Origin of the sequence: Microbacterium sp. MM2322 (genome assembly GCF_964186585.1) — a bacterium.
GTDB lineage: Bacteria > Actinomycetota > Actinomycetes > Actinomycetales > Microbacteriaceae > Microbacterium.
The window spans coordinates 56,268-111,092 of sequence record NZ_OZ075067.1; the positions used below are offsets into that span (position 1 = coordinate 56,268).

The following is a 54,825-nucleotide window of genomic DNA, read 5'->3' on the forward strand; positions in this document are numbered from 1 at the left end:
GACATCTCGACCGCTCGCACGTTCGAGGACCTGCCGCAGACCGCGCAGGACTACGTGCTCGCCCTCGAGAAGATGAGCGGCACGCGCATCTCGGTGATCGGTGTCGGCCCCGCGCGCGACGCGGTCATCGTCCGCCACGACCTGCTCGACTGATCCGTGCGGTTCCTGCTCGGCGGGTACTCCGCCGATATGGGCGGCTCGGCGACGGGCATCGGACTGCTGGATGCCGGTGGCCCCGACTCCCCGCTCGCGAGTGGGCCGCTCGGGGTGGGCCGTGACGTGGTCGCGGCGGAATCGCCGTCGTGGATCGCGCGGCATCCGACCCTCGACGTCGTCTACGCCGTGCTCGAGGGTCGCGGCAGCGTTCGCGCCTACCGGCGGACGGGCGAGACCACGTTCGTTCCGCTCGGCGCGGAGGTCGCCGTCGGCGACGGGCCGTGCCACGTGCTCGCGCTCGAGGACGTGCTGATCGTCTCGTGCCACGGCGACGGCGGAGTCGTCCACGTGGGGCTCGCGGCCGACGGCAGGCCCGGTGCCGCACGCCGCTGGGCCGGCGTGGTCGAGGGGGCGCCGGCATCCGATCTCGCTTCGGCTGCCCGAGCGCTCCGGGCGATCGTGGGCGAGGAGTACGCGGACTTCATCCCGCATACCGAAGATGAAGAAGCGGATGCCGCCGCGGTCGCCGCCCCTTCGAGCCGTCCGTCGCGCGCGCACCACGCGGCGACCGCGCCGGGCGGACTCATCGCCACGACCGACGTCGGCCTCGATCTCGTGCGCTTCTGGCGCGGCGGGCGCGAGATCCAGCGGTTCGAGCTGCCGGCGGGGACGGGTCCGCGGCACCTGCGGCCGCACCCCAGCGGGCACCTCTACGTCGTGACCGAGTATTCCGGCGAAGTGTTCGCCCTCGCTCCCGACGCGTCGGGGGAGTGGCGGCTGGTCGGCGGCGCTCAGCTGGGCGCTTATCCGGGGGATGCCGGGGCCGAGCTCGCCATGTCGCGCGACGGCGTCTTCCTGTATGCCGGCCTTCGCGGCAGCGACACGATCGCGACCGTGAAAGTCCGCGGCGGCGGTGAGACCCTGCAGTCGGTCGCGCTCGCCGAATCGGGTACCGTCTGGCCGCGCCACCACGTCGTCGAACGCGACACCGTGCTGGTCGCGGGACAGCGCGCCGACGAGGTCGTGTCGTTGGCGATCGACGAGCGGACGGGCGTTCCGGGCCGGGTGCGGCATCGGACAATAGCACCGTCGCCGACCGCGCTCCTAGCCTTCCCGGGCTGACCTCCGCGCCCGGTAACGTGTCCCGGCGGAGGGGGAACATGAGCGCGGGCGGACGGACGACGGTTCGGCGGTCCACGGGACCGAGCCTCGGCGGCTTCACCGGCCTCGTCTGGATCGTCGGCCTCGTGATCGCGGGAATCACCTGCGTCATCTATGCGGACGACGGCGCGTTCGAAGTGGGCGCCGTCGGGCGCAGCGACGACTATTCGACCTCACCGTGGACGAGCGATGATCCCGTCGTGGCCGAGGAGAGCGGCGGGGGCGTCTACGAGGGATCCGATGGCGCCGTCATCCGGCTCAGCGGCGTCGACGTCACCCAGCCCCTCGTGGTGAGCCCGGAGGGGGAGTCGTACATCAGCAGCGTGCGGGTGACCGGCCCCCAGGGACGCATCGTGACGCCCGGCGAGTACGAAGGCGATCCGCCGCGGTTCAGACCCTTGGCCGATGGTCGTGTGGCGATCTTCGTGGAGCAGCCCGATGTCGAATTGTGGGTCGATGGATCCCGCGACGAGAACTGGAGAGCGCGAGTATCGTCCGGCGGCCTCAACCGCGCGAATGACGTGGTCACCGCCTTCTCCTCCGCAGACTTCCTCCACATCGGCGAGGCGTCGACGGCGCGCGTGACCGTGCGCGGCAAGGGCAGCGTCGACATCCAGATCGTGACGCCTCAGGGCACGGACTCGGTTCTCTCGGGCGACGCCCCCATCGACCAGTCCGTCGCCTGGCGCGACGCACCGCTCGTGCTTTTCTCGGTCACGGCGTGGGACGACGCTGGGTGGCGGATCGAGTTCCCACCGTCTCCCACGCCGTCCGCGGTGCCCTCGCCGGAGGTGACACCGTGAGCACAGCGGATGCCCGGATCCGACGCTTCTCGACGATCACCTGGCTGGGCGGGTCGGCCGTCGCCGTCGTCCTCGCCTTCGTCATCTTCCCGTTCGTCGGGATCAATCCCGCCACGGGCGAACTCCTGCTGCACAACCCGAACGACTACGAGTACCGCCCCTGGACCGACCCCGACGCGCAGGAGGTTCGGGTGGAGGGCGGCGAGGTCATCGGCACGGCGACGAGCGGCTACCTCGACCTGTCGGCCGGAGACGATGTGTGGGTCGTCGGGCCACTGCGCGGGGGCGAGGAACGCTCGGTGGGCGTCTACCATCAGCGAGACACGAGATCCACCGAGGGCGACGCTCGGCCTGCCTACCTCGGCAGCATCAGTGGACGCTCGAGCGAGGTGCTCGTCGCGGGAGAGTCCGACGGGCGCGTCTGGTTCGCCCCGCGACTGAACGGCTGGCGAGCCGACCTCACCCGCGAGACGCCGATCTCCATCGAGGACGGCGTCGCCACTGGCGAGGGCAGCGCGCTGCTGTCGTACACGGGCGATGCGCTGAGCGCACGCTTCACCTTCGAGGGCGAGGGCTTCTTCATCGTCGACGCGCTCTTCCCCGGCGAGGTCACCCGCCTCGTACGGATCGTCGACAGTGCCGAGGTCCGCCAATCCTGGCCGGTCAAGGGTCGGGTGATCTTCCGAGTCGAGGCGGACGAGGGCTCCGGCCCCTGGAAGATCACGCTCGACGAACCGGCATCCGGAACACCATGACCACCTCACGAAAGGGAACCGACGTGACTTTCGACGCCACGCTGGATGCCGCCTTCAAAGCGCGTCTGCCGCTGTTGTACCTCGAGACCGCCGAGGAGGTGCGCGCGGTCACTGCAGTCACGGATGCCGCCCACGCTCAGCGCAACCGTCGCCAGGTCTGGACCTGGACGTCGGCGCTCGGGCTCATCGACCCCGACGGCAAAAGCATCTCGAACACGACGAATCCGGCGCGCGCGCTGCAGCACGTCGCCGGGGTGACGGACCCGAGCGTCTTCATCTTCTGCGATCTGCATGCCTACTTCGGGGGCGAGCACCGGCCCGGTGACCCGGCGATCATCCGGACCGTCCGGGAGACGGCGCTCGAGTTCCGCCACGGCGACGTATCGCGCACCCTCGTGGTCACCGCGCCGGTGCGCGTGATCCCGCCCGAGCTCGACGAGCTGACGCACCTCTTCGACTTCCCGCTGCCGACCGCGGCGGAGATCCGCGAGCTGCTCGACGCGATGATCGAGAACAACGCGGGCGAGATCCGCGTCGACGCCGACGACGCCGCGCGCGAATCCCTCGTCCAGGCGGCGCTCGGCCTCACGATGGCCGAGGCGGAGAACGCCTTCGCGCAGGCGATGGTGAACGACGGCACGCTGGGGGGCGACGACATCCGTGTCGTCCTGCACGAGAAGCGCCAGGTGGTGCGGAAATCCGGTGTGCTCGAGTTCGTCACGGGCGACCTCGACCTCGACGACGTCGGCGGGCTCAACAACCTGAAGCGCTGGCTCGCGCGTCGTAACGGGTCGTGGCTGCCGAGCGCCCACGAGTACGGCCTGCCGTCTCCGAAGGGCGTGCTCATCACGGGCGTGCCCGGCTGCGGCAAGTCGATGACGGCGAAGGCGACGGCGGCCTCGTGGGGGCTGCCGCTGCTCCGCCTCGACATCGGTCGGATCTTCTCCGGCCTCGTCGGCTCCAGCGAGCAGAACCTCCGGACCGCCATCGCGACCGCAGAGGCGGTGGCGCCCTGCATCCTGTGGGTCGATGAGATCGAGAAAGGCTTCTCGAACACCACGGGTCAGGGCGACTCGGGGACGACCGCACGCGTGTTCGGCACGTTCCTGACCTGGATGCAGGAGAAGAAGCATCCCGTCTTCGTCGTCGCGACGGCGAACAACATCGACGCCCTGCCGCCCGAGTTCATGCGCAAGGGCCGCTTCGACGAGATCTTCTTCGTCGACCTGCCCACCACGGTCGAACGCGAGGTCATCTGGTCGCTGCAGCTTGCCGCGCATGCCACGCCGGCGAACGGGCTCGATGCGATCGCGAACGATGAGGCCGCGATCGACGCGCTCGTCGCCGCGAGTGAGAACCACTCGGGAGCCGAAATCGAGCAGGCCGTCGTGGCCGCGCTCTACGAGGGTTTCAGCGGTCGTCAGACCATCACGACGGAGGTCGTGAACCGGGTGGTCGAGACGATGATCCCCCTCGCGGTCACACAGGCCGAGGAGGTCCAGCGGATCCGCGCGTGGGCCGCTCAGCGCGCCGTCGGCGCGACAGGAGCCGAGGACCTCGACGCTCATGACGCCGCCGGGAGCGCAACGGACGCCCACGGGGCCCTGTCGTCGCGTCGCGGCGGTCGTACCGTGGACTACTGACCGGCCGATAGGCCGAGGAACGGGAACCGACGATGAAGAAGCTCGTGGTGCAGCTGCGACCCGATGGGTCGGTCGCGGCGGAGACGTTCGGGATGACGGGGGCCGAGTGCCTCGACTACATCGAGCAGCTCGAAGCGCTGCTCGACGCCGAGACGTCCTCGTCGCAGTTCACCGAGGACTACACGCGCGTCGCGTCGGCGGCATCCGACTCGCTTCTGCAGGAGGATCGGGACCGGTGATCGTCACCCAGTCGCGCGGTGTCGGCGGGGAGGCGAGCCTCCTCGGTGCGACGCCGCCTCCGCGCGCCGACGCCGCACTGCGCTGGTCGCGCTTCGTGCCGGCGACGGCCGCCGAAGGCCCGGGACTCCGCGCCGCCGTGTGGGTGCAGGGGTGTGCGGTCCGGTGTCCCGGGTGCTTCAACCCGCAGATGTGGGCCGCGCGCGGTGCGCACCTCGACGACCCCGCGGACCTCGCATCGAGATGGATCGCCGACGCGCGTGCGGCGGGAGCCGAGGGCGTGACGCTGCTCGGCGGCGAGCCCTTCGACCAGGCGGCCGCGCTCGCTCTCGTTGCGGAGGCGTTCCAGGAAGCGGGCCTCGGGGTCATGGCCTTCTCCGGCTACACCCTCGACCGCCTGCAGGTCTGGGCAGAGGAGCGCGCCGACATCGCCCGCCTCCTCGCCGCGACCGACCTGCTCTGCGACGGTCCGTATCTCGCCGACCTCCCCGACATGCGCCGGCCGTGGATCGGGTCGCGCAATCAATCGATCCGTGCGCTGACCCCGCGGCACGCCGCCGAGGTCGACCGCATCGCCCACGAGGGTGGGCGCGACGCTCTGGAGGTGCGCATCAGCGCCGACGGAGTCGTCGCCGTCAACGGATGGGCGACGGATGCCGCCCTCGCAGATCTTCTGGACGATCTGGGTGTGCGTGCAGACCGCGCGGCATCCATCACGAAGGGAACACCCCGATGAGCATCTCGCTGATCCTCGTCCCCGCGGCGCTCGCCGCCGCAGCCGCCCTCGGCGGCACCGGCGTCGTCGGGGCCCTCTCGCTGAACGCGGGTGCGAAGGCCGAGCCCGGCAGCCGCGGGTCCGAGGCCGTTCCGGTCGCCGTGCAGACGCGGATGAAGAACCCCGACCTGCTCGCCGCGTCGCTCGCCGACCTGGGTGCGACGGACGCTTCACTCGAGGACGGCGTGCTGACGGCGACCCTCGACGGCCTGGAGGTGGTGATGTCGCGCACCGAGGACGGCGTCTGGGGCGCGCACCTGTCCCGGCTCGACGGGCACGAGGTGACCGAGGCCGAGGCGACCGCCGTGATGACGCAGCTGGATGTCGCCTACGCCCGTCACGTGCAGCGCGCCGTCGCCGACCGCATCCGCTCCCGGGCCGACCAGGCCGGGTTCGAGCTCGTGTCGGAGACCCGGGACGAGGACGACACGGTGACGATGGTGCTGAACGTGCGGGATCAGGCGTGAGTTCGACGGCGCGCCCGACCGTTCCGGGGTGGGGCTGGCTGATCGGGGTCAGTTCATGGCTCATCGCGGTCTTCTTCGGTCCGGCGACCGCGTGGATCGGCTTCTTCATCGTCGGCGCGGTGTCGCGGCGGCGTGCGGCCTACATCTCGGGGGCCGCCAGCGGCATCCTCGGGTTCACCGTCGCGACCGAGGTGTGGGGCGGCTTCAGCGACCTCGTCGGCGCCATCGTCCATCTCGGTGGCATCATCGTGGGCCTGGCGCTCAACCCCGGGTGGCTGCGAACGCTGTGGGAGCGCCGCGTCGCGGCGGCGAGCAAGCGCGGTTCGTCGCGTAAAGCGACACCTGAGCGATCTCGACGCGGAACCACGGCATCCGCGGGCACGTCGAAGAGCCGCCGTCGCGGATCGCGCAGCCGCTCGACCGCCGCGGAGCGGACGGACCGGCCCGAGGCGCGCCGGTTGGCGGAGAGTGTCGGGGCGTCGTCAGCCGACCTGCTGCAGGCCACCGAGCCGGCGGAACCGGTCGACGTGCAGACCGCCTCGGCTGACGAGCTCGCCGACCTGCCGGGACTCAACCGCACGAAGGCGCGCCGCGCCGTGAAGGCCCGCACCGCCCACGGCGGATTCACCTCGGTCGAGGACTTCGGTGAGGCCGCCGGGCTGCAGCCGCACGAGATCGTCCGGCTGCGCGCGGCCGCGACCTGCTCGCCGCGACCGCGCGGGGAACGTCGCTTCGGGCGCCGCGTGGATCTCTGAGCCGGCCCTCACGGGAGACTCGACACTCACCGCGCTACGCTCGTCGCCGGAGGAATCATGACCGACCCGAACGACCAGCTGCAGACCCTGCGATCCAGCATCGACAACATCGACGCTGCCCTCGTCTTCATGCTCGCCGAGCGCTTCCGCTGCACGAAGCAGGTCGGCGTCCTCAAGGCGGAGCACGGGATGCCGGCATCCGACCCTTCTCGTGAGGAACAGCAGACGGCACGTCTGCGCCGGCTCGCGGAAGAGGCCGACCTCGACCCCGAGTTCGCCGAGAAGTGGTTCAACTTCGTCGTCGCCGAGGTCATCCGCCACCACACCGAGGCGGCTGAAGAGCGCTGATCGGCCGGTCCTGCGCGTCAGCGGATGCAATGGATCTTCGGCGACACGCCGGGCCACGGACGGATGCCGCGGCGCGCCGCGCGGCATCCATTGCATCCCGTGACGGGCCGGGGCCTCAGACCTCGATCGGCCAGCCCGTGTACGCCTCGGCGAGGTAGGTGCTGCCGGCGCGGGACTCGACGACTGAGCGCAGCTCGCCGAGCTGGCGGCGACGGTCGAAGTCGGTGGCGTTCTCGTCGGCGTGCAGCATGCTCGTCATCCACCACGAGAAGTGCTGCGCCTTCCAGATGCGGCGGAGCACGGTCTCGGGGAACTGCTCGATGAGACGCTCGTCGTTTTCGAGAAGGAGCGCGCGGAGGGCCCGCTCGAGGACGATGACGTCGGCGATCGCGAGGTTCATGCCCTTCGCGCCGGTGGGCGGCACGGTGTGCGCGGCGTCGCCGATCAGAGCGACCCGGTTCTTCCGCACCTCGTCGGCCACGAAGCTCCGGAACCGCAGCACGTCGCGCTGGAAGATCGGCCCCTCGGTCAGCGTCGTGCCCGGGACGCGCAGCTGGAGCGCATCCCACAGCTGAGCCTCGCTGTACGACTGCGGATCGGTGTCGGGAGCGCACTGGAAATACATCCGCTGCACGGTCGCGCTCCGCTGGCTGATGAGCGCGAACCCATCCGGCGAATTGCTGTAGATCAGTTCGTCGGCGCTGGGCGGGGCCTCGCACAGGATGCCGAACCAGGCGAACGGGTACTCGCGGAAGAAGCCCGAGTGTGTGCCCGACACGGCCTTGCGCACGACGCTCCGCGAACCGTCGGCGCCCACCACGACGTCCGCGACGATCTCGAGGGGTTCGCCGTCGGCATCCACCGCGATGATGCGGGGATGATCGGATGCCGCATCCTCGACGCGGAGCGCGGTCACCCCGAACCGCAGGTCCTGACCCTGCTCGAGGCGCACCGCGATGAGGTCTTTCAGAGCCTCGTGCTGCGGGTACAGCCACACGCTCCGGCCGACGAGGTCGGCGAAGTCGATGCGGTGGCCCTCGCCGTCGAAGCGGAGCTCGATGCCGTGGTGCTCGTTGCCGACGGTCTTCACGCGCGTCGACGCCCCGGTCGCCTCGAAGGCGGCGACGGTGCCGTGTTCCAGGATGCCGGCGCGGATCGTGGTCTCGATCTGCTCGCGGGAGCGCTGATCGATGACGACCGACTCGATGCCGGAGAGGTGCAGCAGGTGCGAGAGGAAGAGGCCGGCGGGGCCCGCTCCGACGATCGCGACGCGGGTGCGAACGGTGGTCATGTCGTCTCCTTCGACGGGCACGGCGGGGGTGTGGGATCAGTGTGATCCCGGTTCCGTGCGGCTACGGCAAGTTCCCATTGAATGGGACTACGGGACTCAGCCCCTCAGGTCCGCCTCGATGCGCGCCGCGGCATCCTGCAGGGCGCGGACCGCCGCCGCCGGATCCGTCTCTCGCGGCAGCACGACCGACAGCGCGGCGGCGACGACACCGGCGTCCCGGATGCCGACGGCCACCCCGGTCGACACGGTTTCGATCGAGCCGGGCGCGATCACGACGCCGGTCCGCCGAATCTCGGCGAGCAGGCGGCGGAGGGCCGCGGCATCCGTCACCGTCTCGGGAGCCAGCGCGCGGAGCGGGCCCGCAAGCACCCGCTCGCGCACGGGCGCCGCGGCGTGGGCGAGCAGGAGCAGCCCCGACGACGACGCGTGCAGGGGGAGGCGGCCCGCGATGCGCGTGATGTTGGCGCCCGCGTCGGGGTGCGAGAGCCGCTCGATGAACAGGGCCTCGTCGTTATCGAGCACGGCGAGCTGCGTGTGCTGGCGGATCGTCGCCTGCACGTCCTCCATGTGCGGGAGCGCCGCCTGCCGCAGCCGCAGCGCGAACGAGCCGCGGAGGGCGAGTTCCCACAGGCGCATGCCGAGATGGATGCGGCGGTCCTCGTCGCGCTCCAGGAGTCCTGCCTCGACGAGCTCGTCGACGACCCGGTGCGCCGTCGACGGCGGCAACCCGGCGCGGCGGCCGATCTCGGCGGCGGACTGCATCGACCGCTCCGCCGTGAAGGTCTCCAAGACCCGCACGATGCGGTCCGTGAGGGACTCGCCGGAGGGGGAGTTGGCCATATGGACAGGATGGCACGCGTCCCGCGGCGGTAGCCTCGGTCCATGTCCGAGCCCCTGCCGATCGCGTCGTCGCCCGAGACGCCGCTGTCGGTGCAGGCCACGGCCGACCTCCTCGCCGGCACAGGGGCGCGGTGGTGGCTGTCGGGCGGAGCCGCGCTCGACCACTGGCTCGGCGCACCGATCCGGGGCCGCGCGAACACCGACGTCAGCATCCTCCCCGGCGACGTCTCCCGGCTGGCCGACGCGCTGCCCGAGGGCTACTCGGTGTGGGCTCCCGCGGGCGAGGGCACCGTGACCCCGTTCGCCGACGCGGTGCCGGATGCCGACCTGCAACCGCTCCGCATCCGTGACGACCGTGCGGGCACCTGGGTGCTGCAGGTGAACGTCGAGGACGGCACCGAGAAGGTCTGGATGTACCGCCGCGATCCGCGGCTGCAGCTGCCCTGGGACCGCGCGGTCCTCGACGTCGGCGGCATCCCGACCGGCGCTCCCGAAGTGCAGCTGACGTGGAAAGCCCTCCGCCCCCGGCCCGAGGACGACGCCGACAAGGCCGCGGCGCTGCCGGCGCTGTCGGACGATGCCCGCGCGTGGTTCGAGCGCGCGATCTTGACCGTCCACCCGCACTCGACCTGGTCGATCCACGTCCGCAGTCCGTTCGCGCCGGCGAAGGCGAGCTGGAACCGCCGCACGTCCTAGCGGGCGCGGTACTCGCCCGCCGCGACCGCGGTGAAGACGAGCTCGCGGAACCAGCGCTGCGCGGGCGACAGGCCGGCTTCGGTGCGGGAGTAGATCGAGACCGGTGTGCTGGTCGCCGGCCACGGGAGTTCGGCGATGCGCAGCCGCGGGAACCACCCGCAGAACACCTCGGCGACGTGCCGCGGCAGCAGGACCACGAGGTCCGTCGTTTCGAGCACGGCGGGCACGGTCGCGTACTCCTCGACGGTCAGGGTCACCTGGGGCAGGAGGCCGCGCTCGATCATCGCCTGCAGCGGATAGACGTGACCGCCGCGCGCCGACACCCGCACGAAGCGGCGCCCGGCGAACATGTCGTCGGCCGTCGACGGCAGCGGGTGGTCGCTCGAGGCGAGGGCGACGTACTCGACGCTGCGGATCGGCGTTCGCCACAGCCGCTGCGAGTCGACGAGCGACACGGTCACGGCGAGGTCGACGGTGCCCCGCAGTAGCCCCTCCTCAACCTGGTCGGCATCGAGGCGCTCGACCTTGAGGTGCAGCCGCGGCGCCTCGCGCTCGAGCAGCGGCATGATCGGCGGGAGGAACGTCTGCTCGCCGATCGAGGTCAGCGCGAGCGAGAGCTCGCCCTCGAACGACGAGGCGTCGAACGCGTCGGGAGCGGTCACCGTCGCGTCGATCTGAGCGAGCGCCTCGTGGATCGGACCGAACAGCTGCTGCGCCCGCGGGGTCGGCACCATGACGTGTCCGTGGCGGTGGAAGAGGTCGTCGCTGAAGCGCTGGCGGAGCGATCGCAGGGTGTAGCTCACGGTCGGCTGGGTCACGTGCAGGCGTTCCGCCGCCGCGGTCAGGCTCCGCAGTTCGTAGAGCACCACGAACGTCCGCAGCTGGTTCAGATCGGCGAACGGCATCCATAGATCCCATCTATCGAGAAGCGGTGTCGAATCTATTGGACCACGACCTATCGCCGATCTACAGTCAACGAAACGGCACCATCCGGCCGCGCTCCCCGACGACGAGGACTCCCGCGTTGATCATCGACATCCACGGCCACTACACGACGGCCCCCGCGCAACTCGGTGCCTGGCGGGACCGCCAGATCGCGTTCACGGAGGGCACGGGCGAAGCCCCGGATGTCGCCGATCTGCACATCAGCGACGACGAGATCCGCGAGACGATCGAGGCCAACCAGCTGTCGCTGATGGATGCCCGGGGCATCGACCTCACCGTCTTCAGCCCGCGGGCGTCGTTCATGGCGCACCACATCGGCGATCTCGAGGTGAGCGCGACCTGGGCCCGGATCTGCAACGACCTCGTCGCCCGCGTCGCGAGGCTGTTCCCCGACCGGTTCCTGCCGGGCGCGATGCTGCCCCAGTCGCCGGGCGTCGACCCGAAGACGACCCTCGCGGAGCTCGACCGGGCCGTCGACGAGCTCGGCGTCGTGACGGTGAACATCAACCCCGACCCGTCGGGTGGGCTCTGGACTGCGCCCGCGCTGACCGACAAGAGCTGGTATCCGCTGTACGAGAAGCTCGTCGAATACGAGCTGCCCGCGATGATCCACGTCAGCACGTCGTGCAAGCCGGTCTTCCACACGACCGGCGACCACTACCTGAACGCCGACACGACGGCCTTCATGCAGCTGCTCAAGGGCGACCTGTTCCGCGACTTCCCCGACCTGACGTTCGTGATCCCGCACGGTGGCGGCGCGGTCCCGTACCACTGGGGGCGCTTCCGGGGCCTTGCGATGGCGCTCGGCAAGCCCGAGATCGAGGAGCACCTGCTCGGCAACGTGTTCTTCGACACCTGCGTCTACCACCAGCCGGGAATCGACCTGCTGACCGCGGTCGTCCCGACCGACAACGTCCTCTTCGCCAGCGAGATGATCGGCGCCGTCCGCGACATCGATCCGCGGACCGGCCACCACTTCGACGACACCCGCCGGTACGTCGACGCCACTGACAACCTGTCCGCCGACCAGCGCACCGCCGTGTTCGAGGGGAACGCGCGCCGCGTGTACCCCCGACTCGAGCGTGCGCTCGCGTCCCGCGGGCTCTGAGAACCGGGAGCACTCATGACCCAGCGCCTCAACGATCTCGGGATCGTCCGCACGAACATCACCCGTCCGCATCCCGACGACGTGGCGAAGCTGTCGGAGTTCGGCGTCGCCACCGTCCACGAAGCCATGGGACGGGTCGGACTCCTCCGCCCCTACATCCGGCCCGCGTACTCGGGCGCCCGGATGTGCGGCCCCGCGGTGACCGTGCTGCTGCAGCCCGGTGACAACTGGATGATGCACGTCGCCGCCGAGCAGGTGCAGGAGGGCGACGTCCTCGTCGCCGGCTGCACGACCGAGAGCGAGGACGGCTTCTTCGGTGAGCTCCTCGCCACGTCGCTCGCCTCGCGCGGGTGCGCGGGACTCGTGATCGACGGCGGCGTCCGCGACGTGGCCGACCTCGAGAAGATGGACTTCCCCGTCTTCTCCCGCGCGATCAACGCGAAGGGCACCGTGAAGGCGACCCTCGGCTCGGTCAACATCCCCGTCGTCGTCGCCAACGCCCTCGTCACCCCCGGCGATGTCGTCGTCGCCGACGTCGACGGCGTGGTCGTCGTCCCGCAGGCCCTCGTCGGCGCGGTCGCTGACGCGTGCGCCGCGCGCGAGGCGAACGAGGAGTCGAAGCGCCGGCAGTTCCGCGCCGGGGTTCTCGGCCTCGACCTGTACAAGATGCGCGAACCGCTCGCGGCGGCCGGCCTGACGTATGTGGAGGACTGAGATGACGCTCACGGACGGTGCTCCCCACGGCTCGACGAGCGGCGGCTTCGAGAAGACCGCGGGCTGGCTCGACTGGTACGACGGCCCGAGCACACCGACGTTCCGCCTCCCCGCCGGGGCGGTCGACGCGCACTGCCACGTGTTCGGTCCGGGTGCCGAGTTCCCCTACTCCGCGGCCCGCAAGTACACGCCCTGCGACGCGTCCGCCGATCAGCTGTTCGCACTCCGCGACCACCTCGGTTTCGAGCGGAACGTCATCGTGCAGGCGACGTGCCACGGCGCCGACAACAGCGCGCTCGTCGACGCGCTCCGCCGGAGCGACGGCCGTGCGCGAGGCGTCGCGACGGTTCGCGCCGACATCACGGATGCCGAACTCGACGAGCTCCATGCGGCAGGCGTCCGCGGGGTGCGCTTCAACTTCGTGAAGCGCCTCGTCGATCGCGTCCCCACCGACTCGCTCGAGGCGATCGTCGCGAAGATCGCCCCCCGCGGCTGGCACGTCGTCATCTACTTCGAGGCCGAGGACCTGCCGGGGCTGTACGACTTCTTCTCGGCGATCCCGACCGACATCGTGGTCGACCACATGGGGCGCCCCGATGTGACGAAGCCGGTGGACGGGCCGGACTTCGAGCTGTTCCTGCGCTTCCTCCGCGAGAACCCGAACGTGTGGACCAAGGTGACGTGTCCCGAGCGGCTCAGCGCCAGCGGTCCCCGCGCCCTCGACGGCGAGCAGCACGCGTACGTCGACGTCGTCCCGTTCGCCCGTCGCGTCGTCGACGAGTTCCCCGACCGCGTGCTCTGGGGAACCGACTGGCCCCACCCCAACCTCAAGGACCACATGCCCGACGACGGGCTCCTGGTCGATTTCATCCCGCAGATCGCGACGACGGCCGAGCAGCAGCAGAAGCTGCTCGTCGACAACCCGCAGCGGCTGTACTGGCCCGAAGGAGCATGACATGACGCTCGACAAGCCCTACAAGAACGTTCCGGGAACGACGATCTTCGACGCGGATCAGGCTCGCAAGGGGTATCACCTGAACCAGTTCTCGATGTCGCTGATGAAGCCCGAGAATCGCGAGCGCTACCTCGCCGACCGCGAGGCGTACCTCGACGAGTGGCCGCTCACCCCGGCGCAGCGCCAGGGGGTGCTCGACCTCGACCTGAACGCGTGCATCCGCGAGGGCGGGAACATCTACTTCCTCAGCAAGATCGGCGCGACCCACGGACTGAGCTTCCAGCAGATGGCCGGCTCGATGACCGGGATGTCCGAGGCCGCCTACCGCGACATGATGATCGGCGGCGGGCGCCGCCCCGACGGCAACCGGCTGAAGGACCTGGACGGGTGGGCCCCGCCGTCGACGGAGAAGTCCGAGGTCATGCGCCCCGACGCTCCCGCCAAGTTCACCTCGGCCCTGTTCACCTCGCACGTGCCGGCGATCGGCGCGGCGATGGACCTCGGCAAGACCGAGGAGCCGTACTGGAAGAAGGTCTTCGACGGCTACGAATGGACCCGCGCCTGGGCGAAGGAGAACACGCCGGACGTCGTCATCCTCGTCTACAACGACCACGCCACCGCGTTCGACTCCAACATCATCCCGACATTCGTGCTCGGCACCGGCGCGCACTACCCGGTCGCCGACGAGGGCTACGGACCCCGTCCGGTCCCCGATGTGAAGGGCTACCCGGAGCTCGCCGCGCACATCGCCCAGTCGGTCATCCAGGACGACTTCGACCTGACCCTCGTCAACGAGATGGTCGTCGACCACGGCCTGACGGTGCCGCTCTCGCTCGTTTTCGGCGACGTGGCGGAGTGGCCGTGCCGCGTCATCCCGCTCCCGGTCAACGTGGTGCAGTACCCCGTGCCGTCGGGGCGGCGCTGCTACGAGCTCGGCCGGGCGATCCGCCGCGCGCTCGACAAGTGGGACGGCCCCGCGCTCAACGTGCAGATCTGGGGCACCGGCGGCATGAGCCACCAGCTGCAGGGTCCGCGCGCCGGCCTCATCAACGAGGAGTGGGACAACGCGTTCCTCGACCACCTCATCGCCGACCCGCTGGGTCTCACCGAGTGGTCGCACATGGAGTACGTCGACGAGGCAGGCTCGGAGGGCATCGAGCTCGTCGACTGGCTCATCGCGCGCGGCGCGATGGACGATCAGTTCGGCGGGCAGAGCCCCGAGATGAACCACCGTTTCTACCATGTGCCCGCATCGAACACGGCTGTCGGACACTTGGTATTGACCAACCCCACCGCATCCCAGGAGGACCCCTCATGACAGCCGGAAAAGTCCGCATCGCCGTCGTCGGCGCCGCCGGCGCGTTCGGGATGAAGCACCTCGACGGGCTCCGCAACATCGCCGAGGCCGAGGTGACGGTCGTCAGCGGCACGAGGCCGGAGTCCGTGCAGGCCGTCGCCGAGCAGTACGGCATCCCGAACGCGGTCGTCGGACTGGATGCCATCCTGGCACGCGACGACGTCGACGCCGTGATCCTCGCCACTCCCACTCAGCAGCACGCCGCGCAGACGCAGGCCGTGCTCGCCGCTGGAAAGCACGTGCAGGTCGAGATCCCGCTCGCCGACTCGCTCGCGGACGCCGAGGCGACGCTCGCCGCGGCCGAAGCATCCGGCCGCATCGCCATGGTCGGTCACACCCGCCGGTTCAACCCGTCGCACCAGCTCATCCACAACCGCATCGCGGCGGGCGAGTTCGCCGTGCAGCAGATGGACGTGCAGACGTACTTCTTCCGCCGCACGAACACGAACGCCAAGGGCGAAGCCCGGTCGTGGACCGATCACCTGCTCTGGCATCACGCCGCGCACACGGTCGACCTGTTCGCCTACCAGGCGGGGCGCATCGTGCAGGCGAACGCGATCCAGGGCCCGATCCACCCCGAGCTCGGCATCGCGATGGACATGTCCATCCAGCTGAAGGCCGAGTCCGGCGCGATCTGCACGCTGTCGCTGTCGTTCAACAACAACGGACCGTTCGGGTCGTTCTTCCGCTACATCGGCGACACCGAGACCTACATCGCGCGTTACGACGATCTCGTGACCGGCCGCGAGGAGCCCATCGATGTCTCGGACGTCGCGGTGAGCACGAACGGCATCGAGCTGCAGGACCGCGAGTTCGTCGCCGCGATCCTCGAGGGCCGCGAGCCGAACTCCTCCATCCGCCAGGTCATCGACTGCTACCGTGTGCTCGGTTCGCTCGAGGAGCAGCTCTCATGACGCTGCCCCGCATGGGCCTCGGCTGCATGCCGCTGAGCCACGCCTACGGCATCCCTCCCGCCGCCGACGAGGGCGTCGCGATGCTGCAGGAGGTCATCGACCGGGGCGTCACCTTCCTCGACACCGCCACCCTGTACGGCGCGGGCAGCAACGAGCAGGTCGTCGGTCGCGCACTCGCCGGCGGCCGTCGCGATCGGGTCGTGCTCGCGAGCAAGGGCGGGATGGCGATCGTCGACGGCGTGAAGGTCATCGACGGGCGCCCCGAGACCCTGCGCGCGCAGGTCGACGCGTCTCTCGGTCGTCTCGGCGTCGATCACATCGACATCTACTACCTGCACCGGTGGGACAGGCGCGTCCCCATCGGCGAGAGCGCCGGTGCGCTCGCCGAGATGGTCGCGGCCGGCAAGATCGGCGGCGTCGGACTGTCGGAGGTCTCGGTGGCGCGGCTGCGCGAAGCGCACGCCGTCACGCCGATCGCCGCGGTGCAGAACGAGTACTCGCTGTGGAGCCGCAACCCTGAGCTCGGCATCCTCGAGGCGACGCGCGACCTGGGCGTTCCGCTCGTCGCCTTCTCGCCCGTCGCGCGGGGATTCCTCTCCGACGGAGTAGCCTCGCCGGGCGACCTTCCCGAGAAGGACATCCGACGGGGGATGCCGCGCTTCCAACCGCCGCACTGGTCGGCGAACGCGCAGCTCCTGCCCGCCTGGCGCCGGCTCGCCGCGGAGGCCGGCTGCACCCCGGCCCAGCTCGCGCTCGCGTGGCTGCTCTCGCGCGGCCCGCACGTCGTGCCGATCCCGGGCACCACGAGCGCCGCGCACGCGCTCGAGAACGAGGCCGCGACCACCCTCACCGTCGCGCCCGAGCTGCTCGAGCGCGCCGGCACGCTGATCGACACCGCGACGGTGTCGGGACCGCGCTACAACGAGACGAACGCCGCCGAGGTGGATGCCGAGTCGTTCGGCGACGCGGCATGAAAGCCATCTCCTCGATGGCGACGAAGGCGGTGCTGGGTGCGCTCGCCGAGGAGGCGGCCCGATCCGGTCATCCGCGGCTCGACATCGAATCCGTCGGGGGAGTGGATGCCGCGGAGCGAGTGCGCGCGGGAGAGAGGCTCGACCTCGTGTTCCTCGCGGACAGCGCATTGCGCCGCCTGGCCGTGGAGGGGCACGTGGTGCCCGAGACGGTGACCCCCCTCGTCCTGTCGCAGGTCGCGGTCGCCGTCCCGGGGGAGAGTGACGCGGCCGAGGTTCCCGCCGGCCCCGCGTTCCCCGACGCCGAGGGCCTGCGGTCGGCGGTGCAGGCCGCGAGGCGCATCGGCTATTCGACCGGTCCCAGCGGGACCGCGTTCCTCGACCTGCTGACGGCCTGGGGCATGATCGATGACGTCCACGACCGCCTCGTGCAGGCGCGGCCCGGGGTGCCGGTGGCCGGCCTGCTGCGAGACCGCGAGGTCGATCTGGGACTCCAGCAGCTCAGCGAGCTGGCGGGGGCACCCGGCGTCCGGATCCTCGGCACACTGCCCGCGGACTGCGCGATCGACACCGTGTTCTCGGGCGCGGTCAGCCGGTCGTCACAGAGCCCGGACGACGCCCTGGCCGTCCTGCAGTCATTCGCATCGGCCGCGTCGCGCCCGACGATCGAACGGCTCCACTTCGCTCAGGCCGGCTGAACGCGCAGCCAGCGGAACCCGTGGGCCGGAAGCTCGAGCCCGTCGGACAGGTCGGCCGCCGTGCCGTCCACGACGTCGATCGCCGTACCGTGGAACCCCGACAGGGTGACCGCGTCGATCGTCACGGCGTCGTCGCCGACGTTCGCCAGCACGAGCACCGAGCCCGCCGCGCCGAGACGCTGGAACCCGACGACCGACGGATGCGGCGTGTGGAACGGCGTGAGCGGGATGTCGGCGAACTCGGGGGTGCGCCGCCGCGCCTCGATCAGCGCCGTCAGTCGGGCGTGGATGCGCCCCGCGACCGTCGACGGGTCGTGCCGCGCGCCGAACGCCTCGGCATCCGCTGCGGGCCGGTGCACCCACCGGCTGTCATCGGCGTGGGCGGGGTCGTCGCGGTACGTGTAGTCGTTGAGCTGTCCGAGCTCGTCACCGAGGTAGAGCAGCGGGATGCCGCCGGTCGACAGCGCGAGCGCATGCGCCAGGATGACGCGGTCCTCACCGCCCGGGTCACCCGCTTCGACGCCGGCGAGGGACGCCGTGGTCCCCGCGATGCGCGCGTCGCCGGTCTTCGGGTTCTCCTGGAAGGGGACGCCGCGCGAGAACGTGCCGTCGAAGCGCCCGACGTAGAAGTCGTTGAGGAACCGGCGATGGGAGTATCCGTCGATGCCGAGGGTCGCGGCATCCTCATCGGCGAAGGTCCAGCCGATGTCGTCGTGGCTGCGGACGTAGTTCACCCACGCGGTGCCGGCGGGCAGGGCGTGGCGCTCGTCGAGCGCCTTCTGCAGCAGGCGGCCGTCGCGCGTCGCGAGAGCCTCCCAGCCGAGCGCCATCTGCAGCGGGTTGTAGGAGAGCTGGCACTCCTCGGGGGAGATGTAGGTGATGACCTCGTCGGGGTGGACGATCGCCTCGGACTTGAACAGCACCGACGGCGCGCCGAGCGTGAGCACCTGGTTGAACGCGCGCAGCAGGAGGTGCGCCTCGGGGAGGGACTCGCAGGCGGTGCCGAGGCGCTTCCAGATGAAGGCGACGGCGTCCATGCGGAGCACCTCGACGCCCTGGTTGGCGAGGAAGAGCATCTCGCCCGCCATGGCGGCGAACACCGCGGGGTTCGCATAGTTCAGGTCCCACTGGAAGTGGTAGAACGTCGCCCAGATCCACCGGCCGTCGGGCAGCTGCACGAACGAGCCCGGGTGGTCGTCGGGGAAGATCTCGCGGACGGTCTCCTCGTAGCGATCGGGCATCGTGCGGTCGGGGAAGATCAGGTAGAAGTCCTCGTAGCCCGGCTCGCCGGCGATCGCCTTCTGCGCCCACTCGTGCTCGTTGCTCGTGTGATTGAAGATGAAGTCCACGACGAGCGAGATGCCCGCCTCGCGCAGGTCCGCCGACAGAGCGGCGAGGTCTTCCATCGTGCCGAGGCGGTCGTCGACCGCGCGGTAGCTCGACACCGCGTACCCGCCGTCGTTGTTGCCCTCAGGCGCGGCGAACAGCGGCATCAGGTGCAGGTAGGTGAGGCCGAGCTCCTGGAAGTAGGGGATGCGATCCCGGATGCCGCGGAGCGACCCCGCGTACCGGTCGACGTAACAGACACCCCCGAGCATCTTCTCCGACAGGTACCAGCCGGGGTCGGCGCTGCGCTCCTCGTCGAGACGCTTCAGGTCGGCGGGTCGCTCCCGCCAGCTCGCCGCCGCGGCGGTGACGACCGCCGCGAACGCCTCCTGTCCGTCCTCGCGCTCGCCGTAGAGCTGGGTGAAAAGGTCGTGCAGCACGGGCAGCACCTCGGCCAAGCGGCGGTGGAAACCGGCATCCGTCCCGGCGAGCTCCGCCACGGCGGCGGCGGTGGCGACGTCCAGATCGACGGTCGAGTGCGTGGTCAGACGTGCCATGGTGCTCCCCAGCGTCGGGTCGGGTGGAGCAGATCGTATCGCGACAGTGCCGCTCCGCGGAGACGCGGAGCGGCACTGGGGCTCTGAGCGATCAGGCGCGCGGTGCGATCAGGCGATCGCGCGGCGGAGGATCCCATACGAGACCGCGGCCAGCGCGGCGCTGGCGAGCACGAGCGCCGCCGTCAGTGCGATCGGGGTGAGCGCGCCGAACCAGGCGAACACCGAGCCCCAGGCCTGCATCTGACCGATGAGCCACATCGTGGCGATGAGCAGCAGGCCCAGCCCGATGAAGACGACCGTCAGCACCAGGTTGCCCCACCGCTTGTAGACGGTCGCGAAACAGAACCCGACGATGAAGAAGAGAAGGGCGAGGGCGAAGAAGAACAGCCCGGCGACGAGCGGGCCCTGCGACCAGATCCACGTGAGGCGGAACATGAAGGCGTTCATGCCCCACCCGCCGGTCGCCTCCTCGATGAGCCCGCCGATCACGAAGATCACGGCGAGGCCAGCCGAGGTCAGTCCCGCGGTGACGAGCGTGCCGAGGTAGAACTCCCGTCGGGTCACGCTCATCGCCTGCGAGAAGGGGAAGGTGAGCGTGAGCGCCTGGACGCCCACGGCGAGGAAGTACCAGAGGGGCGCCTGCGCGCCGCCCCCGAACATCGTCGCGCTTGCTCCGGCGCTCGAGATGAGGCCGAAGATCGCGAGACTGATCACGACGGTGCCGGCCAGCACGATCAACGGCACCCAGACGAACGTGGCGCGGTTGACGAGCTGCATGCGCACGACGTTGAGGGTGCGGTTCATCGGAGTGCTCCTTCGTCGGTGGTGGTGGTGGCGGCACGCTGCGTCTGCCGCACGATGAGCTGTTGCAGCGACACCGGGGTGGCGTCGAGGTGGGATGCCGCGAGTTCGGCGCGGTCGGCCGCGCTCAGCGCGCCGAGCACGGTGGCGCTCGTGACGCGCCCGAGGCTCTCGCGGTGGATCACCTCGCGCCCGGTGACGAACGCCTCGACGGCGGTGCTCTCGCCGGTGACGGTGGCGGCGCGGCCCCGGATCGACTCGGTGTCCTCGTCCATGATGATCCGGCCGCCGTCGATGACGATGACCTTCTCGAGCAGGTTCGAGACCTCGTCGATGAGGTGGCTGGAGAGGATGATCGTGCGCGGGTGCTCGGCGTAGTCCTCGAGAAGGCGGTCGTAGAAGATCTGGCGGGCGACGGCATCCAGACCCAGGTACGGCTCGTCGAAGAAGGTGACCTCGGCGCGTGCGGCGATGCCGATGATGACGCCGACGGCGGAGAGCTGCCCGCGCGAGAGCTTCTTGATGCGGGTCTTCACCGGCAAGCGGAACTCGGCGATCAACCGGTCGGCGAGGGCTTGGTCCCACTGGGGGTAGAAGAGTCGCGCGATGCGGAACGCGTGCAGCGGCGTCGCGTCGTCGGGGTACTTCTGGCTCTCGCGGACGAAGCACATGCGGCTGAGCACGGCGGCGTTCTCGTAGGGCGACTCCCCGAAGACGCGGATCTCGCCGGCGGTGGGGAAGTTCTGCGCCGTGAGGATCGACATGACGGTCGTCTTGCCGGCGCCGTTGCGGCCGAGGAGGCCGTAGATGGCGTCGCGTTCGATCGTGAACGAGATGTCGTCGACAGCGGTGGTGTCGCGGTAACGCTTGGTGAGGTTCTTCACCTCGATGACGGCGGTCATCGTGTCGTTCCCTTCGTGGTCGTGGTGGTGGCGCGCTCCGTCAGCAGACGGGCGAGGTCATCGGGGCCGAGACCGAGCTTTCGGGCTTCGGCGATCAGGGGGTCGAGGTAGCGGTCGGCGAACGCCGAGCGCCGTTCGGTGAGCAGGAGCTCGCGGGCGCCGTCGGCGACGAACATGCCGATGCCGCGGCGCTTGACGAGCACGCCTTTGTCGGTGAGCATCGCGATTCCCTTCGCCGCGGTGGCCGGATTGATGCGGTGGAAAGCCGCCAGTTCGTTCGTCGAGGGCGCCTGTTCCTGTTCTGACAGGGTGCCGTCGATGATCGCGTCCTCGACGCTCTCTGCGATCTGCAGGAAGAGCGGGCGTCCTTCGTCGACCATTCCGACTCCGCGTTCTCGTTAGTGGGTTAGTTACATGAGTAGGTAACCACCGAACCTCGTTCGTGTCAACGATGATTTTTCGGAGGCCCGCGCCGCCCGCGCGCGAAATACCGAGGGATGCGCGATGCGTCAAGGGGCTAGGTCGATTTGATCGGGGTCAACCACCTCGTTACCGTCGAAGGTGGGCCTCGTGCCCTCGACGACCAGTCCGCGGCCGTTCGACCCGGCGCCTCACGGTGCGGCGACGAGCAGACGTATGGTCGGCGGTCTGGGCGATGAACCCGATGTTCGTCGCCGGAGCAGCGCACTCGAGTGACACTTCGCTCGTGCGGATGCCGGTGATCGCCACCCGGGCGCTACCGATGCGGACGCGTGCGCGCCCGCCGAGGGAAGCACGTGACAACTGCCGCTGTCGAAGCGAAGAATCTGTTCAAGGTCTTCGGACGAAATCCCGGCCAGGCGGTCAAGCGCCTGAAGGCCGGGGAATCCCGAGACCAGATCCGCGACTCCGGGACCGCCGCCGTCATCGATGCGAGCTTCCGCGTCGAACGGGGCGAGATCTTCGTGATCATGGGCCTGTCGGGATCGGGGAAGTCCACCATCATCCGCATGCTCAACGGGCTGCACGACGCGACCGGCGGTGAGGTCCTCGTCCACGGCGAGCCGATCACCGGCATCCCGGCCGCCAAGCTCCGCGGCATCCGTCGGGAGCGGATCGCCATGGTGTTCCAGCACTTCGCGCTGCTGCCGCACCGCACGGTGGCCGCGAACGTCGCCTATCCGCTCGAGCTGCAGGGCGTCGGCAAGGCCGAGCGCCTCGCGAAGGCCGAGGAGATCCTCGGGCTCGTCGGCCTCGAGGGCTGGGGCGACAAGCTGCCCTCGGCGCTCTCGGGCGGCATGCAGCAGCGCGTCGGCATCGCCCGCGCGCTCGCCGCCGACACCGACATCCTCCTGATGGACGAGGCGTTCAGCGCACTCGACCCGCTCATCCGCCGCGAGATGCAGGAGCAGCTGCTCGAGCTCCAGCAGAAGCTGCAGAAGACGATCGTCTTCATCACGCACGACCTCAACGAGGCGATGTTTCTCGGCGACCGGATCGCGGTCATGCGCGATGGCCGCATCGTGCAGATCGGCACTCCCGAGGACATCCTCACCGACCCGGCCAACGACTACGTCGAGCAGTTCGTGCAGGACGTCGACCGTGCCCGCGTTCTCACGGCAGCGAACGTCATGGAGCGGCCCAGCTCGGTGGCGGTGACGGATGCCGCCGGTCCCCGCACCGCGCTCCGCACCATGCGGGATGCCCGGATGGCGGCGGTCTACGTGACCGACCGCAGCCGCAAGCTCCTCGGCATGATCAGCGACCGCGACGCGCTCAAGCTCGTCCGCCGCGGCTCGACGACGATCTCGTCGCTCATCCGTCCCGTCCCGCAGGCCGTGGGCCGCGACGACGTGCTCATCGACCTGTTCGTGCCGGCCGCCGAGTCGCCGCTGCCGCTCGCGGTGACGGATGCCGAGGGTCGCCTCGTCGGCGTCATCCCGCGCATCACGCTGCTCACCGCGCTCGGTCCGGCGACGACCGAGACGACGGAGATCCCCGTCATCCTCGACCCCGTCCCGGGTGCCGAGATCGATGCCGCCCTCGCGAGCGAGGGCCATGCCGGTACCGACGGGCAGGCCGGTGGTGCGGGCGAAGGCCCTGCCGCCGAGAAGGAGGAGGTCCGCTGATGGGTGGTTTCCGTATTCCGATCGGCGAGTGGGCCGAAGCAGGCGTCGCCTGGATCCGTGACACCCTCGGCTGGCTGCTGTCGGGCGTCTCGACCGTGGTCGGGTGGTTCGTGGACACGCTCGCGAACGGTCTGCTGTCGCTTCCGATCGCCGCCGTGATCGTGATCTTCGCCGCGCTCGCCTGGCTGCTGCGCTCCTGGCGTTTCGCCATCGGCACCGTCATCGGCTTCGTCCTCATCTTGGGCGTCGGCCAGTGGGTGAACTCGATGCAGACGCTCGCGCTCGTCCTCGTGGCGGCCCTCATCGCCGTCGTCATCGCGGTGCCGCTCGGCATCGCTGCGGCCCGCAACGACGCCTTCAGTGCCGTTCTACGTCCGGTGCTCGACCTCATGCAGAGCATGCCGGCGTTCGTGTACCTGATCCCCGCGATCGTGTTCTTCAGCATCGGCGTGGTCCCCGGCGTCGTCGCGACCGTCATCTTCGCGCTCCCCCCGGGCGTGCGGCTGACCGAGCTCGGCATCCGCGGCGTCGACAGCGAGACGGTCGAAGCCGGCCACGCGTTCGGTGCGACCCCGGCGCAGATCCTCCGCGGCGTGCAGCTGCCCCTCGCAATGCCGAGCATCATGGCGGGAATCAACCAGCTCATCATGCTGGCTCTGTCGATGGCGGTCATTGCCGGTATCGCCGGCGCCGACGGTCTCGGCAAGGAGATCGTCCAGGCCATGTCGACCGTCGACATCGCGAAGGGCGTCGAGGCCGGCCTGAGCGTCGTGATCCTCGCCGTCTACCTCGACCGCCTGACGGGCGCGCTTGGCGCCTTGAAGACGCAGCGCGGTTCGCTGCTCGGCGCCATCGCGCGTCGCCGCGGCCCGAAGGACGCACGCTCGACGGCTGCCGCCGCCCCGGCGTCGGCCGAGCAGGACGTCCCGACGGCCGAGCGCACGCCCGCCGGCGTCTGATCCACCTCTGACCCGCACCATACGGAACCAGTAATCACATACGGAAGGCACTCATGAACAAGCGACACCTGACCAGCATCCTCGCGATCGGAGCCGCGGCATCCCTCGCTCTCAGCGGCTGCGCGACCGGCAACGACGTCGCCGCCGGCGGCTCGAACGGCGGCGGTTCGAACGGGGGCGGCGAGGGTGACCTCGGCACGATCACCCTCGGTTACCTGCCCTCGTGGACCGACGGCCTCAGCACGGCGTACTTGCTCGAGGACCAGCTCGAGAAGATCGGCTACACCGTCGAGATGCAGGAGCTCACCGAGGCGGGACCGCTCTACGCCGGCCTCGCGCAGGGTGACGTCGACATCTACCCGTCGGCTTGGCCCGAGCTGACCCACAAGTCCTACATGGACCAGTACAAGGACAAGATCGAGGACCTCGGCGCCTACTACGAGGGCGCCAAGCTCACGATCGCCGTGCCCGACTACGTCGACATCGACTCGATCGAGGATCTGAAGGCGAACGCCGATCGTTTCGGCGGCAAGATCTACGGCATCGAGCCGGGTGCCGGTCTGACGAAGCAGACGCAGGAATCGATGATCCCCGCGTACGGCCTCGACGACAGCTACCAGCTCGTCACCTCGTCGACCGCAGCGATGCTCACCGAGCTCGACAGCGCCGAGGCGGCGCAGCGCGACATCGTCGTGACCTCGTGGCGTCCGTTCTGGGCCAACGACAAGTACAAGCTGAAGGACCTCGAGGACCCGAAGGGCGCGATGGGCGAGGCTGAGGCCCTGCACTTCCTCGGCACCGCCGGGTTCGCGAAGGAGTACCCCGAGGCCGCCGAGCTCATCAAGGGCATCAAGCTCGACGACGAGCAGTACGCGAGCCTCGAGGACACCGTCGTCAACAAGTACGGCGAGGGCAAGTACCCCGAGGCCGTCGACGAGTGGCTGAAGGAGAACCCCGACGCCTACGACACGATCGTCACCGACTGATCGGTCGGCGATATCACGGGGATCCGGCTTCGGCCGGGTCCCCGTTGTCGTTCGGCCGCTCGGTCAGCGGCTGCGCGACCTTCTTCTCGAGCACCTCGACCGCGTCGTCCGACAGCGCGATGAGCCCCTCGATCTCCTCCCGGACGCGCCGGTAGGCGAGCTGGCGTTCGGCGGGTGTCGCGGCGTCGTCGGTCGCGACGGCGAGCATGCGGGATGCCGTGGCGAGGCGCTTGCGCTCCGCGTCGGTCAGTCCCGAGTCCCGCACGCGACGGGCCTCGCGCTCGGCGAGGTCGAAGGCGACCTCGAAGTCGGTCACGGCGCGGCGGTACTCGGTGATCTGGTCGGCCGTCGGCTTCGACCCTGCGGCGGGCCGGGCGCGGTCGGCGACCGTCTTGGCGCGGAGGAAGGCCGCGGTGAGCGGGTCGCGGCCGTCGCTCATCGACGGGAAGGCGATCAGCTTCGCGACGTCGAGCTCGTAGTCGAGCCAGCGGTGGGTGACCTCGTCGTGGACGGCACGGAGGTCGTCGGCCTGATCGGTCAGCGACTGCACCGGGGTCTCGACCTCGGCTGCGGCGGCCGACCCGATGCCCCGCTTCACCGACGCGCGGGCGGCAGTGAGCTCGGCCTTCGCCTTGATGATCTCGAGGCGGTGCTTGTGGCGGCGCTTCGAGGCAGCGGCGAACGATCCGCTCGCCGCGGAGGCGAGCCCGAACAGCGGGAACACCAGCCACCAGTTGTTGCTCGCAAATGCCCAGAAGCCGTCCACTCGCTACACCCTACGGCTGGTCGCGGTCGCGACCGTCGCGGCGGGAGCGGTAGGCATCGAGAGCGGATGCCGCACCTTCGGCCGCTTTCGTGATCCCGTCGACCGACCGGGCGATGGCTTCGGAGGCGACGATCGTCCAGCGCGGGGCGCCGGGGCCGTCTGTCGGAGCATCCTCGGGCCGGTGGCCGGCCAAGCGCCAGGCCTCCTGCTCCGCGGCGGCGAACGCCCGACCTGCAGCGTCGACGGCCGCCCGGTAGGTCGTGAACTGCTCGGGGGTGAGCTTCGCCGTGGGGGATGCCGGGCGATGCTCGCGGGCGATGCCCTCGAGGCGCAGGAACTCGGCCGTCGCGGGGACGCGCACGTCGCTGAGCGCGGGGAAGGCGAGGCGGCGGGCGGCATCCGTCTCGTACTCCATCCAGCGCGCCGCGACCGCGTCGTGCGCGGCCATGAGGCGAGCGAGGGGGAGGTGCTTCGGGTCGGTGCCGCGGGCGGGGACGGCGGCGCGCTCGGCGCCGACGCGGGCGCGGGCGACGCGGATGCTCGCCGTCGCGGCGGCCTTGGCGCGCTGCGCGGCCTCGAGCGCTCGCCGCGCGGTGCGGACGTCGTCGGGCCGGGCGCGGCCGACAGCGCGCTCGGCTTCGGCGCGGGTGAGTTCTGCCTGCGCGACGCGAGCCGCGGCGCGGGCGCCGATCGCGTCGGCCCGGGCCTGCTGCAGCTCGTGCTGCGCGGCCGCGAGCCCGAGGCGCCGCGCGCGGGTCGTGCGTCCACGGCGGACGCCGACGACGCCGGCCGCTCCGGCGCCGACCGCGGCGGGGGCGACCCACCAGAACTCCGCCAGGGCGGCTCCGATCCCCACGATCCAGAGCTGCATGTCGCCATGCTATCCGCGGCTGGTGGCGGCGTTCCCAGGTGGTGCGCGATCCGTACGCCCGCCGTTCACCGAAGAGACGCTTCGGCGTGCGATGTTCACGGCATGGGGACCGAAGAACGAACCTGGGCCGACTCGCCGGTGTGGTGGATGGTGGCAGGCGTCGCGTGCCTGGTCGGTGCGCTGGCGGCAGTGTGGTTCGCCGCCGCCTACGGCGTCGAGACGATGATGTGGGATACCTCGCACGGCACCTGGGCGTACGTCGCTCGGCCGTTGTCGGACGTCGTCACCGTCCTCGGCTTCGCGCTGGCGGCGATCCTCGTGGCGCTCGGAGCCGCGGTCATGGTGCAGGCGCTCCGCCGCAGGTCGGACGCCGTGCTCGCCTGACCCGATGTCGAGCGTGATCGCTACGCTCGGGGCCATGGGCACATGGAGCGAAGAACCGTTCGGCAACGACACCGCCGCGGACTGGGCGTGGGAACTCGACGAGGCCGACTCGTGGGCGTTCATCACCGACGTCCTCCAGGGCTACGCGGCGGGTGATGAGGAAGGTCAGGACCTCGACGCGATCGCCGTCGCCGCGGCCGCCGTGGTCGCGCACGGAGCCGGGTTGGCGCTGTCCGAGGAGGACGACACCGAGTCCGTGGAGGGGTTCCTCGCGCGCGTGGGCGCACCCCCGGCATCCGTCGTCGCCCTGGCGCGCACCGCGCTCGACAAGGTCGGCGGGGACTCCGAGCTCGCCGAACTCTGGGAGGAGAGCGGCGAGATCGACGAGTGGCGGGCGACCCTCACGCGGCTGCGCGAGGCGCTCCCCGCCTGATCTGCGTCAGCGGACCCGCTGGGCGGCTGAGAAGCGCGTGATGACGCCGGGATGCCGCGCGGGCATCGCGAGCACCGAGTCCGGCGCGCGGTCGGCGAGACCGCGGAAGCCGGCGTCCGCCAACAGGCCGTCGTCGAGACGCTCGACGTCGGCGCTCACCAGGGGCCACGGCTCGTGTTCGTTCGCGGCCCAGATCGTGCGGCCCAGGTGCCGCTCGTGGAAGCCCCACCGCGCCGTGAGGAACCGGCTCAGCGGATCGTCGACGATCTCGGTTCCGGGGACGACCCGGATGCGGGTGCGCACCCGTTCGCCGAAGCCGGGATGCCGCCGCGACGCGTAGTCGAGCGCGTCACCGTCCGTGCGCGCCGCGGCCTTCGCCCAGCGGTACGGCAGGCCGAAGACGGCACGGGCGCCGAGGACCGGCAGCAGGTGTTCGGCCTCGAGCGTCTGGAAGACGACGCCGCGGCGGCCGTCGGCATCCTTCGCGTAGGTGCGGACGTTGATCTCGACGAACCGACCCACGAACGGGACCGGTGCCAGCGGGAGGAAGCGGAACTCGCTCAGCACGAACGGGATGAGGCCCACCCACGCCGAGCCGTCGAACACGTCGGGCTCGGTTCCCGGCGGCAAGAGCGGCGCGACCTGCGACGGGTCGACCCGCCAGTGGAGGAAGCACGCTCCGCTCCAGCGCTGCTGCAGCACCGCGCGACCCAGCAGGGCAGGCGCGGTGGCATCCATGACCGGGGTCAGCCGAAGAGCAGCGTCAGGACGGTCGCGCCACCACCGACGAGCACCATGGCGACGATGACGGTCCAGGCGACGACCTTGGTGCGGGCGCGCTTGCGTCCGGCGAAATCTGCGTACTCCGGGTCATCGCTCACGCGGTGACCTCGTCGACGATCGCACCGAAGGCGGCGGGAAGCGTGGCCTTCGAGGTCTGACGCAGCTCGGGGACGGGGACGGTGAAGACGCCCTGCACCTCGAGCGCGGCGACCTCGCCCTCGGCGGCGGAGTCCGTCACGCCGATGCGGAGCACGGGGTAGCCGCGGCCCTCGCACAGACCGCGGAACTTCACGTCCTCCTCGCGGGGCACCGACACGATGACGCGGCCGGTCGACTCGCTGAAGAGGGCGGTCGCGGCATCCACACCGTCGCGCTCCATGATCTCGCGGAGCCACACGCGGGCCCCGACGCCGAAACGCATCGTCGCCTCAGCGAGGGCCTGACCGAGGCCGCCGGCCGACAGGTCGTGCGCGCTCGAGACCAGCATCTCGTCGCGCGCCGCCTGCAGCAGGCCCGCGAGGGTCTTCTCACCGGCGAGGTCGACCTTCGGCGGGCGACCGCCGAGGTGGTCGTGCACGGTGTCGGCCCAGGCCGAGCCGTCGAGTTCGGTCGAGGTGGTGCCGAGGAGGTAGATGTTCTCGCCGGCATCCTGCCACCCGCTCGGGATGCGGCGGGACACGTCGTCCATGATGCCGAGCACGCCGACCACCGGGGTCGGGAAGATCGGCTGGTCGCCGGTCTGATTGTAGAAGCTGACGTTGCCGCCGGTGACGGGGACGCCGAGTTCGAAGCAGGCGTCGGCGAGGCCGTCGACGGTCTGGCCGAACTGCCACATGACCTCGGGGTTCTCGGGGCTGCCGAAGTTCAGGCAGTCGGTGACGGCCGTCGGCTCGGCACCCGTGACGGCGACGTTGCGGTACGCCTCGGCGAGGGCGAGCTGTGCACCCGCGTACGGGTCGAGCTGGCAGTAGCGGCCGTTGCAGTCGGTCGCGATCGCGAAGCCGAGACCCGACTCCTCGTCGACGCGGATCATGCCGGCGTCGTCGGGGAAACTCAGAGCCGTGTTGCCCATGACGTAGTAGTCGTACTGGTTGGTGACCCAGGACGTGTCGGCCAGGTTCGGGCTGCCGAGCAGCTGCAGGAACTGCTCGCGCAGCACCTCGGGGTCGTCGCTGCGCTCGAGGGACGCGGCCGAGTTCTCGCGGAGGGCGTCGATCCAGGTCGGGTAGGCGACGGGACGTTCGTAGACGGGGCCGTCGACCGCGACGGTCGACGGGTCGACGTCGACGATCTGCTCGCCGTGCCAGAAGATCTGCAGGCGGCCGTCGCCGGTGACCTCGCCGAGGACGCTCGTCTCGACATCCCACTTCTCGACGACCGCGAGGAACGCGTCGAGCTTCTCGGGAGCGACGATCGCCATCATGCGCTCCTGGCTCTCGCTCATGAGGATCTCCTCGGGCGTGAGCGACGGGTCGCGCAGCAGCACCTTCTCGAGGTCGACCTTCATGCCCGAGCCGCCGTTGGCCGCCAGCTCGCTCGTCGCGCACGAGATGCCTGCGGCGCCGAGATCCTGGATCGCTTCGACGAGCTCGCCCTGGTACAGCTCGAGGCAGCACTCGATGAGCACCTTCTCGGCGAACGGGTCGCCGACCTGCACGGCGGGACGCTTGGTGGGGCCGCCGTCGGCGAAGGTGTCGGATGCCAGGATCGACGCGCCGCCGATGCCGTCGCCGCCCGTCCGGGCACCGAAGAGGACGACCTTGTTGCCGGCGCCGGTGGCGTTGGCGAGCTTGATGTCTTCGTGGCGGAGGACGCCGACCGCGAGAGCGTTGACGAGCGGGTTGCCCTGGTAGACCTTGTCGAAGACGGTCTCGCCACCGATGTTCGGGAGGCCCAGGCAGTTCGCGTAGAAGCTGATGCCGCTGACGACGCCGTGCACGACGCGGGCGGTGTCGGGGTCGTCGATGTCGCCGAAGCGCAGCTGGTCCATGACCGCGACGGGGCGCGCGCCCATCGAGATGATGTCGCGGACGATGCCGCCGACGCCGGTCGCGGCACCCTGGAACGGCTCGATGTAGCTGGGGTGGTTGTGGGACTCGACCTTGAAGGTGACGGCCCAGCCCTCACCCACGTCGACGACGCCGGCGTTCTGGCCCATGCCGACCATGAGCCGTTCCTTCATCTCGTCCGAGACCTTGTCGCCGAAGCGGCGAAGGTAGATCTTCGAGGACTTGTAGGAGCAGTGCTCGCTCCACATGACGGAGTACATCGCCAGCTCGCCCGAGGTGGGGCGACGGCCGAGGATCTCGCGGATCTTGTCGTACTCGTCGGGCTTGAGGCCGAGGGCGCCGTAAGGCTGTTCCCGCTCCGGCGTGGCGATGGCGTTCTCGACGGTGTCTGCGATCGAGGGGCTGACTGGGGTGCTCACGCGGCTGGGCTCCAAGACTCGGGATGCCGGGGGACGTACTCATCCTATCGGCGGGGCGCGGGCATCCCGTCGTCGTCCGTCTCTGCCGTTCCGCTACTCTGAGCGCGTCTCTGTCACTTTTCTGGTCCGGGGGGATCCATGTTCGTTCGTCGTACCGGCGCTGTCGTCGCTCTCGCTCTGGCTGCCGTGATGCTGTCGGGCTGCGCGACGTCTCTCACCACATTGCTCGGCGGTGCTGGCCGCGATGAAGAGGGGCAGATCGAGTCGGGCGGCGATCTCGACGTGTTCACGATCAAGGTGGGCGACTGCTTCTTCGACGACGCTCTCGCCGGTGTGACCGGTGACGAACAGAGCGAGACGAGCACGGTGCGCGCGGTTCCGTGCGACGAGAAGCACATGTTCGAGGCGTACCACGACTTCACGCTCCCCGAGGGCGAGTTCCCGGGCGCCGATGTGCTCGACGAGAAGGCGCTCACCGAGTGCGGAACGGCGTTCGATGAGTACATCGGGGTGCCGTACGAGGATTCGATCTACGAGTACTCGTATTACACGCCCTCTCCCGAGACATGGGAGTACAACGACGACCGTCTCGTGTCGTGCGTCCTGAGCGACCCGGAGGGCGAGACGCTGACCGGGTCGCTCAAGGGCATCGGGAAGTAGCCGGGGTCAGTCCTCGTCGGGGGTGGAGTCGATGACGCCGATCCCGACGGCGTGGTGGCTCGGCTCCTCGCCCTGCTTCGGCGGCGCTTTCGGCTCTTCGCCCGGCTCCTTCGCGACGCTGGGTTCTTCGAGTTCCTCGGCGTCGGGCATCTCTTCGGGGTTCTCGTGCTCGGTGGTGTCGTCGGTGTCGGCCATGGCGGTTCCTTTCGTCGAATCCCACTGTGCGCGCGGGATGCGGCGGCCGCGACGGTCTTGACGGTCGCCGGGTCGGTGGGTACGCCTACGCTGGCCCGATGGATCCGGTCGACCTTCTCCGCGCTCGCGAGCGTGCGCTGCGGGCGCAGTTGGCCCGGCTCGACGCCGATGACGCGGCCCTGCGGGTCGACCGGTCGGACGCGACTGCTGACGACGAACACGACCCCGAGGGGTCCACGCTGTCGGGGGAGTGGCAGCGGGTCGACGCGTTGAGAGCCTCGACGCGCGACGAGTTGGCGCAGGTGGCGACGGCGCTGTCGCGGGTGGATGCCGGGACCTACGGGGTGTGCGAACGGTGCGGTCGCGCGATCCCCGAGGCGCGCATGGAAGTGCGCCCGCAGGCGACGATGTGCGTCGCGTGCGCTTCGCTGGGGTGACCGCCGGCGCCGAGAGGTTGAGGGCGGTGCTGGTACTGGTGCTGGGCGCGGGGCGCGCGTCCGAGGTGCGCGGGGTGCACGGGGCGCGCGTCCGAGGTGCGCGGGGTGCACGGGGCGCGCGTCCGCAGTGCACGGGGTGCGGCTGGGCGCCCGACGCGCCCGAGCTGCCTGAGGCGCGCGGGGCGTCAGAACGGTGCGGATTCTCCGGGAACCGGTGGTGCGGCAGGGGTGAACGCGACGGCCGGGGTGGGGGCGTCTTCGCGGTAGGTCCTGCCGAGGGGTGAAGTCCATTCAAGAACGCCACCCTGGAGTTGTCGGACTCGCCAGGCGGTGAATTGCTTCATCGAATGGTGTCGCTGGCACAGATGCGCGAGGTTCGAGAGTTCGGTGGCGCCGCCGAGGGCGTGATCGTGAGTGTGGTCGACCTCGCAGCGGATCGCGGCGACGCGGCATCCGGGGAATCGGCAGTGCTGGTCACGTGCCTGTAGGAACCGCCGCATCCCGGAAGGAACGCGGTACGAGTCGGTTGCGATGGTGACTCCGGTGGTGGGGTCGTGGAAGAGGCGTTGCCAGACGCCGGTGTCTCCCGCGAGTGTGCGTGCCGATGCGGGGTCGATGGGCGAGCGACCGGACAGGTCGCACGGCCCGTCCTCGTCGCCCGTCAAGGTCGCTGCGGGCACGAGCACCTGCACCCGTGCGCGGATCGCGCCGAGCGGCCCCGCGCTGGTGTCACGGGTGTCGTCGAGCGCTGGGGTTCCGGCGAGGAGCAGGTCGGCGAACACGTCTGCCCGGACTTGATCGCTCGTGCGAGCGTCGGTCGCGACGACGTTGGTGTCGTCGCCGGTTGCACGCTCCTCGCGTGTGTCGACGATCGCCCGTGCCTGCTGCGTCAGCCGGTCGTGGATCCCTTCGGCGATGACGGTCGGCAGGGTCGCGATGAGATCCGACATCCCGTCTCGTCCGGGCATCAGCCGCACGCACCGACCGGCTGCGGCCTCTTCGTGTCGTTCCGCGAAGGACCGCGGGTGCATCCGTAAGGCGAGGATCTCGAGCTCGCCCCGCACCCGGTTCGGGGTGTCTTGCTCGCACCGTTCGATCGCGATCGCCTCGAACTCGCCCCACATCTCGGCGGGCAGGGTCGTCCCGGCATCCACGATCGCCCGCACATGCTCGCGGACGATCCGCCCCGACTCCCACGCCACCACAGCCGCAGGAAACCCTTCGATGATCGTGCGCGCTTCCCCGATCCGGCGTTGCACGGTCCTGTCGGTCGTGCGCAGGACCCCGCCGACCTCGGCCGCGATCGACCGGAGCGCCATGTCGTGGAGGCGCACTTTCGCGTTCCTGGGCGCGATCTGCTCTTCCGCCAGGCGACCCGCCGCAGCCAGTACGCGCAGCTGCTCGATCTGGGCCCGCGCGATGCGGCGCTCGATGCTCCCGACGTCCGAAACGATGCCCGCAAGTGTGGCGAGATAGTTCTCGCCACCGGGGGTTTCCATCGGTTCGGTCATACCTTCACTCTTGCACCAACCTCCGACATTCAGACGTCGAAATCCGCCGAACAGACACGTTGTGCACACCCCGAAGATGAGGGTTCGTTCATCTCATTGAGAGCAGTCGCTCGCGACATTGCAGAGGGCCACCGCAAGCATCGAGAAAGCTCTCCGCCCTACGCCGATGAGAAGCCGCAAGATCAGGCTGGCCGCCGAAAACACGGATCCCCGACGACGGTGACGCCAGTGGAAGTCGTCGAGTTCGGAAAATTCAGAGACCGCTTGACACCCGGCATCCCGAGCTCTAACGTACAACCAAATGGTTGCACAAACGGGGCTCAGCGATGAACAGATCGACCGCGTCTTCCACGCACTCGCCACGGCGACGCGGCGCGACATCCTGCGCCGTACTCTCGAGCGTGAACAGTCGATCTCGGCGCTCGCGGCCGACTACGAGATGTCGTTCGCGGCCGTGCAGAAGCACATCGCCGTACTCGAGGCAGCCGAACTCGTCGTCAAGCGGGCCGAGGGGCGCGAGCGCCTCGTCCGCGCGGACCCCGAGATGATCGCCCGCGCCCGCGCGCTGCTCGCGCAGTACGAAGACCTGTGGCGCGCCCGCATCGACCGCCTCGACGCCCTGCTGGCCGAGCCCGAGAACTGACCCATCCCACGAAGGAGTAGGACATGCCCGTCACCGACATCACCACCGATACCGACAATCTCACGATGACGCTCACCGCCGATGTCGATGCCCCCGTCGACCGCCTGTGGCGCGCGTTCACGCAGCCGCGCCAGCTCGAGCGGTTCTGGGGTCCTCCCGGCTGGCCCGCGACGTTCACCGCCTTCGACTTCGCCGTCGGCGGTCACGCCCACTACGCGATGACCAGCCCACAGGGCGAGAAATCGCGCGGCACGTGGGAGTTTCTCGCCATCGACGAGGGACGCAGCTTCGAGGTGATCGACGCGTTCGCCGACGAGAACGGCGAACCGCTCGCGGACTTCCCCTCGATGCGCATGCGGTTCTCGTTCGACGAGACCGCGACCGGCTCCCGCCTCTCGAACATCACCTACTTCACCTCGGTCGAAGCCCTCGAGCAGGTCGTCGCGATGGGCGCCGTCGAAGGCTCCCGCATGGCGATGAACCAGCTCGACACCGTGCTGCACGACCTGCGCGACTGGTTCCAGGGCAAGGGCACGGACGTCGAACTCCTCGACGACACCCACGTGCGCATCACCCGCCTCGTCGACGGGCCGCGCGACCTGGTCTGGCGCGCCCACAACGACCCCGACCTGATGAAGAAGTGGATGCTGGGCCCCGACGGCTGGTCGATGGTCGAGTGCGTGGTCGGCGAGAACTACCGGAACGTGTGGGAGCAGGACGGCAAGCCCGAGACCCGCTTCGGCTTCGAGGGCGAGACGCTCCTGCTCGACGAACCGCGCCGCTCGGTCAGCACCGAGCGGATGATCGGGATGGACGGTCCGTCGACGACGAACGACCTGCAGTTCTACGAAGAGGACGGCGCGACGCTGCTGACGCTCCTCATCGAGTACCCCGATATCCAGACGCGCGACATGATCCTCGCCACCGGCATGGCCGACGGCATGGAAGCGTCATACGCTCGTCTCGAACGCGAGGTGCTGCAGGCGGCCTGACCGCTCGCTCGAAGCGACGTCCTCGTCTGCCGGCTCAGGCCCGGGCGAGGGCGTCCTCGAGCGCGACCCACGCGAGCATCGCGCACTTGACGCGGGCCGAGAACTTCGACACCCCCGAGAGAGCCGCCGCGTCGGCGAACGTCTCTTCATCGAGCGGGATCGCGCCGCGCGAACGCAGCGCCTCACGGAACCCGTCGATGAGCTTCACCGCATCCTCGCGCGGCAGGCCGGCCTCGCCGCCGTCCTCTTCGATCAGCGCGGCGAGCATCGACGCCGACGCCTGCGAGATCGAGCAGCCCGAGCCCTCCCACGAGAGGTCGACGATGCGCTCACCGGCCTCGTCGACGCGCACGCGCAGCGTGATGTCGTCGCCGCACATCGGGTTGTGCTGGTGCGAGCTCGCTGTGCGGCCCTCTTCCGGAGACAGGCCCTGCCCGTGCGGGTGCTTCGAGTGGTCCAGGATGAGCTCCTGGTACAGCGAGTCGAGACCGTTCATTCGTTCACTCCGAAGTAGGACCGGATGCCGCTGACGGCATCGACCAGGGCATCGACGTCGGCGTCGGTGTTGTACAGGGCGGCGGAGGCGCGGACGGATGCCGTCACGCCGAACCGCCGGTGCAGCGGCGCCGCGCAGTGGTGCCCGACCCGCACGGCGATGCCCTGCGCGTCGAGGAACTGGCCGGCGTCGTGCGCGTGCACGCCGTCGACCACGAAGCTCCAGAGCCCGACTCGTTCGGCGCCCTTGGCGTCGCCGAGCAGACGGATGCCGGGGATGTCGACGAGGCCCTCACGCATGCGCTCGGCGAGGCGGACCTCGTGCGCGTGCACGGCGGGCATGCCGGCGTTCTCGAGGTAGGAGACGGCGGCGGCGAGCCCGATCGCGGGACCGATCGGCTGCGTGCCTGCCTCGAACCGCTGCGGCGGAGGCAGGTAGCCCGCCTCGTCGAGCGTGACGGTGGTGATCATCGATCCGCCGGTGAGGAACGGCGGCAGGGCCTCGAGCACGTCGCTCCGCCCGTACAGCCCGCCGATCCCGTAGGGCCCGAGCATCTTGTGCCCGCTGAAGACGGCGAGGTCGACCCCCATGGCGGGCAGGTCCAGACGCATGTGCGGGGCCGACTGGCACGCATCCAGCACCGTGAGCGCGCCGACCTGCTGTGCGAGCGCGACGATCTCAGCCACCGGGTTGACGATTCCCAGCACGTTCGAGACGTGCGAGAACGCGACGATCCGGGTGCGCTCGCCGATGATCTGGGCCGCGGCATCCAGGTCGAGACGGCCGTCGTCCTGCACCGGGATGTGCCGCAGCACGGCGCCGGTCCGGGCGGCGAGCTCCTGCCAGGGGATCAGGTTCGCGTGGTGCTCGGCCTCGGTCGCGACGATCTCGTCGCCGGGCTGCAGGGCGAACCGAGCGGATGCCGGTGCCCCCCGCCCGAGCGTCGCGTTGCCGATCGAGTACGCCACGAGGTTGAGGCCCAGGGTCGCGCCGCTGGTCCAGACGAGCTGCTCCTCGCGGGCGCCGACGAAGCGCGCGACGGTGGACCGGGCATCCTCGAACAGGTCCGTCGCCTCGGCGGCGAGCGTGTGCGCACCGCGATGCACGGCCGCGTTGCTGCGGGTGAGGAAGTCGTACTCGGCCTGCAGGACCTGCCTCGGCTTCTGGCTCGTCGCGCCGGAGTCGAGGTAGACGAGCGGATGCCCGTTCACCTCCTGCTGGAGGATCGGGAAGTCCTCGCGCAGCCGGGCAGCGTCGAGCGTGGCCGGCTCGGACAGGGCGGGGGAAGTCACCCCCCTAGGCTACGCCGGTGCAGGGTACCCGGGCCGAGCACCGTTCGACCGCCGGGGTGACCTCACATCTGGATGTAGGCGGAGTACCGGATGGTCTCGACCGTGGTGCCGTCCGCGCCCGTGTCGGCGATGACCACCCAGCGGTCGGGGGCACCCGGCGTGCCTCCGTTCGTCGCACCGTTGCTGTCCCGGTCCACTCCGAAGATGAAACGGATACCGTCCTCCCCATCGAGCCCGAGCGGCTCCTGGGAGTCGGGCCCGAGAGCGCGGACCTCGTCTGCCGACATGCCGGGAGAGAGACCGAACTCGGCACGTACGACGACGTCGTCGCTCGTCGGTCGGTCGGTCAGGGTGATGAACGAGGGGAGACCATGCTCCTCGCGGGTCACCAGATCCTCGACCATCGTCGAGAACGCGAATCCGCCCCAGGAGTGGACGGTGTACTCCGGGAAGTGCGAGTCGCCCTCGACCGTGGACAGCACGGGGTCTGAGCCGAATGCTGTCGTCAGCGCTGCGATGGCCTCTGACGGCTCCTCCCGCCACGAGAACGTGCCGAGGCTGCTGTCGTCGGCGGCGATGATCTCGAAACCGCCCGCGCCGAGCACGATCTCTCGGGCCGCGGCGGCGTCGGCTGGAGCCGAGGCCGACGCACTCGGCGAGGCCGCCGGAGCCGGAGGTGACGCGTTCGACGGCGCTGTGGGAGTCGGTGTGGTGGCGCGCGCGGTGTCGATCGGTGTCGTGACCATCCACACGGAGACCGCCGCAACGGCTACCGCGAGGAGACCGGCGGTGATGAGAAGGGCGAGAAGTCCGCGACGGCGGCGAGTGTCTGGCACATCACCATTCTGGGGAGCATCCGTCGGTTACTCCATCAGTTGTCGGAATGCTCTACCAAACCGTAATGACGCTGGTCGATCCGCCCGCCGCGGTCGTCGCCGGGGAGCGGTCGCGACCGCCGACCGTAGACGATCTCGGACGAGTCGAGCAGCCACGGCACGAGGGTGACGGTCACGCCGTGGACCATCATCAGCTGCTGCGCGATGCGCCGTGCGCGGCGGTTGTGCAGCGGCGCCTCCCACCAGTGCCCCACGATGTACTGCGGCAGGTAGACCGTGACCACTGACGGGCCGTGCTTCTCGCGGTACTTCTCGATGAAACCGATCAGGGGAGAGCCGTACTGGCGGTAGGGCGAGTCGACGACGACGAGGGGCACCGGCATCCGGTGATACTCCCAATCGGCCTTCAGCTCGGCGATGTCGTCGGAGGTGACGGCCACATGCACCGCGAGGGTCTTCTCGTGCTTGGCCGCCAGGGCGTAGTCGATCGCCTTCGCGACGGGCTTCTGCAGTGTGCCGACGAGGATGATCGCGAGGTCGCCCGACGAGCCGTACTTCACGGTGTCGTCCATCTCGATCTCGTGCTCGACGTCGCGGTAGTACCGGTTCACGCCGATCATGAGGAACGCGAGGACCGGCATGGCGAGGAAGACGAGCCAGGCGCCGTGGGTGAACTTCGTGACCGTCACGATCGCGAGAACCGCGACGGTGAACGCCGCGCCGATCGTGTTGATGACGAGGCCCGAGAGCGCCGCACGGCGCGCGGGGGAGTTGCCCTTCAGCAGCTTCAGCTCACGGCGCCAGTGGCGGACCATCCCGATCTGGCCCAGCGAGAACGAGACGAACACGCCGATGATGTAGAGCTGGATGAGGGTGGTCAGGTTGGCCTGGAAGACCACGAGGATCGCGATCGCCGCACCGCCGAGGATCAGCATCCCGTTGGAGAACACGAGGCGGTCGCCGCGCGAGTTCAGCGCCTTCGGGGCGTAGCTGTCGCGGGCGAGCACCGAGCCGAGCAGCGGAAACCCGTTGAAGGCCGTGTTGGCCGCCAGCAGTAGGACGCACGCGGTCGCCGCCTGGATGATGAAGAAGAAGACCGAGTCACCGCCGAAGGTCGCGGCGGCGACCTGGGCCATGAGGCTCGGCTGCGGGCCCGACGTGCAGTCGAATCCGATGAGCGCGCACGGGTTCTCGGCGTAGCGCACGCCCGCGATCAGCGCGAGTGCGGTCAAGCCGGCGAACAGCACGATCGCGATGCCGCCCATGAGGACGAGGGTCGTCTGCGCGTTCTTGACCTTCGGGGTACGGAACGCGGGCACGCCGTTGCTCACGGCCTCGACGCCGGTGAGGGCCGAGCAGCCGCTCGAGAACGCGCGGAGCAGCAGCAGGATGAACGCGACCTGCGAGAGGCTCTCGGGCTCGACGGTGTAGGCCGCGCTCGCCGCGACCGGCGAATCGCCGATGGCCCACCGGAACAGCCCGGTCCCGATCATCAGCGCGACCGAGCCGATGAAGACATACGTGGGGATCGCGAAGGCGTGTGAGGCCTCCCGGACGCCGCGCAGGTTCACGATGACCAGCAGGATGACGAAGCCCACCGCGAGCTCGACGCGCCACGGATCGAGCACCGGCAGCGCCGAGATGATGTTGTCGACACCCGACGAGACCGACACCGCGACGGTCAGCACGTAGTCGACGAGGAGCGCAGAGCCGACGACGACGCCCGCCTTCTCGCCGAGGTTCGTCCGGGCGACTTCGTAGTCGCCGCCGCCCGAGGGGTAGGCCTTGATGAGCTGCCGGTAGCTGAGGACCACGACGATCAGCAGCACGACGACCGCGGCGGCGACCGGCGGCGCGAAGGCCATGAAGGCAGTGCCGCCGATGAGCAGGATCATCAGCAGTTCCTGGGGCGCATAGGCCACCGACGAGAGCGCGTCGGACGCGAAGATCGGCAGCGCCCGCTTCTTCGGCAGCAGCTGCGCGTCGAGCTTCTCGGAGTCGAGCGGCTCGCCGATCAGCATGCGCTTCACGGCGGGGGAGGGGGCCGCGTTCGGGTCGCGGCTGTCACTGGTCACGGCGGGCGACATTACGCCTCCCGCGAACTCGCCGCAACGCGAGCGGTCCCCCCCGCAGTCCCTAGACTCCCCGCATGACCGGCCAAGTGTTCCCCGCAGTGATCGCGATCCTGTTCGGAGGGGCCGTCGGCGTCATCCTCTTCGTCCCTCTCGTCGCGGTCAGCTACCGCCGTCGCGGACGGCTCAGCCTCGGCCGGGTGGCCTTCTGGGCGGCATCCCTCGTCTACTTCATGGCGATCTGGAGCTACACCCTCCTCCCGCTCCCGGCCTCGAACGAGTACCGCTGCGTCGGAGCCGTGCTCTCCCTCGGGCCGACCGTCGACGATGTCGTGGGCGCCGTCGCGGACGGTTCTCCCCTCACCGACATCCGGCTGCTCCAGGTCGTCTTCAACGTCCTCCTGTTCGTCCCGTTGGGATTCCTGATGCGGGTCGTCGGACGCCGCGGCATCGTCATCGGCGTCCTGGCGGGAGCCGTCGTGTCCCTCGTCATCGAGACGACCCAGCTGACCGGGGTCTGGGGCATCTTCCCCTGCGGCTACCGACTCTTCGACGTCGGCGACCTGCTGACGAACACCCTGGGCGCCCTCCTGGGCTCGGTCCTCGGGCTCGTCGTCCCGGCGCGGCTGCGGGGTGTCGAGAAGACAGCGGATGCCGGTGCTCCCCGCCCCGTCACCCGCGGTCGTCGCCTCCTCGGCGCGGTCTGCGATCTGCTCGGTGCGACGATCGTCGGCGGCGCCGTCGGCACAGTCGTGCAGCTGTTCCTGCAGTTCGCGCTGCGCCGGGAGGACCTCGTCGCAGATGCCGTCATCGCCGACCTGGCGACGGGGTGGGCGCCGATCGCGCTGTGGCTCGGCGTCACTCTCGCCACGGGACGCTCGATCGGCGACCTCGCGGTCGAACTCCGCTACGAGGGCGGTCGTCTGCCTGAGATCGCCGCGAGGTTGCTGCGCTTCCTCGGCGGCATCGGGGGCTATCTGCTGCTGGGGCAGATCGTCGGGGACACCGGCATCCTCGTCTTCGTGTTCTTCGTCACCTCAGCGGTCCTGCTGTTCACGACGCGCGCGGGACGCGGCCTCCCGGGAGTGGTTACCGGACGGGAGCTCGTCGACGCGCGGTCGAGCGAGCCGTCCCGTCACTGACCGCGGGCGCGGAACGTGTACGTGATCGAGGCGACCTTCTCTGCCGCCTCGTCGGACTCGACGAAGGCACTGAACTCGCGCTTGCCGTTGCTGTAGAACGTGCCGCGTCCCTCGCCGAAGGTGAGCCGCACGTGGCCGTTCGTGAGGGCGAACTCGTCGAACGGGCCCTTGCTGCGCGCCTGGTCGAGAGTGTCGCCGACGGCGACGCCGAACTCGTTCGTGACCTGGACGCCCTGCGGCAGGCCGGAGCTCACGGTGACCCACGTCGGCGCGGGTACCTCGCTGCGCGAGCGGCCGCCGTCGCCGAGGAACACGTCGTACAGGCGGAAGCCGGGCCACACGTAGATGTCGTAGGCCCAGTTCTCGGCGTCACCGTTGACGAAGTCTTCCGTCGGCGCCGTGCCGAAGGCCTTCGTCAGCGCGGCGACCGCGGGAGCCGCGTCATCCGCCCACGCGTGGGAGACCTCGCCGTCGGCGGTCTTCACGGTGAAGCCCGCTCCGTTCATGACGATGGTGGATGCCGCGGCGGGCGGCTCCTCTTCGGCCGGCTCCGACGGGTCGGGGTCCTGCGGGGTCGACGGGGCCGGCTGCGCGGCGGGTTGCGAGCTCTGCGCCGGCGGCGGGGCCGCCGTCGTCGGCTCGGTCACGCGCAGCAGATACGCGCTGACCACGACGATCACGGCCACGAGGAGAACGCCGGCGACCGCGCCGAGGACCATCGGAACCCGGTTCGGGTTCTCCGGACGCTCAGGCTTCTGGTGCTCCTGCGGGTCGAGAGGGGCGAACGGCAGCCAGTCGTCGTTGCTCACGTGAGGAACTCCCGCGCGGCGACGGTCAGGGCGTCGACTCCGCGCTCGATGGTCGGGTGCAGGACAGGGGCGAAATACGGCGAGTGGTTCGTCGGGATGTCACGCGAGATCGTACCGGCGGCGACGGCATCCGCGTACTGCTGCGGGTCGACACCACCCCAGAACCAGTAGACGAGTGGTGCGCCCGAGTCGCGGGCGAACCACGAGACGTCCTCGCTGCCGGTGAACATGCCGGGGTCGACGACGGTGCCCTCACCGAAGGCGCGGTCCATCGCCGCCGTCAGCCGGGCGGTCGAGTCCGCGTCGTTGATGGTCGGCGGCAGCGTGTGGAGGGTCGAGATCGTGGGTTCCTGCTCGGCGCCGGATGCCGCGGCCTCCGCGCGGACGACCCGCTCGACGCGCTCGAGGATGTCGGCGCGCGCCGTGTCGTTCGGGTAGCGGAGGCTCAGTTCGAGCGTCGCTTCGGCGGGGATGATGTTGTTCTTCAGGCCCGCGTGGATCGATCCGACGGTGACGACCGCCATCTCGCGCGGGTCGACCTCGCGCGAGACGATCGTCTGCAGCCGCATGACCGTCGCCGCGGCCATGACGACGGGGTCGATCGTGGAGTGCGGGCGCGAGCCGTGGCCGCCGCGGCCGTGCAGCACGACCGTGATGCCGTCGGATGCCGCCATCTGCGTACCCGGGCGCACGCCGATCGTGCCGGCGGGGAGCGGGGTCAGGTGCTGGCCGAGCACGATGTCGGGCTTCGGGTACCGGTCGAAGACGCCGTCGGCGATCATCGCCTGCGCACCCGCACCGTATTCCTCGGCGGGCTGGAAGACGGCGACGACCGTGCCGGACCACTCGTCGCGGGTGGCCTGCAGCTTCTCGAGGGCACCCAGCATGGCAGTGACGTGCATGTCGTGACCGCACGCGTGCATGACGGGGACGTCCTGCCCGGCGGGGTCGACGCCGCGCGCCGTGCTGGCATAGGGGAGACCGGTCTGCTCGGCGACGGGAAGGCCGTCCATGTCGGCGCGGAGCCACACGACGGGACCGTCGCCGCTCCGGATCACCGTGACGACACCGGTGCGACCGACGCCCTCCTCGTAGTCGAGGCCGAGCGCTGCGAGCTCGCGTGTGATGACTCCGGCCGTCCGGGTCTCCTGGAACGACAGTTCCGGGTGCCGGTGCAGATCGGTGTAGATCGCTTCGAGATCGAGGGGCATGCCTTCGAGCCTACGGCGCAGAGGCGCCCACTACCTCAGCGAGTCCTCCACGGGGACGGCTCGTCGAGGTCCGTTCGACGAGCCGAAAGGCCAGGTCGCCGAGCTCCTCGCGTCCGTCGAGGGCGGCGAGGACGGCGTCGGCTGCGCGCTCACCCTGCTCGTGCGGAAACTGCGCGATCGTCGTGAGGCCGAAGAAGTCGCCCATCTCGTGGCCGTCGACGCCCACGACCGAGAGATCCGCCGGCACGTCGAGGCCCCGGTCCCGCGCCGCGAAGAGCGCTCCGAAGGCGATCTCATCCGACGCGGCGAAGATCGCGGTCGGCGGTTCGGCGCTGTCCAGCAGTGCGAGCGCGGCCCGATGACCGCCCTCGATCGTGAAGTCGGCCGGGACGAACGGGGCGTTCGCGATGCCGGCATCCGCCATCGCCGTCTCGAAACCGAGTCTGCGGAGCGAGGGGACGTCGAGCCCCGGGTCACCCGCGTGCCCCGCGCCGATGTGCGCGATGCGGCGGTGACCGAGGTGCAGCAGGTGCTCGGTAGCGGCACGAGCGACGGCGAGCTCGTCGACCCGCAGGGCGGGCAGTCGTGCGCTCGTCGCGCTGAGGCCCACGATGGGCAGGTCGAGCGCGAGCAGCCGGTCGATCTCGTCCTCGTCGAGGGCGAGCGACAGCACGATGAGCCCGTCGACCCGGCCGCGCCGGAGCGACTCGTCGAGCACGCGGTCGCGCTGGGCGGGCTCGGCGCTCATGCTGTACAGCGTCATGTCGTAGCCACGGGGAGCGAGCCGGCTCGCGATGCCGTCGAGCACGTTCGCGAAGAACCAGCGGTCGAGCAGCGGCACGACGACGCCGATGTTCGCCGTGTGACCCGTCGCGAGAGCGGATGCCGCGGCCGAGACCACGTAGCCGAGGTCGGCCGCGGCGGCGCGCACGCGGGCGCGGGTCGCATCGGAGATGCGCCCGCGCCCGCTGAGCGCACGGGAGACGGTCGCCGACGACACGCCTGCGGCGCGGGCGACGTCGTCGATACCGGTCACGTCAGTCCGCGGCGATCCACACGGTCGTGTCGGCCGGGAGCTCGCGACCCGTGAAGGCATCGCTCTCGACCAGCAGTGTGCCCTTCGGGAGGGCGACGGCATCCGTGCCGACGTTCGCGATCACGGTCACGTCGCCGTTGCGGAACGCGATGACGTCGTCGCCGAAGCCGTCGAGCCATTCCAGCGACCCCGCACCCAGGTCGTGGGCGCGTCGCGTCGCGAGCAGCGTGCGATACAGCCACAGCGTCGAGTCGGGCTGGTCCTCCTGCACGTCGCGGGCAAGGGCCGTCCACTCCGCCGGCTGCGGCAGCCAGCTCTCGCCCGTCGGGCTGAAGCCGAACGCGCTCTCATCGGCGGTCCAGGGCAGCGGCACGCGGCATCCGTCACGGCCGTAGCGCTCGCCGTTCGTACGGAACCAGGTCGGGTCCTCACGGACGTCGTCGGGGAGTTCCATCGCCTCGGGGAGTCCGAGCTCCTCGCCCTGGTACAGGTAGGACGAGCCGGGGAGCGCCAGCATGAGCGCGGTGGCCGCGCGAGCGCGGCGGAGGCCCGCGGCGGGGTCGGGCTTGCCGGGGGTCGCCGGTCCGACACCGTGGCCCTGCGGGTGGCCGGGCATCGCGAGGCGCGTCGCGTGGCGGATGACGTCGTGGTTCGAGAGGACCCAGGTCGCTGGGGCGCCGACGGCGGGGAAGGCCCGCAGGGACTCGCTGATGACGACGCGCAGCTGCGCGGCATCCCACTCGCTCATCGCGTAGGGGAAGTTGAAGGCCTGGTGCATCTCGTCGGGGCGCACCCACTTCGCCGTCTCGTCGACGGTGGGGAGCCACGCCTCGGCGCAGAGGGCGCGGTCGCCCTCGTACTCGTCGAGCACGCGGTGCCACTCGCGCCAGACCTGGTGGACGCCCTCCTGGCCCCAGTACGGGACCGGCTCGGCGCCGCCCATCGAGTCGGCCTCGAGCGGCGGGGTGTAGTCGGGCAGGCCCTCGGCCTTGATGAGGCCGTGGGCCACGTCGACGCGGAAGCCGTCGACGCCCCGGTCGAGCCAGAAGCGGAGCGTCTTCTCGAACGCGGCGCGCACCTCGGGGTTCGTCCAGTCGAAGTCGGGCTGCGAGCTGTCGAAGAGGTGGAGGTACCACTGGCCGTCCTGGATGCGCGTCCATGCCGGGCCGCCGAAGACGGACTCCCAGTTGTTGGGCGGCAGTTCGCCGTTCTCGCCCGTGCCGTCGCGGAACATGTAGCGGGCGCGCTCGGGGCTGCCGGGGGCGGCGGCGAGGGCCTGCTGGAACCAGACGTGCTTGTCGGAGGAGTGGTTCGGGACCAGGTCGATGATGACGCGGATGCCGCGGGCGTGCGCCGCTTCGAGCATGTCGTCGAAGTCGCCGAGGGTGCCGAAGAGCGGGTCGACGTCACGGTAGTCGGCGACGTCGTAACCGGCATCCTTCTGCGGAGACGTGAAGAAGGGGCTCAGCCACACGGCGTCGACGCCGAGCGAGGCGAGGTCGTCGAGGTGCGCCGTGATACCGGGCAGGTCGCCGATGCCGTCGCCCGAGGCGTCGGCGAAGGAGCGGGGGTAGATCTGGTAGATGACGGCGGTGCGCCACCACTCGGCGCCGGGGCGGCTCTCGCCGATGGGGGCCAGCGTCGACGTGGCGGTCGAGGAGGGGGTCGAGGTCATGCGCGCCAGCCTAGTGCAAGCGCTTGCGCACGCGGCATCCCCCCACTGTCCTGCCCCCAACACCCTGCCCGCGGCGCCTGCCACGCACCACCCTGCCCGCGGCGCCTGCCACGCCCCACCACCCTCGCGGATTCGGAGATCAGGCGCGGATTCGGATGCGCAAGCGCGTGCCCCTCCGAATCCGGCGCGGATGTCCGAATCTGCGACGCAGGACGTGCCCCGCGGGTGCGGTCGCGTAACCTCGACCCAGTGAATCCCGACGCACTCGCCCGAGCCGAATCGCTCATCGCGACGATCCCCGACTTCCCCGAGCCCGGCATCCTCTTCCGCGATGTCTCGCCGTTGCTGGCGGATGCCGCGGGCCTCCGCACGATCGCGATGGCCATGGCCGAGCCGTTCGTCGGCTCGTTCGACGTGGTCGCCGGGGTCGAGGCGCGCGGGTTCCTGCTCGCAGGTGCGATCGCGATCGCCTCGGGGACCGGCCTCGCGCCGATCCGCAAGGCGGGCAAGCTGCCGCGTCCGGCCGGAGCGGTGAGCTACGACCTCGAATACGGCAGCGCGACGATCGAGATGTCGGGCGACCTGGCCGCCGGTGCGCGCGTGCTGCTGGTCGACGACGTCCTCGCGACGGGTGGCACGCTCCGCGCCGGCCAGCAGCTGCTCGAGCAGCTCGGCTATTCCCTCGCCGGCACGTCGGTGCTCATGGAGCTCTCGGCGCTGCAGGGCCGCGGGGTCTGCGGCCCCGTGCACAGCGTCTTCACCGTCTGATCAGAGTTCCTCGTCTGATCGGGGTCCGCACCCGCCTGGTCAGGTGCGGATCACGACGTTCTCGGGCTCCTCGCCCGCGAGCAGGTGCGCGATCTGGCGGCGCAGCAGGCGCACGATCCGCGGGTGCATCGCGTCGGTCGCGCCCCCGACGTGCGGGGCGATCACGACACCCTCGAGCGACCACAGCGGGTGATCGGCGGGGAGCGGCTCGGGGTCGGTGACATCGAGTGCCGCACGGATGCCGCGGCTCTGCACGTGTGCGACGAGGGCATCCGTGTCGATCAGCGACCCGCGTCCCACGTTGACGACGAGGGCTCCGTCGCGGAGTGCCGAGAGGAACGCGTCGTCGACGATGTGCCGGGTCGCATCGCCGCCCGGCAGGGTGACGATGACGATGTCGACACCGGGCAGCAGGTCGTGGACCTCGTCGATGCTGTGGACGTGGATGCCGTCCTCGTCGCGCGCGCTCGACGCGACCGCCACGAGGTCGACCTCGAACGGCGCGAGGCGAGCGGCGACCGCCTTCCCCACGCCGCCGTATCCGAGCACCATGACGCGGCGGTCGGCGAGCCCGGTCGCCTGGAACGGCGCCCACTCCGCGGAGCCCTGCGCGCGGACGAACCGGTCGATGCCGCGCTGGGACGTCAGGGTGAGGGCCACCGCGAGCTCGGCCGTGGCGGCTTCGTGCACCGTCGCCGCGTTCGCGAAGACCACGCCGGCGGGCAGGCGATCCTCGATGCCGTCGTACCCGATGGCCTGCCCCTGGATGAGGCCCACCTCCACGCCCTCGAGCCAGCCGAGGGGGTTTCCCGCCATGTAGGGCGGGACGACGAGGTCGATGCGCGGGCGCGGGGCCGCGGCATCCATCTTCCAGACGAAGACGTCGGCTCCGTCGATGTCGGTGAGGTCCTCGGCGAGGCGGGCGGAGGGGACGCTGACGCTGATCGAAGCCATGCGTCCGAGGCTAGCGCGCGGCCCCGGGTGCCCGGCCCGCGCATAGGCTTGTCCGATGCCCGAAAAGCCCCGCGGAAACCCTGACGCCTTCGTCCGCGTGCGGGGAGCGAACGAGAACAACCTCCGGAACGTGGATGTCGACGTCCCGCGCGACGCGATCGTCGCCTTCACGGGTGTCTCGGGTTCGGGCAAGTCCTCGCTCGCGTTCGGGACGATCTTCACCGAGGCGCAGCGTCGCTATCTCGAGTCGGTCGCGCCGTACGCGCGCCGGCTGATCCAGCAGGGGCACGATCCGCACGTCGACTCGATCAGCGGCCTCCCGCCGGCAGTCGCTCTGCAGCAGCGTCGCGGCGCCCCCAGCTCGCGCTCCAGCGTCGGCACCGTGACGACCCTGTCGAACTCGCTGCGCATGCTCTTCTCGCGCGCCGGCACCTTCCCCGCCGGGTTCACCACGCGGCTCGACTCCGACGCGTTCTCGCCCAACACGGCCGCGGGCGCCTGCCCCGAGTGCCACGGCGTCGGCGTCGCGCACACGGTGACCGAGGAGACTCTCGTCCCCGACCCGTCGCTCAGCATCCGCGAGGGCGCGATCGCCGCGTGGCCGGGGGCGTGGCAGGCCAAAAACCTCCGCGACATCACGATCGCGCTCGGCTACGACGTCGATCGGCCCTGGCGTGAGCTCGACCGGGCCGACCGCGACTGGCTCCTCTTCACCGACGAGCAGCCCGTCGTGCAGATCACGCCGCAGCGCGACCGTGTCGCGAAGCCCTACAACGGCATGTTCTGGAGCGCGAAGAAGTACGTGTTCCACACACTGTCGGACTCGAAGAGCGCCTCGATGCGCACCAAGGTGCTCGCCTTCGTCCGTACCGGGGTGTGCCCGCTCTGCCACGGCACGGGTCTTCGCCGCGAGGCGCTCGCCGTCACGTTCGCGGGGAAGACGATCGCCGAGCTGAACGCCCTGCCCATCCGCGAGCTCGCCGAGATCCTGCGTCCGACGACGCTGATCCGGGATGCCGCGTCCGCCCTCCCCACCACGGCATCGGGCGAGCGCACCGACGTCGCCGTCGCGATCACGACCGACCTGCTCGCCCGCATCCAGGTGCTCCTCGACCTCGGGCTCGGCTACCTCGGACTCGGCCGCGTCACGACGACCCTCTCGCCGGGCGAGATGCAGCGGCTGCGCCTTGCGACCCAGCTGCGGTCGGGGCTCTTCGGCGTGGTCTACGTGCTCGACGAGCCGTCCGCAGGGCTGCATCCCGCCGACGCGGCACCCCTTCTCGACGTGCTCGAACAGCTCCGCGCGTCGGGAAACTCCGTCTTCGTCGTCGAGCACAACATGGACGTCGTCCGCCGGGCGGACTGGATCGTCGACGTCGGCCCCGGCGCCGGCGACGCGGGCGGCGCCGTCCTCTACTCCGGCGAAGTCGACGGCCTGGCAGAGATCACCGAGTCGGCGACGCGGCCGTTCCTGTTCCCCGGCGACGCGGCACCCGTTCCGCGCGAGCGACGGACGGGAGACGGGATGCTCTCGCTCGACGGCGTCTCGCTCCACAACCTCGACGGCCTCGACGCCGAGTTCCCGCTCGGCACCCTCGTCGCCGTCACGGGCGTCTCTGGGTCGGGCAAGTCCACCCTCGTCAGCCGTGTGCTCCGCGAGGTCGTCGAGCGGCACCTGCGCGGGGGAGTGGTGACGGATGCCGACGACGCGGCCGACGACGCCGACGACGCGTCCGAGGGACTCGCCGAGGCGACTCTGCCCGCGGCATCCGTCGACACCCTGCGGGTCGGCCGGGTCTCAGGACTGGAGCGCATCGACCGACTCGTCCGGGTCGATCAGAAGCCGATCGGCCGCACCCCGCGGTCGAACCTCGCGACCTACACGGGTCTCTTCGACGCCGTCCGCTCGGTGTTCGCGGCGACCGACCTCGCCCGTGAGCGCGGCTACACCGCGGGGCGTTTCTCGTTCAACGTCGCGGGCGGCCGGTGCGAGACGTGCCTCGGCGAAGGTTACGTCTCGGTCGAGCTCCTCTTCCTCCCCGGCAGCTACGGCCGGTGTCCGACGTGCCACGGCGCGCGCTACAACGCCGAGACGCTCGAAGTCACCTACGAGGGCAAGACCATCGCCGACGTCCTCGCGCTGACGGTCGACGAGGCGGCGGCGTTCCTCGAGGCGGTGCCCGTGGCATCCCGCAGCCTCCGGACTCTGCAGGACGTCGGCCTCGGTTACCTGCGCCTCGGCCAGCCGGCGACCGAGCTCTCGGGCGGCGAGGCGCAGCGCATCAAGCTCGCGACCGAACTGCAGCGGGCGCGGCGCGGCCACACGCTCTACCTGCTCGACGAGCCGACGACGGGTCTCCACCCCGCCGACGTCCGGCGGCTGCTGGCCCAGCTCCACGCGCTCGTCGACTCCGGCGACACGGTGGTCGTGGTCGAGCACGACATGGACGTCGTCGCGGCGGCCGACTGGGTCATCGACCTCGGTCCGTCGGGCGGGGATGCCGGCGGTCGCATCGTCGCGGCAGGAACGCCCGATGCCGTCGCCGCCGACCCCGACAGCCGTACCGCTCCGCACCTCGCCCGCAGACTCGGCGCGTGAGCGGCCGTCACTCGACGGTGGTCACCATTCCCCGGCGGGCGAGGACGACGTTCTCGACGATCTGCACGACGTTGTAGAGCACCAGCGTCACGAGCGTGATGATCGCGACCGACGCCCACAGGTCGTCGAAGCGCGCTTGCGCCGTGAACTTCTGGATCGCGCCGCCGATGCCGGTTCCCGTCGACAGCCACTCCGCCAGCAGCGCGCCGGTGACCGCGCCGGGAACGGACACCCGCGCCGCAGCGAACAGCGACGGCAGCGCACCGGGGATGTTCACCTTCCAGAGCTGTGCGAGTCGCCCGCCGCCGTAGACGTGCACGAGGTCGAGGCTCTGCCGCGACGCCCGCGACAGTCCGAACAGGATCGACGCGAGCGCGGGGAACAGCACCACGATGCTGCCGATGACGGCGACGGATGCCGGGGTGCCCCGCCCCGTGATGAGGATGATCACCGGCGCGATGGCGACGAGCGGGATGCTGCGCAGCAGCAGCGCGAGCGGCATGACACCCGCCTCGACCGCCCGCGAGAGCGAGAACGCGACGGCGAGGACGAGGGCGGCGATCATCCCGGTGAGAAAGCCCAGCCCGGCGTCCTGCAGCGTCTGCGCGAGGAGCGGCCACAGGCCGTCGCGGTTCTGCGCGGCATCCTCTGCGGTGAAGAGGAACTCCCACACGTCGGCCGGACCCTTCGCGACATAGGGCGAGATGCCCGTGAGCGAGACCACCGCCCACCACGCGGCGAGGACGATCCCGATCGTGAGCAGGGCGTTCGCGGCCGAGCGTCCGAGGGGCCGCAGCACCGGCCTCATGTCGCCACCGTCCGGCCCGACACCCACGGCGTCACGATGCGCGAGACGAGCCCCACGATCGCGTAGCCGAGGAGCGCGACGGCGGCGGTCAGGAGGAACACGGCCCACACGCGCGGCGAGTCGAGGTCGCCCTGCAGTTTGATGAGCGTGATCCCGACCCCGCGGTCGATCGCCCCCATGTACTCGCCGAGGATCGCGCCGAGGAAGGCGCTCGGGACGGCGATCTGAAGGGCCGTGAGGATGGCGGGTGCCGCCGCGATCAGCCGCACCTTCCGCAGCTGCGTGAACCGCGATCCGCCGTACACGCGGACGACGTCGAGGGTGGCGCGGTCGGCCGCCTTGAACCCGAGCAGAGCGCCGACGACCGTCGTGAAGAACACGGCGAGGGCGGCGAGGAAGATGGCTGTCGCGCTCAGGTCACCGGCGCGTTTCGCGGCGGGCAGGACGACGACGGCGATGCCCCCGACCGCGACCACGGGCAGGCAGTAGCTGACGACGGCGACCTGCGTGATGACGGCTTCGGCCTTCGGCAGCAGGAGGACGACGGATGCCAGGAGCAGCGCGATCCCGTTGCCCCAGGCGAACCCGATGAGAGCTTCGGAGACCGTGACCTGGAAGACCGGCCAGTAGGCGGCGAGACCGTCGGAGGCGATCGTTGCGACGACGGTGCCGGGCGCGGGAACCGGGGTGAACGTCGTGCCCTCGGCGGGGATGAAGACGGTCGCGGAGAAGAGCCACCAGGCGCCGACGAGCACGACGACGCCGATCACGCCCGCGAGCCAGCCCGGGAGACGGAACCCGCGCATCACGCCTCCGCGGCCGCGCGACCGTCGTCGCCGAACAGCAGTTCGGACGCCTGGTCGACGAGGGCGTGGAACTCGGGCGTGCGCTGCATCTCGGGCAGGCGCGGGCGGGGAAGGTCGACCTCGATGATCTCCTTCACCCGGCCGGGTCGCGGTGACATCACGGCCACGCGGTCCGAGAGGAAGATCGCCTCGGAGATCCCGTGGGTGACCATGAGCGTCGTCGCCGGCTTCTCGGTCCAGATGCGGAGCAGCTCGAGGTTGAGGTTCTGCCGCGTCATGTCGTCGAGGGCGCCGAACGGTTCGTCGAGGAGGAGCACCGACGGTTTCAGGCTCAGCGCTCGCGCGATCGAGACGCGCTGGCGCATGCCGCCGGAGAGCTGTGCCGGCTTCGCCTTCTCGAAGCCGCGGAGCCCGACCAGACCGATCAGCTCATCGATGTAGTCCTTGTCGGGCGTGCGTCCGGCGATCTCGAACGGCAGCCGGATGTTGGTGAGCACGCTCCGCCACGGCAGCAGCGCGTGGTCCTGGAAGGCGATCCCGAGTTCGTGGTCGCTGCGGAGCTGCGCCGGCGTCTTGCCGTCGACGAACACCTCGCCGGCGGTCGGCGTCTCGAGGTCGGCGAGAATCCGCAGGATCGTCGACTTGCCGCATCCGGACGGGCCGAGCAGCGACAGGAAGGATCCCTTGTCGGTGTGCAGGTGCGTGTCCTGCAGGGCGGTGACGGATCGGCCGCGGCCGGTGGGGAAGGTCTTGGCGAGACCGTCGATGCGGATGCCGGTACCCGCCAGGGCACCGGCATCCGCCAGGTTGGAGCTGGTCATGTCAGGGGAGGTAATCCTTGAGGTCCGGGTTCTCCTTGTAGATCCCGTCGATGATGGAGGTGTCGAAGAGGTCGTCGACCGAGACGTCCCAGCCCGCGGCGCCGAGCGAGGCGACCGTCTGCTTCTTGAGGTCGTCGGAGATCGTGAAGAGGCCGTTCGCTTCGGTCTCCTCCGTCGAGACGAGCAGGTTCTGCGCCTCGATGCCCTTCGCCGTCTTCTTCGGGTCGAGGGCGCCGAAGGTCGATTCGAGGCCGTCCTTCGACTCGTCCGCCGCCTGGTTGTAGTACTTCTCGACGAGCGAGACCGTGTCGTCGACGGGCTCCTGGAAGACGTGCGTCCAGCCCTTGATCTCGGCCGTGAGGAAGTCCTTCAGGAGCTCCTGGTTCTCGGCGAGGTACTGGTCGGTGACGGTGAACGTCTCGGCGACGTAGGGCACGCCGTTCTCGGCGTATGCGAGGTTCGTGACGTCGTAGCCGGCGAGCTCCACCGTCAGCGCCTCGTTGGTGAGGTACGCCATGAAGCCGTCGACCTCGCCGTTCATCACCGGAGTGGGGTTGAAGTCCACGGGGACGACCTCGACGTCGGCGGGGTCGATGCCGTTCGCGTTCAGGAGAGCGGCGAACACCGACGCGTTCGAGTCCTGGACGCCGATCTTCTTGCCGACCAGATCCTGCGGGGTCGTGATGTTCGCGCCGTCGGCGAGCGACAGGATCGTGAACGGGTTCTTCTGGAACGTCGCGCCGATGATCTTGAGGGGGGTGTCCTCTTCGGCGATGGCCGCGCCGACGGATGCCGCATCGCTCAGGGCCACCTGGACGGTGTTCGAGAGGAGCTTGGCGACACCTGTGTCGGGTCCGGAGATCCCGACGACGTCGGAGAAGCCGGCATCCTCGTAGTAGCCCTTGTCGTAGGCGTAGAACTCGCCGGCGAACTCCTCGTTCTTGATCCAGGAGTACTGGACGCTGATCTCACCGTGATCGTCGGACCCTCCAGAGGATGCCGGTGCGGTGCCGGCGCAACCGGCGAGGGTGAGGGTGGCCGCCGCGGCGAGGGCGGCGGTGCGGACGAAACGGCGCAAGGGAACTCCTTGTTCATGCTGCGGGTGACATGCGAGGTGCGGATCCGACGCTAGACGTCCCGCATTTCCGCATCGTTTCGCCCGTGTGGCGCTCCCGACGCGCTGCCGTCGACGCGCGACGAAGAAGCGACCGCGAGGTCGCCGCGACCGAGGTCGCCGTGCCGGCTCAGGCGGCGCTGTGCACGACGGCGGAGACGGCCGCCGTGAAGAACTGCAGACCGTCGACGCCTGAACGCATGGCTGCGGCCGTGTCGGGGCCGAAGCCGGGCTCGATCGCGTGCTCGGGGTGGGGCATGAGTCCGACGACGTTGCCCCGCTCGTTCGTGAGGCCGGCGATGTCGTCCATCGACCCGTTCGGGTTGACACCCGCGTACCGGAAGGCGACGAGGTTCTCGCCCTGGATGCGCGCGAGAGTCTCGTCGGAGGCGATGTAGCCGCCGTCGGCGTTCTTCAACGGGATGACGATCTCCTGGCCGCGACGGAACTCGCTCGTCCAGGCGGTGTCGGCGTTCTCGACGACGAGGCGCTGATCGCGGCGGATGAACTGCTGGTGCGCGTTGCGGATCAGCCCGCCCGGCAGCAGGTGCGCTTCGACGAGCATCTGGAAACCGTTGCAGATGCCGAGGATCGGCATGCCTTTGGCCGCGGCATCCTTCACCTCGGACATGATCGGCGCGAGCGCGGCGATCGCGCCGGCGCGCAGGTAGTCGCCGTAGCTGAACCCGCCGGGGAGGACGAGCGCGTCGACTCCCTCGAGGTCGTGCGAGCCGTGCCAGAGAGCGACGGGCTCGGCGCCGGCGAGGCGAACGGCTCGGCGTGCGTCGCCGTCGTCCAGCGAGCCGGGGAAGGTGATGACCCCGACGCGAACGGTCACTCGACGACCTCGATGCCGACGACATCCTCGATCACCGAGTTGGAGAGGATCTCTTCGGCGATCGTGCGAACGGCGGCGAGGGTGGCCTCGTCGGCGCTCTCGACGGTCAGCTCGAAGCGCTTGCCGATGCGGACGTCACCGAATCCGGCGTGGCCGAGGCGCTGCAGCGCGCCGGAGACGGCCTTCCCCTGCGGGTCCAGAAGCTCGGCCTTGGGCA

59 protein-coding genes (2 of these 59 running past the window's edge) are annotated in these 54,825 nt (G+C 70.2%); 30 read left to right on the forward strand and 29 right to left on the reverse strand.

Translation table 11 applies throughout. The annotated features are described in order from the left end of the window. The 10 genes in view from ABQ271_RS00295 to ABQ271_RS00340 are tightly spaced (at most 57 nt apart) and all read left to right on the forward strand, a layout consistent with a single transcriptional unit that may run on beyond the window. Positions 1–153, forward strand: the 3' end of a protein-coding gene (locus ABQ271_RS00295) for an adenylosuccinate synthase (protein WP_349309573.1). It extends 1,134 nt beyond the left edge of the window; 153 of the gene's 1,287 nt are visible here — the last part of the coding sequence; its start codon lies beyond the left edge, outside the window; it ends in the stop codon at positions 151–153. A gap of 3 nt (positions 154–156) precedes the next feature. Beyond that, positions 157–1,278 carry a beta-propeller fold lactonase family protein gene (locus ABQ271_RS00300; protein ID WP_349309574.1) on the forward strand — a complete coding sequence of 374 codons (1,122 nt, stop codon included), beginning with the start codon at positions 157–159 and terminating at the stop codon, positions 1,276–1,278. Between the two features lie 38 nt (positions 1,279–1,316). Next, positions 1,317–2,120, forward strand: coding sequence for a hypothetical protein (locus ABQ271_RS00305; RefSeq protein ID WP_349309575.1), 804 nt, complete (start codon positions 1,317–1,319; stop codon positions 2,118–2,120). After that, on the forward strand, positions 2,117–2,875 hold the full coding sequence (locus ABQ271_RS00310; RefSeq protein ID WP_349309576.1) for a hypothetical protein: 759 nt from the start codon (positions 2,117–2,119) through the stop codon (positions 2,873–2,875). Before ABQ271_RS00305 ends, ABQ271_RS00310 begins: the two co-directional genes overlap by 4 nt. A gap of 23 nt (positions 2,876–2,898) precedes the next feature. Beyond that, positions 2,899–4,518 (forward strand): AAA family ATPase, encoded by a 1,620-nt coding sequence (locus ABQ271_RS00315; RefSeq protein ID WP_349309577.1) that lies wholly within the window; start codon positions 2,899–2,901, stop codon positions 4,516–4,518. 32 nt (positions 4,519–4,550) lie between these two features. Beyond that, the gene (locus ABQ271_RS00320; protein ID WP_349309578.1) at positions 4,551–4,757 is read left to right on the forward strand and encodes a DUF2997 domain-containing protein; all 207 of its coding nucleotides are present in this window, start codon (positions 4,551–4,553) and stop codon (positions 4,755–4,757) included. Beyond that, positions 4,754–5,491, forward strand: a complete 738-nt coding sequence (locus ABQ271_RS00325; RefSeq protein ID WP_349309579.1) for a 4Fe-4S single cluster domain-containing protein — start codon at positions 4,754–4,756, stop codon at positions 5,489–5,491. The genes ABQ271_RS00320 and ABQ271_RS00325 overlap by 4 nt, the downstream gene beginning before the upstream one ends. Beyond that, entirely contained in the window at positions 5,488–5,997 is a 510-nt protein-coding gene (locus ABQ271_RS00330; protein WP_349309580.1) for a hypothetical protein, read from the forward strand. Before ABQ271_RS00325 ends, ABQ271_RS00330 begins: the two co-directional genes overlap by 4 nt. Then, positions 5,994–6,752 carry a helix-hairpin-helix domain-containing protein gene (locus ABQ271_RS00335; RefSeq protein ID WP_349309581.1) on the forward strand — a complete coding sequence of 253 codons (759 nt, stop codon included), beginning with the start codon at positions 5,994–5,996 and terminating at the stop codon, positions 6,750–6,752. The genes ABQ271_RS00330 and ABQ271_RS00335 overlap by 4 nt, the downstream gene beginning before the upstream one ends. 57 nt (positions 6,753–6,809) lie before the next feature. Next, positions 6,810–7,100: a chorismate mutase gene (locus ABQ271_RS00340; RefSeq protein WP_349309582.1), complete on the forward strand. Its 291-nt coding sequence runs from the start codon at positions 6,810–6,812 to the stop codon at positions 7,098–7,100. Between the two features lie 115 nt (positions 7,101–7,215). Here ABQ271_RS00340 and ABQ271_RS00345 read toward each other — a convergent pair whose 3' ends face one another. Next, positions 7,216–8,391: a 4-hydroxybenzoate 3-monooxygenase gene (locus ABQ271_RS00345; protein WP_349309583.1), complete on the reverse strand. Its 1,176-nt coding sequence runs from the start codon at positions 8,389–8,391 to the stop codon at positions 7,216–7,218. Between the two features lie 96 nt (positions 8,392–8,487). After that, positions 8,488–9,231, reverse strand: coding sequence for an IclR family transcriptional regulator (locus tag ABQ271_RS00350; RefSeq protein ID WP_349309584.1), 744 nt, complete (start codon positions 9,229–9,231; stop codon positions 8,488–8,490). Between the two features lie 42 nt (positions 9,232–9,273). Between ABQ271_RS00350 and ABQ271_RS00355 the strand changes: the two genes are divergently transcribed. After that, on the forward strand, positions 9,274–9,927 hold the full coding sequence (locus ABQ271_RS00355) for a hypothetical protein (RefSeq protein WP_349309585.1): 654 nt from the start codon (positions 9,274–9,276) through the stop codon (positions 9,925–9,927). Here ABQ271_RS00355 and ABQ271_RS00360 read toward each other — a convergent pair. After that, the gene (locus ABQ271_RS00360) at positions 9,924–10,832 is read right to left on the reverse strand and encodes a LysR family transcriptional regulator (protein ID WP_349309586.1); all 909 of its coding nucleotides are present in this window, start codon (positions 10,830–10,832) and stop codon (positions 9,924–9,926) included. The two genes, ABQ271_RS00355 and ABQ271_RS00360, sit on opposite strands and share 4 nt — an antisense overlap. Before the next feature lie 119 nt (positions 10,833–10,951). Between ABQ271_RS00360 and ABQ271_RS00365 the strand changes: the two genes are divergently transcribed. From ABQ271_RS00365 to ABQ271_RS00395, 7 genes are read left to right on the forward strand one after another with little or no spacing between them, the layout of a single operon-like run. Further along, complete coding sequence (locus ABQ271_RS00365; RefSeq protein ID WP_349309587.1) at positions 10,952–11,980, forward strand: amidohydrolase family protein; 1,029 nt, start codon at positions 10,952–10,954, stop codon at positions 11,978–11,980. Positions 11,981–11,995: 15 nt separating this feature from the next. After that, positions 11,996–12,694: a 4-carboxy-4-hydroxy-2-oxoadipate aldolase/oxaloacetate decarboxylase gene (gene ligK, locus ABQ271_RS00370; protein WP_349309588.1), complete on the forward strand. Its 699-nt coding sequence runs from the start codon at positions 11,996–11,998 to the stop codon at positions 12,692–12,694. Position 12,695: 1 nt separating this feature from the next. Beyond that, positions 12,696–13,649: an amidohydrolase family protein gene (locus tag ABQ271_RS00375; protein ID WP_349309589.1), complete on the forward strand. Its 954-nt coding sequence runs from the start codon at positions 12,696–12,698 to the stop codon at positions 13,647–13,649. A 1-nt stretch (position 13,650) separates the two neighbouring features. Then, on the forward strand, positions 13,651–14,967 hold the full coding sequence (locus ABQ271_RS00380; RefSeq protein WP_349309590.1) for a protocatechuate 4,5-dioxygenase subunit alpha/beta: 1,317 nt from the start codon (positions 13,651–13,653) through the stop codon (positions 14,965–14,967). Continuing rightward, the gene (locus ABQ271_RS00385; RefSeq protein WP_349309591.1) at positions 14,964–15,920 is read left to right on the forward strand and encodes a Gfo/Idh/MocA family oxidoreductase; all 957 of its coding nucleotides are present in this window, start codon (positions 14,964–14,966) and stop codon (positions 15,918–15,920) included. Before ABQ271_RS00380 ends, ABQ271_RS00385 begins: the two co-directional genes overlap by 4 nt. Then, positions 15,917–16,894 (forward strand): aldo/keto reductase, encoded by a 978-nt coding sequence (locus tag ABQ271_RS00390; protein WP_349309592.1) that lies wholly within the window; start codon positions 15,917–15,919, stop codon positions 16,892–16,894. The genes ABQ271_RS00385 and ABQ271_RS00390 overlap by 4 nt, the downstream gene beginning before the upstream one ends. Then, positions 16,891–17,589, forward strand: a complete 699-nt coding sequence (locus ABQ271_RS00395; RefSeq protein WP_349309593.1) for a substrate-binding domain-containing protein — start codon at positions 16,891–16,893, stop codon at positions 17,587–17,589. Before ABQ271_RS00390 ends, ABQ271_RS00395 begins: the two co-directional genes overlap by 4 nt. Here the strand turns inward: ABQ271_RS00395 and ABQ271_RS00400 are convergent. The 4 genes from ABQ271_RS00400 to ABQ271_RS00415 all read right to left on the reverse strand — a co-directional run bounded on the left by ABQ271_RS00400 (position 17,577) and on the right by ABQ271_RS00415 (position 21,555). Continuing rightward, positions 17,577–19,472 (reverse strand): amylosucrase, encoded by a 1,896-nt coding sequence (locus tag ABQ271_RS00400; RefSeq protein WP_349309594.1) that lies wholly within the window; start codon positions 19,470–19,472, stop codon positions 17,577–17,579. The genes ABQ271_RS00395 and ABQ271_RS00400 overlap by 13 nt on opposite strands. Before the next feature lie 108 nt (positions 19,473–19,580). Continuing rightward, positions 19,581–20,276, reverse strand: coding sequence for a hypothetical protein (locus tag ABQ271_RS00405; RefSeq protein ID WP_349309595.1), 696 nt, complete (start codon positions 20,274–20,276; stop codon positions 19,581–19,583). Then, positions 20,273–21,175: an ABC transporter ATP-binding protein gene (locus ABQ271_RS00410; RefSeq protein ID WP_349309596.1), complete on the reverse strand. Its 903-nt coding sequence runs from the start codon at positions 21,173–21,175 to the stop codon at positions 20,273–20,275. The genes ABQ271_RS00405 and ABQ271_RS00410 overlap by 4 nt, the downstream gene beginning before the upstream one ends. Beyond that, complete coding sequence (locus ABQ271_RS00415) at positions 21,172–21,555, reverse strand: GntR family transcriptional regulator (RefSeq protein WP_036311087.1); 384 nt, start codon at positions 21,553–21,555, stop codon at positions 21,172–21,174. The genes ABQ271_RS00410 and ABQ271_RS00415 overlap by 4 nt, the downstream gene beginning before the upstream one ends. Before the next feature lie 396 nt (positions 21,556–21,951). Between ABQ271_RS00415 and ABQ271_RS00420 the strand changes: the two genes are divergently transcribed. From ABQ271_RS00420 to ABQ271_RS00430, 3 genes are read left to right on the forward strand one after another with little or no spacing between them, the layout of a single operon-like run. Next, the gene (locus tag ABQ271_RS00420; RefSeq protein ID WP_349309597.1) at positions 21,952–23,283 is read left to right on the forward strand and encodes a glycine betaine/L-proline ABC transporter ATP-binding protein; all 1,332 of its coding nucleotides are present in this window, start codon (positions 21,952–21,954) and stop codon (positions 23,281–23,283) included. Beyond that, entirely contained in the window at positions 23,283–24,242 is a 960-nt protein-coding gene (locus ABQ271_RS00425; RefSeq protein ID WP_349309598.1) for a proline/glycine betaine ABC transporter permease, read from the forward strand. The genes ABQ271_RS00420 and ABQ271_RS00425 overlap by 1 nt, the downstream gene beginning before the upstream one ends. 53 nt (positions 24,243–24,295) lie before the next feature. Then, positions 24,296–25,228, forward strand: a complete 933-nt coding sequence (locus ABQ271_RS00430; protein WP_349309599.1) for a glycine betaine ABC transporter substrate-binding protein — start codon at positions 24,296–24,298, stop codon at positions 25,226–25,228. 13 nt (positions 25,229–25,241) lie between these two features. Here ABQ271_RS00430 and ABQ271_RS00435 read toward each other — a convergent pair whose 3' ends face one another. Together ABQ271_RS00435 and ABQ271_RS00440 are read right to left on the reverse strand one after the other, a co-directional pair. Further along, positions 25,242–25,994, reverse strand: a complete 753-nt coding sequence (locus tag ABQ271_RS00435) for a hypothetical protein (RefSeq protein WP_349309600.1) — start codon at positions 25,992–25,994, stop codon at positions 25,242–25,244. A 10-nt stretch (positions 25,995–26,004) separates the two neighbouring features. Continuing rightward, entirely contained in the window at positions 26,005–26,865 is an 861-nt protein-coding gene (locus ABQ271_RS00440; RefSeq protein WP_349309601.1) for a hypothetical protein, read from the reverse strand. Between the two features lie 102 nt (positions 26,866–26,967). Between ABQ271_RS00440 and ABQ271_RS00445 the strand changes: the two genes are divergently transcribed. Both ABQ271_RS00445 and ABQ271_RS00450 read left to right on the forward strand, forming a co-directional pair. After that, a complete protein-coding gene (locus ABQ271_RS00445; protein ID WP_349309602.1) occupies positions 26,968–27,249 on the forward strand; it encodes a hypothetical protein in 282 nt (93 codons plus the stop codon). Between the two features lie 34 nt (positions 27,250–27,283). Then, positions 27,284–27,682, forward strand: coding sequence for a DUF4259 domain-containing protein (locus ABQ271_RS00450; RefSeq protein ID WP_349309603.1), 399 nt, complete (start codon positions 27,284–27,286; stop codon positions 27,680–27,682). A gap of 6 nt (positions 27,683–27,688) precedes the next feature. On the opposite strand, the gene ABQ271_RS00455 is transcribed toward ABQ271_RS00450, so the two are convergent. The 3 genes from ABQ271_RS00455 to purL are packed head-to-tail and all read right to left on the reverse strand — an operon-like array spanning position 27,689 to position 30,893. Further along, positions 27,689–28,420, reverse strand: coding sequence for a DUF2071 domain-containing protein (locus tag ABQ271_RS00455; protein WP_349309604.1), 732 nt, complete (start codon positions 28,418–28,420; stop codon positions 27,689–27,691). Between the two features lie 8 nt (positions 28,421–28,428). Next, on the reverse strand, positions 28,429–28,563 hold the full coding sequence (locus tag ABQ271_RS00460; RefSeq protein WP_349309605.1) for a hypothetical protein: 135 nt from the start codon (positions 28,561–28,563) through the stop codon (positions 28,429–28,431). After that, positions 28,560–30,893, reverse strand: coding sequence for a phosphoribosylformylglycinamidine synthase subunit PurL (gene purL, locus ABQ271_RS00465; protein WP_349309606.1), 2,334 nt, complete (start codon positions 30,891–30,893; stop codon positions 28,560–28,562). The genes ABQ271_RS00460 and purL overlap by 4 nt, the downstream gene beginning before the upstream one ends. A gap of 138 nt (positions 30,894–31,031) precedes the next feature. On the opposite strand from purL, the gene ABQ271_RS00470 reads away from it, so the two are divergent. Next, complete coding sequence (locus ABQ271_RS00470) at positions 31,032–31,553, forward strand: septum formation family protein (protein WP_349309607.1); 522 nt, start codon at positions 31,032–31,034, stop codon at positions 31,551–31,553. 6 nt (positions 31,554–31,559) lie between these two features. Here ABQ271_RS00470 and ABQ271_RS00475 read toward each other — a convergent pair whose 3' ends face one another. Next, on the reverse strand, positions 31,560–31,748 hold the full coding sequence (locus ABQ271_RS00475; RefSeq protein WP_349309608.1) for a hypothetical protein: 189 nt from the start codon (positions 31,746–31,748) through the stop codon (positions 31,560–31,562). 98 nt (positions 31,749–31,846) lie between these two features. On the opposite strand from ABQ271_RS00475, the gene ABQ271_RS00480 reads away from it, so the two are divergent. Further along, entirely contained in the window at positions 31,847–32,185 is a 339-nt protein-coding gene (locus ABQ271_RS00480; RefSeq protein ID WP_349309609.1) for a TraR/DksA C4-type zinc finger protein, read from the forward strand. A gap of 185 nt (positions 32,186–32,370) precedes the next feature. On the opposite strand, the gene ABQ271_RS00485 is transcribed toward ABQ271_RS00480, so the two are convergent. Next, positions 32,371–33,696, reverse strand: coding sequence for a DUF222 domain-containing protein (locus ABQ271_RS00485; protein WP_349309610.1), 1,326 nt, complete (start codon positions 33,694–33,696; stop codon positions 32,371–32,373). A gap of 301 nt (positions 33,697–33,997) precedes the next feature. Between ABQ271_RS00485 and ABQ271_RS00490 the strand changes: the two genes are divergently transcribed. Together ABQ271_RS00490 and ABQ271_RS00495 are read left to right on the forward strand one after the other, a co-directional pair. Further along, positions 33,998–34,339, forward strand: a complete 342-nt coding sequence (locus tag ABQ271_RS00490) for a transcriptional regulator (RefSeq protein WP_349309611.1) — start codon at positions 33,998–34,000, stop codon at positions 34,337–34,339. Between the two features lie 23 nt (positions 34,340–34,362). Next, a complete protein-coding gene (locus ABQ271_RS00495; RefSeq protein WP_349309612.1) occupies positions 34,363–35,331 on the forward strand; it encodes an SRPBCC family protein in 969 nt (322 codons plus the stop codon). A gap of 34 nt (positions 35,332–35,365) precedes the next feature. Here the strand turns inward: ABQ271_RS00495 and sufU are convergent, their stop codons facing one another. From sufU to ABQ271_RS00515, 4 genes are all read right to left on the reverse strand, one after another. Further along, positions 35,366–35,827, reverse strand: coding sequence for a Fe-S cluster assembly sulfur transfer protein SufU (gene sufU, locus ABQ271_RS00500; protein WP_349309613.1), 462 nt, complete (start codon positions 35,825–35,827; stop codon positions 35,366–35,368). Further along, positions 35,824–37,119 carry a SufS family cysteine desulfurase gene (locus ABQ271_RS00505; protein ID WP_349309614.1) on the reverse strand — a complete coding sequence of 432 codons (1,296 nt, stop codon included), beginning with the start codon at positions 37,117–37,119 and terminating at the stop codon, positions 35,824–35,826. The genes sufU and ABQ271_RS00505 overlap by 4 nt, the downstream gene beginning before the upstream one ends. Positions 37,120–37,181: 62 nt before the next feature. Then, positions 37,182–37,955, reverse strand: coding sequence for a hypothetical protein (locus tag ABQ271_RS00510; RefSeq protein ID WP_349309615.1), 774 nt, complete (start codon positions 37,953–37,955; stop codon positions 37,182–37,184). Positions 37,956–37,990: 35 nt separating this feature from the next. After that, positions 37,991–40,042, reverse strand: a complete 2,052-nt coding sequence (locus ABQ271_RS00515; protein ID WP_349309616.1) for an APC family permease — start codon at positions 40,040–40,042, stop codon at positions 37,991–37,993. 62 nt (positions 40,043–40,104) lie between these two features. Here ABQ271_RS00515 and ABQ271_RS00520 point away from each other — a divergent pair, with 62 nt between their 5' ends. After that, the gene (locus ABQ271_RS00520; protein ID WP_349309617.1) at positions 40,105–41,169 is read left to right on the forward strand and encodes a VanZ family protein; all 1,065 of its coding nucleotides are present in this window, start codon (positions 40,105–40,107) and stop codon (positions 41,167–41,169) included. Here the strand turns inward: ABQ271_RS00520 and ABQ271_RS00525 are convergent. From ABQ271_RS00525 to ABQ271_RS00540, 4 genes are read right to left on the reverse strand one after another with little or no spacing between them, the layout of a single operon-like run. Next, the gene (locus tag ABQ271_RS00525; protein ID WP_349309618.1) at positions 41,163–41,978 is read right to left on the reverse strand and encodes a hypothetical protein; all 816 of its coding nucleotides are present in this window, start codon (positions 41,976–41,978) and stop codon (positions 41,163–41,165) included. The genes ABQ271_RS00520 and ABQ271_RS00525 overlap by 7 nt on opposite strands. Then, positions 41,975–43,189, reverse strand: a complete 1,215-nt coding sequence (locus ABQ271_RS00530) for an amidohydrolase (protein ID WP_349309619.1) — start codon at positions 43,187–43,189, stop codon at positions 41,975–41,977. The genes ABQ271_RS00525 and ABQ271_RS00530 overlap by 4 nt, the downstream gene beginning before the upstream one ends. A 10-nt stretch (positions 43,190–43,199) precedes the next feature. After that, positions 43,200–44,225, reverse strand: coding sequence for a LacI family DNA-binding transcriptional regulator (locus ABQ271_RS00535; RefSeq protein WP_349309620.1), 1,026 nt, complete (start codon positions 44,223–44,225; stop codon positions 43,200–43,202). A 1-nt stretch (position 44,226) separates the two neighbouring features. Further along, positions 44,227–45,900 (reverse strand): alpha-amylase family glycosyl hydrolase, encoded by a 1,674-nt coding sequence (locus ABQ271_RS00540; protein ID WP_349309621.1) that lies wholly within the window; start codon positions 45,898–45,900, stop codon positions 44,227–44,229. 249 nt (positions 45,901–46,149) lie between these two features. On the opposite strand from ABQ271_RS00540, the gene ABQ271_RS00545 reads away from it, so the two are divergent. Beyond that, positions 46,150–46,668 carry an adenine phosphoribosyltransferase gene (locus tag ABQ271_RS00545; RefSeq protein ID WP_349309622.1) on the forward strand — a complete coding sequence of 173 codons (519 nt, stop codon included), beginning with the start codon at positions 46,150–46,152 and terminating at the stop codon, positions 46,666–46,668. 39 nt (positions 46,669–46,707) lie between these two features. Here the strand turns inward: ABQ271_RS00545 and ABQ271_RS00550 are convergent, their stop codons facing one another. Further along, positions 46,708–47,622, reverse strand: coding sequence for a 2-hydroxyacid dehydrogenase (locus ABQ271_RS00550; protein WP_349309623.1), 915 nt, complete (start codon positions 47,620–47,622; stop codon positions 46,708–46,710). Positions 47,623–47,677: 55 nt separating this feature from the next. On the opposite strand from ABQ271_RS00550, the gene ABQ271_RS00555 reads away from it, so the two are divergent. Next, positions 47,678–50,221 carry an excinuclease ABC subunit UvrA gene (locus ABQ271_RS00555; protein WP_349309624.1) on the forward strand — a complete coding sequence of 848 codons (2,544 nt, stop codon included), beginning with the start codon at positions 47,678–47,680 and terminating at the stop codon, positions 50,219–50,221. A gap of 7 nt (positions 50,222–50,228) precedes the next feature. On the opposite strand, the gene ABQ271_RS00560 is transcribed toward ABQ271_RS00555, so the two are convergent. The 6 genes from ABQ271_RS00560 to purS all read right to left on the reverse strand — a co-directional run. Continuing rightward, a complete protein-coding gene (locus tag ABQ271_RS00560) occupies positions 50,229–51,029 on the reverse strand; it encodes an ABC transporter permease subunit (protein ID WP_349309625.1) in 801 nt (266 codons plus the stop codon). After that, the gene (locus ABQ271_RS00565; RefSeq protein ID WP_349309626.1) at positions 51,026–51,835 is read right to left on the reverse strand and encodes an ABC transporter permease subunit; all 810 of its coding nucleotides are present in this window, start codon (positions 51,833–51,835) and stop codon (positions 51,026–51,028) included. The genes ABQ271_RS00560 and ABQ271_RS00565 overlap by 4 nt, the downstream gene beginning before the upstream one ends. Continuing rightward, a complete protein-coding gene (locus ABQ271_RS00570; RefSeq protein WP_349309627.1) occupies positions 51,835–52,656 on the reverse strand; it encodes an ABC transporter ATP-binding protein in 822 nt (273 codons plus the stop codon). Before ABQ271_RS00570 ends, ABQ271_RS00565 begins: the two co-directional genes overlap by 1 nt. A 1-nt stretch (position 52,657) precedes the next feature. Continuing rightward, positions 52,658–53,734: an ABC transporter substrate-binding protein gene (locus ABQ271_RS00575; protein WP_349309628.1), complete on the reverse strand. Its 1,077-nt coding sequence runs from the start codon at positions 53,732–53,734 to the stop codon at positions 52,658–52,660. A gap of 166 nt (positions 53,735–53,900) precedes the next feature. Further along, positions 53,901–54,608 carry a phosphoribosylformylglycinamidine synthase subunit PurQ gene (purQ, locus tag ABQ271_RS00580; RefSeq protein WP_349309629.1) on the reverse strand — a complete coding sequence of 236 codons (708 nt, stop codon included), beginning with the start codon at positions 54,606–54,608 and terminating at the stop codon, positions 53,901–53,903. Continuing rightward, on the reverse strand, positions 54,605–54,825 hold the 3' portion of the coding sequence (gene purS / locus ABQ271_RS00585) for a phosphoribosylformylglycinamidine synthase subunit PurS (RefSeq protein ID WP_349309630.1). Its footprint extends 25 nt past the window's final position; the window shows 221 of its 246 coding nt (coding positions 26–246); its start codon lies beyond the right edge, outside the window; the stop codon is at positions 54,605–54,607. Before purS ends, purQ begins: the two co-directional genes overlap by 4 nt.

Excerpts from the sequence above, each read along its gene's own strand:
- ABQ271_RS00380 (WP_349309590.1), top strand. The coding sequence starts at position 13,651 with ATGACGCTCGACAAGCCCTACAAGAACGTTCCGGGAACGACGATCTTC.
- ABQ271_RS00550 (WP_349309623.1), bottom strand. The coding sequence starts at position 47,622 with ATGGCTTCGATCAGCGTCAGCGTCCCCTCCGCCCGCCTCGCCGAGGAC.
- ABQ271_RS00385 (WP_349309591.1), top strand. The coding sequence starts at position 14,964 with ATGACAGCCGGAAAAGTCCGCATCGCCGTCGTCGGCGCCGCCGGCGCG.
- ABQ271_RS00350 (WP_349309584.1), bottom strand. The coding sequence starts at position 9,231 with ATGGCCAACTCCCCCTCCGGCGAGTCCCTCACGGACCGCATCGTGCGG.
- ABQ271_RS00415 (WP_036311087.1), bottom strand. The coding sequence starts at position 21,555 with ATGGTCGACGAAGGACGCCCGCTCTTCCTGCAGATCGCAGAGAGCGTC.
- ABQ271_RS00340 (WP_349309582.1), top strand. The coding sequence starts at position 6,810 with ATGACCGACCCGAACGACCAGCTGCAGACCCTGCGATCCAGCATCGAC.
- ABQ271_RS00305 (WP_349309575.1), top strand. The coding sequence starts at position 1,317 with ATGAGCGCGGGCGGACGGACGACGGTTCGGCGGTCCACGGGACCGAGC.
- ABQ271_RS00470 (WP_349309607.1), top strand. The coding sequence starts at position 31,032 with ATGTTCGTTCGTCGTACCGGCGCTGTCGTCGCTCTCGCTCTGGCTGCC.
- ABQ271_RS00495 (WP_349309612.1), top strand. The coding sequence starts at position 34,363 with ATGCCCGTCACCGACATCACCACCGATACCGACAATCTCACGATGACG.
- ABQ271_RS00430 (WP_349309599.1), top strand. The coding sequence starts at position 24,296 with ATGAACAAGCGACACCTGACCAGCATCCTCGCGATCGGAGCCGCGGCA.
- ABQ271_RS00485 (WP_349309610.1), bottom strand. The coding sequence starts at position 33,696 with ATGACCGAACCGATGGAAACCCCCGGTGGCGAGAACTATCTCGCCACA.
- ABQ271_RS00320 (WP_349309578.1), top strand. The coding sequence starts at position 4,551 with ATGAAGAAGCTCGTGGTGCAGCTGCGACCCGATGGGTCGGTCGCGGCG.
- ABQ271_RS00480 (WP_349309609.1), top strand. The coding sequence starts at position 31,847 with ATGGATCCGGTCGACCTTCTCCGCGCTCGCGAGCGTGCGCTGCGGGCG.
- ABQ271_RS00565 (WP_349309626.1), bottom strand. The coding sequence starts at position 51,835 with ATGCGCGGGTTCCGTCTCCCGGGCTGGCTCGCGGGCGTGATCGGCGTC.
- ABQ271_RS00450 (WP_349309603.1), top strand. The coding sequence starts at position 27,284 with ATGGGCACATGGAGCGAAGAACCGTTCGGCAACGACACCGCCGCGGAC.
- ABQ271_RS00455 (WP_349309604.1), bottom strand. The coding sequence starts at position 28,420 with ATGGATGCCACCGCGCCTGCCCTGCTGGGTCGCGCGGTGCTGCAGCAG.
- ABQ271_RS00410 (WP_349309596.1), bottom strand. The coding sequence starts at position 21,175 with ATGACCGCCGTCATCGAGGTGAAGAACCTCACCAAGCGTTACCGCGAC.
- ABQ271_RS00515 (WP_349309616.1), bottom strand. The coding sequence starts at position 40,042 with ATGTCGCCCGCCGTGACCAGTGACAGCCGCGACCCGAACGCGGCCCCC.
- sufU (WP_349309613.1), bottom strand. The coding sequence starts at position 35,827 with ATGAACGGTCTCGACTCGCTGTACCAGGAGCTCATCCTGGACCACTCG.
- ABQ271_RS00560 (WP_349309625.1), bottom strand. The coding sequence starts at position 51,029 with ATGAGGCCGGTGCTGCGGCCCCTCGGACGCTCGGCCGCGAACGCCCTG.
- ABQ271_RS00405 (WP_349309595.1), bottom strand. The coding sequence starts at position 20,276 with ATGAACCGCACCCTCAACGTCGTGCGCATGCAGCTCGTCAACCGCGCC.
- ABQ271_RS00555 (WP_349309624.1), top strand. The coding sequence starts at position 47,678 with ATGCCCGAAAAGCCCCGCGGAAACCCTGACGCCTTCGTCCGCGTGCGG.
- ABQ271_RS00330 (WP_349309580.1), top strand. The coding sequence starts at position 5,488 with ATGAGCATCTCGCTGATCCTCGTCCCCGCGGCGCTCGCCGCCGCAGCC.
- ligK (WP_349309588.1), top strand. The coding sequence starts at position 11,996 with ATGACCCAGCGCCTCAACGATCTCGGGATCGTCCGCACGAACATCACC.
- ABQ271_RS00520 (WP_349309617.1), top strand. The coding sequence starts at position 40,105 with ATGACCGGCCAAGTGTTCCCCGCAGTGATCGCGATCCTGTTCGGAGGG.
- ABQ271_RS00390 (WP_349309592.1), top strand. The coding sequence starts at position 15,917 with ATGACGCTGCCCCGCATGGGCCTCGGCTGCATGCCGCTGAGCCACGCC.
- ABQ271_RS00395 (WP_349309593.1), top strand. The coding sequence starts at position 16,891 with ATGAAAGCCATCTCCTCGATGGCGACGAAGGCGGTGCTGGGTGCGCTC.
- ABQ271_RS00440 (WP_349309601.1), bottom strand. The coding sequence starts at position 26,865 with ATGCAGCTCTGGATCGTGGGGATCGGAGCCGCCCTGGCGGAGTTCTGG.
- ABQ271_RS00355 (WP_349309585.1), top strand. The coding sequence starts at position 9,274 with ATGTCCGAGCCCCTGCCGATCGCGTCGTCGCCCGAGACGCCGCTGTCG.
- ABQ271_RS00475 (WP_349309608.1), bottom strand. The coding sequence starts at position 31,748 with ATGGCCGACACCGACGACACCACCGAGCACGAGAACCCCGAAGAGATG.
- ABQ271_RS00425 (WP_349309598.1), top strand. The coding sequence starts at position 23,283 with ATGGGTGGTTTCCGTATTCCGATCGGCGAGTGGGCCGAAGCAGGCGTC.
- ABQ271_RS00345 (WP_349309583.1), bottom strand. The coding sequence starts at position 8,391 with ATGACCACCGTTCGCACCCGCGTCGCGATCGTCGGAGCGGGCCCCGCC.
- ABQ271_RS00360 (WP_349309586.1), bottom strand. The coding sequence starts at position 10,832 with ATGCCGTTCGCCGATCTGAACCAGCTGCGGACGTTCGTGGTGCTCTAC.
- ABQ271_RS00540 (WP_349309621.1), bottom strand. The coding sequence starts at position 45,900 with ATGACCTCGACCCCCTCCTCGACCGCCACGTCGACGCTGGCCCCCATC.
- ABQ271_RS00570 (WP_349309627.1), bottom strand. The coding sequence starts at position 52,656 with ATGACCAGCTCCAACCTGGCGGATGCCGGTGCCCTGGCGGGTACCGGC.
- ABQ271_RS00445 (WP_349309602.1), top strand. The coding sequence starts at position 26,968 with ATGGGGACCGAAGAACGAACCTGGGCCGACTCGCCGGTGTGGTGGATG.
- ABQ271_RS00530 (WP_349309619.1), bottom strand. The coding sequence starts at position 43,189 with ATGCCCCTCGATCTCGAAGCGATCTACACCGATCTGCACCGGCACCCG.
- ABQ271_RS00490 (WP_349309611.1), top strand. The coding sequence starts at position 33,998 with ATGGTTGCACAAACGGGGCTCAGCGATGAACAGATCGACCGCGTCTTC.
- ABQ271_RS00375 (WP_349309589.1), top strand. The coding sequence starts at position 12,696 with ATGACGCTCACGGACGGTGCTCCCCACGGCTCGACGAGCGGCGGCTTC.
- ABQ271_RS00400 (WP_349309594.1), bottom strand. The coding sequence starts at position 19,472 with ATGGCACGTCTGACCACGCACTCGACCGTCGATCTGGACGTCGCCACC.